The organism is Arthrobacter sp. T572 (genome assembly GCF_056780115.1).
This window is the reverse complement of sequence record NZ_JBRAZQ010000002.1, coordinates 3,533,498-3,590,257: the sequence shown is the minus strand read 5'-3', so window position 1 is coordinate 3,590,257 and position 56,760 is coordinate 3,533,498. Positions and strand designations below refer to the sequence as shown.

General features: G+C 62.5%; 51 protein-coding genes and 1 pseudogene (2 of these 52 only partly in view). 24 read left to right on the top strand and 28 right to left on the bottom strand.

Annotated features, from left to right (window positions below; genetic code table 11):
* Together ACUYMZ_RS17830 and ACUYMZ_RS17825 are read right to left on the bottom strand one after the other, a co-directional pair.
* Nucleotides 1–342, bottom strand: partial view of a DUF4031 domain-containing protein gene (locus tag ACUYMZ_RS17830; protein WP_481605922.1) — the 5' end (the start) only. 531 nt of this gene lie to the left of the window's left edge; only the first 342 of its 873 coding nucleotides appear in the window; the start codon lies at nt 340–342; the stop codon falls past the left edge of the window.
* 152 nt (nt 343–494) lie between these two features.
* Entirely contained in the window at nt 495–1,697 is a 1,203-nt protein-coding gene (locus tag ACUYMZ_RS17825) for an FAD-binding oxidoreductase (protein ID WP_481604956.1), read from the bottom strand.
* Between the two features lie 349 nt (nt 1,698–2,046).
* Between ACUYMZ_RS17825 and ACUYMZ_RS17820 the strand changes: the two genes are divergently transcribed.
* From ACUYMZ_RS17820 to ACUYMZ_RS17805, 4 genes are read left to right on the top strand one after another with little or no spacing between them, the layout of a single operon-like run.
* Nucleotides 2,047–2,457, top strand: coding sequence for a TOBE domain-containing protein (locus ACUYMZ_RS17820; RefSeq protein ID WP_426004227.1), 411 nt, complete (start codon nt 2,047–2,049; stop codon nt 2,455–2,457).
* Nucleotides 2,454–3,236, top strand: a complete 783-nt coding sequence (gene modA, locus ACUYMZ_RS17815) for a molybdate ABC transporter substrate-binding protein (protein WP_481604954.1) — start codon at nt 2,454–2,456, stop codon at nt 3,234–3,236. The genes ACUYMZ_RS17820 and modA overlap by 4 nt, the downstream gene beginning before the upstream one ends.
* A 7-nt stretch (nt 3,237–3,243) precedes the next feature.
* Complete coding sequence (locus tag ACUYMZ_RS17810) at nt 3,244–4,050, top strand: ABC transporter permease (RefSeq protein WP_481604952.1); 807 nt, start codon at nt 3,244–3,246, stop codon at nt 4,048–4,050.
* Complete coding sequence (locus ACUYMZ_RS17805) at nt 4,047–5,117, top strand: sulfate/molybdate ABC transporter ATP-binding protein (protein WP_481604950.1); 1,071 nt, start codon at nt 4,047–4,049, stop codon at nt 5,115–5,117. The genes ACUYMZ_RS17810 and ACUYMZ_RS17805 overlap by 4 nt, the downstream gene beginning before the upstream one ends.
* 409 nt (nt 5,118–5,526) lie before the next feature.
* On the opposite strand, the gene ACUYMZ_RS17800 is transcribed toward ACUYMZ_RS17805, so the two are convergent.
* Nucleotides 5,527–6,144: an MSMEG_1061 family FMN-dependent PPOX-type flavoprotein gene (locus ACUYMZ_RS17800; protein WP_481604948.1), complete on the bottom strand. Its 618-nt coding sequence runs from the start codon at nt 6,142–6,144 to the stop codon at nt 5,527–5,529.
* Nucleotides 6,145–6,316: 172 nt separating this feature from the next.
* Between ACUYMZ_RS17800 and clpB the strand changes: the two genes are divergently transcribed.
* Complete coding sequence (gene clpB / locus ACUYMZ_RS17795; RefSeq protein WP_481604946.1) at nt 6,317–8,974, top strand: ATP-dependent chaperone ClpB; 2,658 nt, start codon at nt 6,317–6,319, stop codon at nt 8,972–8,974.
* Nucleotides 8,975–8,993: 19 nt separating this feature from the next.
* Here the strand turns inward: clpB and ACUYMZ_RS17790 are convergent, their stop codons facing one another.
* The gene (locus tag ACUYMZ_RS17790) at nt 8,994–9,629 is read right to left on the bottom strand and encodes a septum formation family protein (RefSeq protein WP_442423831.1); all 636 of its coding nucleotides are present in this window, start codon (nt 9,627–9,629) and stop codon (nt 8,994–8,996) included.
* 242 nt (nt 9,630–9,871) lie between these two features.
* Here ACUYMZ_RS17790 and ACUYMZ_RS17785 point away from each other — a divergent pair, with 242 nt between their 5' ends.
* The 3 genes from ACUYMZ_RS17785 to ACUYMZ_RS17775 all read left to right on the top strand — a co-directional run bounded on the left by ACUYMZ_RS17785 (nt 9,872) and on the right by ACUYMZ_RS17775 (nt 11,883).
* A complete protein-coding gene (locus tag ACUYMZ_RS17785) occupies nt 9,872–10,096 on the top strand; it encodes a DUF3073 domain-containing protein (RefSeq protein ID WP_364165422.1) in 225 nt (74 codons plus the stop codon).
* 225 nt (nt 10,097–10,321) lie between these two features.
* Nucleotides 10,322–11,104, top strand: coding sequence for a VOC family protein (locus ACUYMZ_RS17780; protein WP_481604944.1), 783 nt, complete (start codon nt 10,322–10,324; stop codon nt 11,102–11,104).
* Nucleotides 11,101–11,883: a VOC family protein gene (locus tag ACUYMZ_RS17775; RefSeq protein WP_481604942.1), complete on the top strand. Its 783-nt coding sequence runs from the start codon at nt 11,101–11,103 to the stop codon at nt 11,881–11,883. Before ACUYMZ_RS17780 ends, ACUYMZ_RS17775 begins: the two co-directional genes overlap by 4 nt.
* A gap of 69 nt (nt 11,884–11,952) precedes the next feature.
* Here ACUYMZ_RS17775 and purM read toward each other — a convergent pair whose 3' ends face one another.
* From purM to ACUYMZ_RS17745, 6 genes are all read right to left on the bottom strand, one after another.
* A complete protein-coding gene (gene purM / locus ACUYMZ_RS17770; protein ID WP_481604940.1) occupies nt 11,953–13,107 on the bottom strand; it encodes a phosphoribosylformylglycinamidine cyclo-ligase in 1,155 nt (384 codons plus the stop codon).
* The gene (gene purF / locus ACUYMZ_RS17765) at nt 13,104–14,747 is read right to left on the bottom strand and encodes an amidophosphoribosyltransferase (RefSeq protein ID WP_481604939.1); all 1,644 of its coding nucleotides are present in this window, start codon (nt 14,745–14,747) and stop codon (nt 13,104–13,106) included. Before purF ends, purM begins: the two co-directional genes overlap by 4 nt.
* Nucleotides 14,748–14,951: 204 nt before the next feature.
* The gene (locus tag ACUYMZ_RS17760) at nt 14,952–15,314 is read right to left on the bottom strand and encodes a hypothetical protein (RefSeq protein ID WP_426004209.1); all 363 of its coding nucleotides are present in this window, start codon (nt 15,312–15,314) and stop codon (nt 14,952–14,954) included.
* Between the two features lie 81 nt (nt 15,315–15,395).
* Nucleotides 15,396–15,737: a hydroxyisourate hydrolase gene (gene uraH, locus ACUYMZ_RS17755; protein ID WP_426004207.1), complete on the bottom strand. Its 342-nt coding sequence runs from the start codon at nt 15,735–15,737 to the stop codon at nt 15,396–15,398.
* Complete coding sequence (uraD, locus tag ACUYMZ_RS17750) at nt 15,734–16,243, bottom strand: 2-oxo-4-hydroxy-4-carboxy-5-ureidoimidazoline decarboxylase (RefSeq protein ID WP_481604937.1); 510 nt, start codon at nt 16,241–16,243, stop codon at nt 15,734–15,736. Before uraD ends, uraH begins: the two co-directional genes overlap by 4 nt.
* A 155-nt stretch (nt 16,244–16,398) precedes the next feature.
* Complete coding sequence (locus ACUYMZ_RS17745) at nt 16,399–17,229, bottom strand: phosphatase PAP2 family protein (protein WP_481604935.1); 831 nt, start codon at nt 17,227–17,229, stop codon at nt 16,399–16,401.
* Between the two features lie 200 nt (nt 17,230–17,429).
* Between ACUYMZ_RS17745 and ACUYMZ_RS17740 the strand changes: the two genes are divergently transcribed.
* Nucleotides 17,430–18,458, top strand: coding sequence for a pyridoxal-phosphate-dependent aminotransferase family protein (locus ACUYMZ_RS17740; RefSeq protein ID WP_481604933.1), 1,029 nt, complete (start codon nt 17,430–17,432; stop codon nt 18,456–18,458).
* A gap of 274 nt (nt 18,459–18,732) precedes the next feature.
* Here ACUYMZ_RS17740 and ACUYMZ_RS17735 read toward each other — a convergent pair whose 3' ends face one another.
* The 12 genes and pseudogenes from ACUYMZ_RS17735 to ACUYMZ_RS17680 all read right to left on the bottom strand — a co-directional run bounded on the left by ACUYMZ_RS17735 (nt 18,733) and on the right by ACUYMZ_RS17680 (nt 31,124).
* Entirely contained in the window at nt 18,733–18,990 is a 258-nt protein-coding gene (locus ACUYMZ_RS17735) for a hypothetical protein (RefSeq protein ID WP_481604931.1), read from the bottom strand.
* A gap of 527 nt (nt 18,991–19,517) precedes the next feature.
* Nucleotides 19,518–19,937, bottom strand: coding sequence for an ATP-binding protein (locus tag ACUYMZ_RS17730; protein ID WP_426004198.1), 420 nt, complete (start codon nt 19,935–19,937; stop codon nt 19,518–19,520).
* Nucleotides 19,930–20,262, bottom strand: coding sequence for an STAS domain-containing protein (locus tag ACUYMZ_RS17725; protein WP_442423820.1), 333 nt, complete (start codon nt 20,260–20,262; stop codon nt 19,930–19,932). The genes ACUYMZ_RS17730 and ACUYMZ_RS17725 overlap by 8 nt, the downstream gene beginning before the upstream one ends.
* The gene (locus ACUYMZ_RS17720; RefSeq protein ID WP_442423819.1) at nt 20,252–22,204 is read right to left on the bottom strand and encodes a glycosyltransferase family 2 protein; all 1,953 of its coding nucleotides are present in this window, start codon (nt 22,202–22,204) and stop codon (nt 20,252–20,254) included. The genes ACUYMZ_RS17725 and ACUYMZ_RS17720 overlap by 11 nt, the downstream gene beginning before the upstream one ends.
* 18 nt (nt 22,205–22,222) lie before the next feature.
* A complete protein-coding gene (locus ACUYMZ_RS17715; RefSeq protein WP_481604929.1) occupies nt 22,223–23,362 on the bottom strand; it encodes a PP2C family protein-serine/threonine phosphatase in 1,140 nt (379 codons plus the stop codon).
* A gap of 181 nt (nt 23,363–23,543) precedes the next feature.
* Complete coding sequence (gene bcp, locus ACUYMZ_RS17710) at nt 23,544–24,011, bottom strand: thioredoxin-dependent thiol peroxidase (RefSeq protein WP_426004192.1); 468 nt, start codon at nt 24,009–24,011, stop codon at nt 23,544–23,546.
* An 80-nt stretch (nt 24,012–24,091) separates the two neighbouring features.
* Nucleotides 24,092–24,865, bottom strand: coding sequence for a winged helix-turn-helix domain-containing protein (locus ACUYMZ_RS17705; protein ID WP_481604926.1), 774 nt, complete (start codon nt 24,863–24,865; stop codon nt 24,092–24,094).
* An 11-nt stretch (nt 24,866–24,876) separates the two neighbouring features.
* Complete coding sequence (gene allB / locus ACUYMZ_RS17700; protein WP_426004188.1) at nt 24,877–26,226, bottom strand: allantoinase AllB; 1,350 nt, start codon at nt 26,224–26,226, stop codon at nt 24,877–24,879.
* On the bottom strand, nt 26,219–27,388 hold the full coding sequence (locus ACUYMZ_RS17695) for a glycerate kinase (RefSeq protein ID WP_481604924.1): 1,170 nt from the start codon (nt 27,386–27,388) through the stop codon (nt 26,219–26,221). The genes allB and ACUYMZ_RS17695 overlap by 8 nt, the downstream gene beginning before the upstream one ends.
* 22 nt (nt 27,389–27,410) lie before the next feature.
* Entirely contained in the window at nt 27,411–29,186 is a 1,776-nt protein-coding gene (gene gcl / locus ACUYMZ_RS17690) for a glyoxylate carboligase (RefSeq protein WP_481604922.1), read from the bottom strand.
* A 136-nt stretch (nt 29,187–29,322) separates the two neighbouring features.
* Nucleotides 29,323–30,219: pseudogene (locus ACUYMZ_RS17685) on the bottom strand (2-hydroxy-3-oxopropionate reductase); the annotation flags it as partial.
* 101 nt (nt 30,220–30,320) lie between these two features.
* A complete protein-coding gene (locus ACUYMZ_RS17680) occupies nt 30,321–31,124 on the bottom strand; it encodes a hydroxypyruvate isomerase family protein (RefSeq protein ID WP_481604920.1) in 804 nt (267 codons plus the stop codon).
* Nucleotides 31,125–31,607: 483 nt separating this feature from the next.
* On the opposite strand from ACUYMZ_RS17680, the gene ACUYMZ_RS17675 reads away from it, so the two are divergent.
* The gene (locus ACUYMZ_RS17675) at nt 31,608–34,331 is read left to right on the top strand and encodes an nSTAND1 domain-containing NTPase (protein ID WP_481604917.1); all 2,724 of its coding nucleotides are present in this window, start codon (nt 31,608–31,610) and stop codon (nt 34,329–34,331) included.
* A gap of 1,266 nt (nt 34,332–35,597) precedes the next feature.
* A complete protein-coding gene (locus tag ACUYMZ_RS17670) occupies nt 35,598–36,563 on the top strand; it encodes a YaaC family protein (protein WP_481604914.1) in 966 nt (321 codons plus the stop codon).
* A 487-nt stretch (nt 36,564–37,050) separates the two neighbouring features.
* On the opposite strand, the gene ACUYMZ_RS17665 is transcribed toward ACUYMZ_RS17670, so the two are convergent.
* The gene (locus ACUYMZ_RS17665) at nt 37,051–37,698 is read right to left on the bottom strand and encodes a hypothetical protein (RefSeq protein ID WP_481604911.1); all 648 of its coding nucleotides are present in this window, start codon (nt 37,696–37,698) and stop codon (nt 37,051–37,053) included.
* Nucleotides 37,699–37,933: 235 nt separating this feature from the next.
* Here ACUYMZ_RS17665 and ACUYMZ_RS17660 point away from each other — a divergent pair, with 235 nt between their 5' ends.
* The 7 genes from ACUYMZ_RS17660 (at nt 37,934) to ACUYMZ_RS17630 (ending at nt 45,465) form a co-directional block, all read left to right on the top strand.
* Nucleotides 37,934–38,929 carry a LacI family DNA-binding transcriptional regulator gene (locus ACUYMZ_RS17660; RefSeq protein WP_481604909.1) on the top strand — a complete coding sequence of 332 codons (996 nt, stop codon included), beginning with the start codon at nt 37,934–37,936 and terminating at the stop codon, nt 38,927–38,929.
* Nucleotides 38,930–39,126: 197 nt separating this feature from the next.
* Nucleotides 39,127–40,437, top strand: a complete 1,311-nt coding sequence (locus ACUYMZ_RS17655) for an ABC transporter substrate-binding protein (RefSeq protein ID WP_481604906.1) — start codon at nt 39,127–39,129, stop codon at nt 40,435–40,437.
* Nucleotides 40,438–40,439: 2 nt separating this feature from the next.
* On the top strand, nt 40,440–41,411 hold the full coding sequence (locus ACUYMZ_RS17650) for a carbohydrate ABC transporter permease (RefSeq protein WP_481604904.1): 972 nt from the start codon (nt 40,440–40,442) through the stop codon (nt 41,409–41,411).
* Entirely contained in the window at nt 41,408–42,307 is a 900-nt protein-coding gene (locus tag ACUYMZ_RS17645; protein ID WP_144661301.1) for a carbohydrate ABC transporter permease, read from the top strand. The genes ACUYMZ_RS17650 and ACUYMZ_RS17645 overlap by 4 nt, the downstream gene beginning before the upstream one ends.
* A 45-nt stretch (nt 42,308–42,352) precedes the next feature.
* A complete protein-coding gene (locus ACUYMZ_RS17640; RefSeq protein WP_481604901.1) occupies nt 42,353–43,456 on the top strand; it encodes a Gfo/Idh/MocA family protein in 1,104 nt (367 codons plus the stop codon).
* A 1-nt stretch (nt 43,457) separates the two neighbouring features.
* The gene (locus ACUYMZ_RS17635) at nt 43,458–44,201 is read left to right on the top strand and encodes a ThuA domain-containing protein (protein ID WP_481604899.1); all 744 of its coding nucleotides are present in this window, start codon (nt 43,458–43,460) and stop codon (nt 44,199–44,201) included.
* A gap of 25 nt (nt 44,202–44,226) precedes the next feature.
* Nucleotides 44,227–45,465 carry a Gfo/Idh/MocA family protein gene (locus ACUYMZ_RS17630; RefSeq protein ID WP_481604897.1) on the top strand — a complete coding sequence of 413 codons (1,239 nt, stop codon included), beginning with the start codon at nt 44,227–44,229 and terminating at the stop codon, nt 45,463–45,465.
* Between the two features lie 118 nt (nt 45,466–45,583).
* Here ACUYMZ_RS17630 and ACUYMZ_RS17625 read toward each other — a convergent pair whose 3' ends face one another.
* The 5 genes from ACUYMZ_RS17625 to ACUYMZ_RS17605 form a co-directional block, all read right to left on the bottom strand.
* Entirely contained in the window at nt 45,584–46,759 is a 1,176-nt protein-coding gene (locus tag ACUYMZ_RS17625) for an ATP-grasp domain-containing protein (protein WP_481604896.1), read from the bottom strand.
* A gap of 101 nt (nt 46,760–46,860) precedes the next feature.
* Entirely contained in the window at nt 46,861–48,105 is a 1,245-nt protein-coding gene (locus ACUYMZ_RS17620) for an ATP-grasp domain-containing protein (RefSeq protein ID WP_426004162.1), read from the bottom strand.
* Nucleotides 48,098–49,354: an MFS transporter gene (locus tag ACUYMZ_RS17615; protein WP_481604894.1), complete on the bottom strand. Its 1,257-nt coding sequence runs from the start codon at nt 49,352–49,354 to the stop codon at nt 48,098–48,100. The genes ACUYMZ_RS17620 and ACUYMZ_RS17615 overlap by 8 nt, the downstream gene beginning before the upstream one ends.
* Nucleotides 49,355–49,429: 75 nt before the next feature.
* Nucleotides 49,430–50,515 carry a thymidylate synthase gene (locus tag ACUYMZ_RS17610; protein ID WP_481604893.1) on the bottom strand — a complete coding sequence of 362 codons (1,086 nt, stop codon included), beginning with the start codon at nt 50,513–50,515 and terminating at the stop codon, nt 49,430–49,432.
* Complete coding sequence (locus tag ACUYMZ_RS17605) at nt 50,512–50,934, bottom strand: nucleoside 2-deoxyribosyltransferase (RefSeq protein ID WP_426004157.1); 423 nt, start codon at nt 50,932–50,934, stop codon at nt 50,512–50,514. The genes ACUYMZ_RS17610 and ACUYMZ_RS17605 overlap by 4 nt, the downstream gene beginning before the upstream one ends.
* A gap of 465 nt (nt 50,935–51,399) precedes the next feature.
* Between ACUYMZ_RS17605 and ACUYMZ_RS17600 the strand changes: the two genes are divergently transcribed.
* The 6 genes from ACUYMZ_RS17600 to ACUYMZ_RS17575 form a co-directional block, all read left to right on the top strand.
* Nucleotides 51,400–51,672 (top strand): DNA gyrase subunit A, encoded by a 273-nt coding sequence (locus tag ACUYMZ_RS17600; RefSeq protein WP_481604891.1) that lies wholly within the window; start codon nt 51,400–51,402, stop codon nt 51,670–51,672.
* A gap of 736 nt (nt 51,673–52,408) precedes the next feature.
* Complete coding sequence (locus tag ACUYMZ_RS17595; RefSeq protein ID WP_481604886.1) at nt 52,409–52,915, top strand: hypothetical protein; 507 nt, start codon at nt 52,409–52,411, stop codon at nt 52,913–52,915.
* A gap of 241 nt (nt 52,916–53,156) precedes the next feature.
* Nucleotides 53,157–54,179 (top strand): daptide biosynthesis RiPP recognition protein, encoded by a 1,023-nt coding sequence (gene mpaB / locus ACUYMZ_RS17590; RefSeq protein ID WP_481604884.1) that lies wholly within the window; start codon nt 53,157–53,159, stop codon nt 54,177–54,179.
* Complete coding sequence (gene mpaD, locus ACUYMZ_RS17585; RefSeq protein ID WP_481604882.1) at nt 54,179–55,456, top strand: daptide-type RiPP biosynthesis aminotransferase; 1,278 nt, start codon at nt 54,179–54,181, stop codon at nt 55,454–55,456. Before mpaB ends, mpaD begins: the two co-directional genes overlap by 1 nt.
* On the top strand, nt 55,453–56,712 hold the full coding sequence (gene mpaC / locus ACUYMZ_RS17580) for a daptide-type RiPP biosynthesis dehydogenase (protein WP_481604881.1): 1,260 nt from the start codon (nt 55,453–55,455) through the stop codon (nt 56,710–56,712). The genes mpaD and mpaC overlap by 4 nt, the downstream gene beginning before the upstream one ends.
* Nucleotides 56,713–56,716: 4 nt before the next feature.
* Nucleotides 56,717–56,760, top strand: partial view of a daptide-type RiPP gene (locus ACUYMZ_RS17575; RefSeq protein ID WP_426004142.1) — the beginning only. 100 nt of this gene lie beyond the right edge of the window; 44 of the gene's 144 nt are visible here — the first part of the coding sequence; the start codon lies at nt 56,717–56,719; its stop codon lies off the right edge, out of view.

Here is a 56,760-nt window from a genome sequence, read left to right as displayed (position 1 = left end):
CACCAGTTCCAGTCCCAGCTCCTCGTGGCCGGGAAAGGTGCTGTTCCAACGCTCCATCAAAGGCACGGTCAGAGCCTTGCTGCGCTCCCGGGCAGGAATCCGCAGGCCGCTCGCAATCAACTTCCGGACCAGCACGCGGGCTTCCACCGGGATGGCGCCCGCTTTGACCAGGTCGTCATAGCGACGCTCGGGAACGTCGTAATGGTCGCCGTCGAAAGCACGTTCAGGAACCCCGGCCGCTGCGGCGAAGGCGTGCAGTTCATCCAGCGAGGTATCGGATACCAGATGGGAAAACACCGTGCCGTGGGCGGGCCACAGCGGCGGATCAACGTAGACGGCCATGGCCAAAGTGTAGTCCCGGATCGTGCTGCAGGAATGGCCGGATGATCCTTCCCGGTTGCCGGTCATCGGGCGTGTCTACCGCCGACCACGGCCCGGAATCACAAGCTTCGCTGCCGGTGACGATCACGGCAACCGGGAAGGAGTGTGGCGGGTCAGCGTTCGGCAGGCAGGATGTTCTGGTTGCCCCTGAATACGTTGTCGGGATCGAATTGTGCTTTGACCTTGGAGAGCCTGCGGTAGTTCTGCTCCCCGAACGCGGCCATGATCCGGTCCTGCCCTTCGTCCCCGATGAAGTTGAGCCAGACCCCGCCGGTGGTGTGCGGGGCGATGTCGTGCCTGAACTGCTTCACCCACGCCTTGGCTTCCTGCCCGCCTTCGGGGGAGTCTGCCAGGCCGAACGGATGGCTGACCCAGGCTGCGCTGCGATGCTGCAGGGGAGTGTTTTGGGCCGCAGGTCCTCCTACGGCCCCGCCCCAGCGGCCGATCAGTTGCTGGGAGTGCGTGCCGGGCAGACGCTGGGCCGAGTCCACCAGGATGTCCAGGGCTTCGTCGCTGAGTTGGTCGTGGTAGTCGGCGCTCCAGTAGTTGTAATAGCCGGGAGGGTCATCGATCATGCACTGGAAATCCGCGTAGCCCATGGGCTCCACCAGGTCCACCGTTGGACCGAGTTCCTTGAACGGCTTGGCGTACTCCCTGCCTTCCTCCACGTCCCCGGCATACAGGTAGGCCATCCCCACGGCCATCTTGCCGACCATGTCCTCCGGCACGAATTCTTCCTCCGGCGCAGTGAGGTAGATCAACGCAGTTCCCACGCCGTCCGGTGCTTCCAGTGCCAGGCGCCGGAATTCGCGGGACAACGCAGGTGCAGCCTCGCCGGGGAAGAGCGTGATCCCGGCCATGACAGTGGGGCCAAGATCGTGCAGTTGAAAGGTGAAGGACGTCGCAACACCGAAGTTGCCGCCACCGCCATGCAACGCCCAGAACAGTTCGGGATTCTCGTGGGCGCTCGCGGTGACAAGGTCGCCTGAAGCGGTCACCAGGTCCACGGACAGCAGGTTGTCGCAGGCAAATCCGTAGGAACGCTCCAGCCACCCCGAGCCGCCGCCCAACGTGAAGCCCGAGACACCAGTGGTGGAGGCGCGGCCTCCCGTGACCGCCAAGCCGTGCCGTTGTGTTGCCCGGTCGAACTCGCCCCAGGTAAGCCCTCCGCCGGCCGTGATGGTCTTGGCCTCCGGGTCGACGCTTACGGATTTCATGGGTCGGACATCGACGACCAGCCCGCCCTCGTTGGTGGACATTCCGGCCACCGAGTGCCCGCCGGATCTGACGGCCACTTCCAGGTTGTGGGTGCGCATGGTGGAGGGCCTCCGCCACTTCACCGGGGCCGGAGCACCTGGCGATCACCGCCGGACGGCGGTCGATCATTGCATTGAAAAGTTTCCGGGTCTCGTCGTAATCCGGGTGGTCCGGACGGATCCATTCCATGGGACGCTCCTTCGCGCCTGAGACTCTCCCCTGAAACAGGGTACTGCGGCATCATCCAGCGGGCCATGGCTGGAGCTTACGGAATGCTTTCGGAGCCTGTTTCCAGGAAAATTACGACGGCGGTCCTCGCCTTGCGCGCACTGGCCGACCTAAGGGTCATATTGCGTTTGCGGACATAGAGGTTTCTTCCAGACGCAAATACGGATCTACACTCGATTCATGCCGCACATACGAATATCCGAGGCCGCCCGTTTCCTGGGTGTCAGCGACGACACCGTGAGACGTTGGACGGAGAACGGGACGCTGACGCCGCAGAAGGATTCAGCCGGACGCCTGGTGGTGGACGGCCTGGAGCTGGCCACCCTTGCGCGTGACCAGTCGCACCTCCCCGACGACCCCTCCCGCGCCGGCAGTTCAGCCCGGAACCGCTTCATCGGCTTGGTCACCGGGATTACGGCGGACAAGGTCATGGCCCAGGTGGAGCTGCAATGCGGCCCGTTCCGTGTGGTCTCCCTGATGAGCAGCGAGGCCGTGCGCGAACTCGGGCTTGAGCTTGGATCGGTGGCCACCGCCGTGGTCAAGGCCACCACTGTCATCATCGAAACACCCCAGGGAAAGAGCATCATATGAACCGCAAACCCCTTACCGCAGTGCTGCTGGCCGGGGCCTTGGCAGCAAGCGTAGCGGGATGCGCCCCAGGCGCCAGCCCAACGTCGCAGCAAAGCACCTCACCTTCAGGCGAAATCACCGTCTTCGCCGCTGCGTCCCTTAAAGGAACCTTCACGCAGCTGGCCAAGGACTTCGAAGCAGCCAACCCGGGCACAAAGGTGAAGCTGAGCTTCGCCGGCTCCTCCGATCTGGTCACGCAGATCACCCAAGGCGCCCCGGCGGATGTGTTCGCCTCCGCCGACACCAGGAACATGTCCAAACTGGCTGATGCGAACCTCGTGGAGGGCACTGCCACAAACTTCGCCACCAACATCCTGGAGATCGCCGTCCCACCCGGCAATCCGGCGTCGATCGCTTCTTTCGCGGACCTGGCAAAGCCGGGCATCAAAGTGGTCACCTGCGCAAGCCAGGTGCCGTGCGGCGCCGCAACCGACGCCGTCGAGAAAGCCTCCGGAACCACGCTGAGCCCGGTCAGCGAGGAGTCGTCCGTGACGGATGTCCTGGGGAAGGTCAGCTCCGGCGAAGCGGACGCAGGCTTGGTGTACGTCACCGATGTGAAGGGAGCCGGCGACAAAGTCAAGGGCATCCCGTTCGCCGAATCGGACAAGGCTGTCAACACCTATCCCATCGCCACGGTAGGCTCTAGCAAGAATAAGGCGCTGGCGGCTGTCTTCATTGCCACGGTTACCGGGGACAAGGGCAAGAAGGTCCTGGGCGACGCTGGTTTCGGCACACCGTAGGGAGAATATGAAGACCACCGGCTATCACGGTATTCCGCGATGGATCCATGCCGTGGCAGCAGTGGGTGGCCTCTTGGTGATCCTTCCGCTGGCAGCCATGCTGCTGCGCGTGAATTGGCCCCAGTTCATCCCCCTGATCACGTCCGAGTCGTCCCTCGCAGCCCTGGGCCTGAGCCTGCGGACGTCTGCCGCCAGCACTGCTCTCTGCATTGTGCTGGGTGTCCCGCTGGCTCTGGTGCTTGCCCGGGGTGAGTTCCCCGGCCAGAAACTCCTCAGGTCCTTTGTGCTCCTCCCACTGGTGCTGCCGCCGGTGGTTGGCGGGATTGCGCTGCTGTATACCTTCGGGCGGCAGGGCCTGTTGGGGAAGTCGCTGGAGCTGGCCGGTCTGCAGATCGCGTTTACCACCACCGCGGTGGTCCTGGCCCAAACGTTCGTGGCCCTGCCGTTCCTGGTGGTCAGTTTGGAGGGCGCCCTGCGGTCGGCGGGCAGCAGGTACGAAGCCGTGGCTGCGACGCTCGGGGCCAAGCCCACCACCGTGCTTCGTCGCGTCACCGTTCCCTTGGTGCTGCCGGGGTTGGCGTCCGGGGCGGTGTTGTCGTTCGCGCGCAGTCTGGGTGAGTTCGGTGCGACGCTGACGTTCGCGGGCAGCCTGGAAGGTGTCACCCGTACGCTGCCGTTGGAGATCTACCTGCAGCGCGAGACCGACGCCGATGCCGCCGTCGCGCTGTCCCTGGTCCTGGTTGCCGTGGCAGTCGCGGTGGTGGGGCTGAGTTATGGTGGCCGGCGACGCGCACCAGAGGCGGTCCAGCCGTGAGCTTCGAGATGCGCGCCAGCCTGAAGACCAGGAATTTCGACATGTCCCTCAGTCTCGGGGACGGTGAAACCGTGGCCGTCCTTGGTCCCAACGGCGCCGGCAAGTCGACGTTGCTGGGGGTGATCGCCGGACTGTTGCGGCCCGACTCCGGCTCCGCCTCGATTGACGGGCGCCAACTGTTCAAGCTCGACGCCGGTACTCGCCAATGGGACCCGCCACACCTTCGCGGCATCGCCCTTTTGGCCCAGGAGGCACTGCTGTTTCCGCACCTGAGTGCGTTGGACAACGTGGGGTTCGGCCCCCGCAGTGCAGGTGCTTCCAGGGCCGCTGCCCGGGAAGCTGCCCGGCATTGGCTGGCCGAAGTTGATGCCCAATCCCTTGCTGACCGGAAGCCGGCGCAGCTCTCCGGCGGCCAGGCCCAGCGGGTGGCCGTAGCGCGGGCCTTGGCAGCCGAGCCGGACTTGCTCCTCCTGGACGAACCCATGTCTGCGCTGGACATCCATGCTGCGCCCTTGCTCCGCCGGGTCCTGAAACGCGTTCTTCAGGACAGGAAGGCCATCATCGTCACGCACGATGTCCTGGACGCCTACATGCTGGCGGACCGCGTGATAGTGGTGGAAAACGGTCGCATCGTGGAAGAGGGCCCGACGCGCCAGGTTCTGGAGCGCCCCAGAAGCCACTTCGCCGCCGGACTCGCCGGCCTCAACCTCGTCACCGGCGCCCTCAGCCGGGAGGGAATCACGACGCCGGATGGCCGGGTTTTCGCCGGACAGCACGATCCGGACTGGTCACCCGTGCCCGGCCAGGCAGGCGTGGCGGCGTTCCCGCCGTCGAGCGTTTCCGTTTTCCTCGGTGATGTCCACGGAAGCCCCCGCAATTCCTTCCCGGTGATCATTACGGACCTTGAGCCGCACGGCGACCAGATCCGGGTCCGGGCAGGCGCCGGTTTGGACGGCACGTTGTCCGCCGACATCACACCAGCGGCCTCGGCGGACCTCGGCCTTGCACCCGGCATGGAGGTGCGGTTCGTGGTGAAGTCCGGGCTGGTGTCGGTGTACCCGGCGTGAGGGCTGGTCCCGATCTTCAACTGACGGAGACCGCCGGCACAACGCGACGGCCCCGCTCCCGTTAGGGGATGTTGTGCCAGAACAGGCGGATAACATCAACGGCTAGCCGGATGATGTTGACCGCAAGGTTCCAGGCGCCCCATGGTTCTTCACGTTTCCGCTTTGAATCCATGCCGACACCTCCTCCCAAAGGAACAGGCGCGGCTCGCACTGATAGTCGGCACAACAACGTTGCGCCCTACGTGCGTAGGGCCATAGACTCAAAGTGTGGCGTCTGAGGTTCTATGGCCCTCTTACCGCACCAATGAGCGAACCGCTCAGAACAAAGACCCGATGCCAGTCGGGTCTTTGTTCGTTAACGGCACAGCAGGCTGTTGCCTGATGGTGCAAGCCTAGGGCAGGTTCCCTGCTACTCCCGGTACATCCGCTCCGCGTAGGACGGACCGTAGTAGGTCTCGAGATCTTCCAGCGGCGTCTCCGGCTGGGTGTACGCCTGTGCGAGCACCGCGATGCTGGGAAGGTCTTCGGTTTCCCACGTTTCCGGCTGCCACAGGCCGCTGCGCATGAAGGCCTTGCCGCAGTGGGTGAACACTTCCTCCACCGAAACCACGACGGCGGCACGCGGCCGGTGCCCCTTGACCACCATCTGATCGAAAAAGTCAGCGTCGCTGACCAGGCGGGCGGTGCCATTGATGCGGAGGGTGTCCGTGCGGCCGGGAACCACGGACAGGATGCCCACGTGCGGGTTCTCCAGGATGTTCCTGAAGCCGAAGGCAAGCTTGTTCCCGGGACGTTCCGGGATGGCAACGGTGGTGTGGTCCACCACGTGGATGAATCCCGGAGGATCGCCCTTGGGGGATGCATCCACGTGGCCTGCAGCATCGGACGTTGACAGGATGCAGAACGGGCTGGCTGCCAGCCACTGCCGGTCGAAACCGCTCAAGGTGGTGCGGACTTTGCGGCGGACCCTCTCCAACGGGGTGCCGATCAGCTCTTCGAGTTCGTGAGTGGTGGAAATCGGGTTCATGGCCCCAGCCTACGGCGCGGCGCAGGACCCAGGCCTTGCCTTTCTGCCCCTTTCATCTGGACAGGCGTTTCGCCCTCGGCAAACATGGAACGCAGTGGACGAAACCAAAAGTTGAGCGTAGTAGACTCAACTTTGAAATAAGTTTGGACTCACTCCAGGAAGGGAGCTCGCTTTGGATACCAAATTCACCACCAAGAGCCAGGAGGCCCTTTCTGCGGCCGCCATGAACGCCTCCACCGCAGGGAATCCGCAGGTGGAACCGGCGCACCTGCTCAAAGCGCTCATGGACCAGCGGGAAGGCGTTGCCGTGGCGCTGCTCCGTGCCACCGGCGCGGACCCGGACGCTGTGAGTGTGCAGGCAAGTTCCGCCATCAAGGCACTGCCTTCTTCCTCCGGCAGTTCCGTCCAGCAGGCGCAGCTGTCCCGCCCGACCCTGCAGGCCATCCAGGCCGCCCAAAACGAGGCCGACAAGCTCGGTGACTCCTTTGTCTCCACAGAGCACCTCCTGCTGGGGCTTTCGGCCGGAAGTGATGCGGTGGGCAAGTTGCTGCGCGACGCCGGAGCCTCCCATGAGGCCCTCCTCGCCGCCTTGCCGGGTGTCCGCGGTGATCGAAAGGTCAATTCCCCGGACCCGGAGAACACGTTCCAGGCTTTGGAGAAGTTCGGGACCGACCTGACCGCTGTTGCGCGCTCGGGCAAGCTGGACCCGGTGATCGGCCGCGACAGTGAGATCCGCCGCGTGGTCCAGGTCCTGAGCCGCCGCACCAAGAACAACCCCGTCCTGATCGGTGAGCCCGGCGTTGGCAAGACGGCCGTCGTCGAAGGCCTGGCCCAGCGCATGGTGGCCGGCGACGTTCCGGAGAGCCTGCGCGGCAAGACCCTGATCGCCCTGGATCTGGCTTCCATGGTGGCCGGTGCCAAGTACCGCGGCGAATTCGAGGAGCGGCTCAAGGCCGTCCTGGAGGAAATCAAGAACTCCAACGGGCAGATCGTCACCTTCATCGATGAGATCCACACCGTAGTGGGCGCCGGTGCCACGGGTGAGAGCGCCATGGACGCCGGCAACATGCTCAAGCCCATGCTGGCCCGCGGTGAGCTCCGCTTGATCGGTGCCACCACCTTGGACGAGTACCGCGAGAACATCGAGAAGGACCCGGCCCTGGAGCGCCGGTTCCAGCAGGTCTTTGTTGGCGAACCCAGCGTGGAGGACACCATCGGTATCCTCCGCGGCCTGAAGGAGCGCTACGAGGCCCACCACAAGGTGGCTATTGCCGACTCCGCCCTGGTTGCGGCAGCCACACTGTCCAACCGCTACATCTCCGGCCGCCAGCTGCCGGACAAGGCCATCGACCTCGTGGATGAGGCTGCTTCCCGACTCCGCATGGAGATCGATTCCGCCCCGGAAGAGATCGACCAGCTGCGCCGCGCGGTGGACCGTCTGACCATGGAAGAGCTGGCCCTCCAAGGTGAGAGTGATCCTGCTTCCGTGGAACGGCTGGCTGCGCTCAGGGCAGACATGGCGGACAAGAAGGAAGCCCTCGCGGCGTTGAATGCCCGTTGGGAAGCCGAGAAGGCGGGCCTGAACCGGGTCGGCGACCTCAAGGCCAAGATCGACGAGCTTCGCTCAGCGGCTGAAAAGCACCAGCGCGAAGGTGACCTCGAATCGGCGTCGCGCATTCTGTACGGCGAGCTGCCTGCGCTGGAACGTGAGCTCAACGCCGCAGCCGCGGAGGAATCCGCACGCAGCGATTCAGAACCCGAGCTCATGGTGGCCGAGGAAGTCACCGCGGACGATATCGCCGAGGTGATTTCGGCGTGGACCGGGATCCCCGCCGGCCGCATGCTGCAGGGCGAGTCGCAGAAGCTGCTGCATATGGAAGAGGAGCTTGGGAAGCGCCTGATTGGCCAGGCCAAGGCTGTGCAGGCCGTCTCCGATGCCGTTCGGCGCGCACGTGCGGGCATCAGCGATCCCAACCGCCCCACGGGGTCGTTCCTGTTCCTGGGCCCCACCGGCGTTGGCAAGACCGAGCTGGCCAAAGCCTTGGCTGATTTCCTCTTTGACGACGAACGCGCCATGATCCGGATCGACATGTCCGAGTATGGCGAAAAGCACTCGGTGGCCCGCCTGGTGGGTGCCCCTCCGGGATACGTAGGGTACGAGGAAGGCGGCCAGTTGACTGAAGCCGTGCGGCGCCGCCCCTACTCCGTGGTGCTGCTCGACGAAGTGGAAAAGGCCCACCCCGAGGTCTTCGACATCCTCCTGCAGGTGCTCGACGACGGCAGGCTCACCGACGGCCAGGGCCGCACTGTGGATTTCCGCAACACCATCCTGGTGCTGACCTCCAACTCCGGCAGCCAGTTCCTGGTGGACCAGTCCCTGGATGCCAAGGCCAAGCGGGACGCCGTCATGGCCGTGGTGCAGGCATCGTTCAAGCCGGAATTCCTGAACCGCCTGGATGAGATCGTCCTGTTCGATCCACTGTCGGTAGAGGAACTTGCCCGGATCGTGGAACTGCACGTGGCAGAACTCGGCCGACGCCTGCACGATCGTCGCCTCACCCTGGAGGTCACGGACGGCGCCCGCGCCTGGCTGGCCATGTCCGGGTTCGATCCTGCCTACGGTGCAAGGCCGCTGCGCCGTTTGGTGCAACGCGAAATCGGGGACCGCCTGGCCAAGGAGATCCTCGCCAGCCAGATCAGCGACGGCGACACTGTCCTGGTGGATACGGCCACCGATGTGGACGAGCTCACCATCGCGGGCCTCGAGGCGCTGACCGCCGGCGACGACGCTGCCAGCCTGGGCACGGGCCTGTCGGTCCGGAGGAAGTAAGCGGCCCGCAGGACCAGGGCTACCTGTCGAGGAGGTCTTCCTTGATGGTGTTGCCCGAGTCCACCACGATGAAGCAATCAACGCGGCGGTCGCCACGGTTCCAGCTGTCAGTGCTGGGATACACGTTCTGCTGCAGCAGCACGTAGTTGTCGGCCGCCGCGTTGTCCAGTTTCACTGTGCCGCAGACTTCACGGCCCTTTTCCCGAAGCGCGTTTGTACCGGGGAATGACTCGTCCTGGCCATAGCTGTGCACGGCACCAAGCTGGGCTGAATGTTCGGTGTCGCAGGCCACGGCTTTGGCTTTGGGTGCGTTCGGGTCGAAGTCGGCAAAGCAATCGCCTACCTGGAAATCCTTGGCCTCGGTGTCGCGGGGGAGCGGTCCCAAAGTAGCCGTAGGGCTGGGGGTGCTGACCACGGCTTCCGGCCGGGTTCCCAACAGGTTGAGCAGCACCCAAATGACCACGCCTATGAGCGCCAGGACGCCTACCACGATTCCCCCGATCACCAGGCGTTGCCGCTTGGTGGTATCACCTTGGGGTGGAACCTCGGCGCCGGGCTCCCAGGATTGGGGAGGGTCCTGGGGCGCTGGCGGCAGACCGTCCTCGCCTCGATCCCGTGGCGAATCGTCACGTGGTGCAGTGTTGTCCTGGCTCATTCCCGTGGTGTGCCTTCCTGCCGTGGTGCCGCATTGAGGCCGACTCTACCCAATTTTCCGCCCCAGTGGAGGTGCTGGAAGCCGGAATTGCGGGCCTGGAGCCCCGACCCGTGGCCAGGGTGGCACGCAGGCACTCCCGAAAGCATGTAATCTAGACATACGACAAATTGACCAAACATTCCGGGGCCTCACCGATCGCCAAGGTGACCACCTCCGGTCCAAGTACAAAAGGGGGTCACGCCATGGGGCGCGGCCGTCAAAAGGCAAAAGCTACCAAGCAGGCTCGGGACATCAAGTACTACTCCCCGAACACTGACTATTCGGCCCTTGAGCGTGAGCTCACGGGCCCATCCAGTCGTGCAAAGAGCCACTTCCCGGAAGATCCGCCGGAGCCGGACTACTCGGCTTACGAGGACAAGTACGCGGAAGACGATGACGACGAGGTAGACACCCGCCGTATCGGATAGCTGTCGCAACCAACAGGTGCCGCAGGCACTGAGTTGTGTACCGCCGTCGTACATCAGGTCGTCGCGCATCTCCGGATGCCGAAAATCACTGAAGAAGGCCCGCAGGCCACGCCGCTGTTTGGCGTACCCTGCGGGCCTTCTTTTGTGCATCCAAGGCCAATGCGTTGTCCTGGTCAAGGCCCGGTACTAAGTTGATGAAGGACACGCCCCAGCGAAAGGAAAGCCATGCCTGAGGTCGAGAGGTACCAACAGGGAACACCGTGTTGGGTGGACCTGTCCTCCACCGACATCGAGGTTTCCAAGGCGTTCTACAGCGACCTTTTTGGCTGGGAGCTGGACGGCATGGAGATAGGACCGGGCCTGACCTATTACATGGCCAAACTCAAGGGACGCTATGTTGCCGGGATGATGCAGCATCTTCCGGACGCACCGGAGGGCATGCCGTCCTATTGGGCCAACTACCTCGCTGTGGATTCAGTGGACCAGGCGGCAGAGCGGGCGGTGGCGGCCGGTGGAACCATCATCTTTCCGCCGGACGAGGTCCCCAACGGCAGTGGCCGGATGTTCTTCGCGGCCGATCCCACAGGGGCGCAGATCGGTTTCTGGGAGGCCGGGAGCCATCCTGGGTCGGGGCTGGTCAATGAGCCCGGCACCCTGATCTGGAACGAGCTGCAGACAAACGATGTCCCCAAGGCCGTGGCCTTCTACCAGGCAGTGACCGGGTGCGGAAGCAGCACCGCCCCCGCAGGAGACCCGCAGGAATACACCAACCTCACCGTTGCCGGGAAGCCGGTGGCGGGAGCTGTGAAGTTGCCCATTGAGGGCCTGTCACCGTTTTGGATGACCTACTTCAATGTCACTGACGTGGATGCTTTTGCGGAACATGCGGCCAGCCTCGGCAGCCACGTCATTTCGCCTGCCTTCGACGTGCCGGGCATTGGCCGCATGGCGGTCCTGATGGATCCGGCCGGCGCAGCGTTCAGCATCATGTCGAGGCTTGACGCATGACCGCCCGTAGCCGTTACTCCCACGGCGAGCCGTGCTGGGCCGACCTTCAGACCCGGGATGTCGCCGGGGCCAAGGAGTTTTACGCTGCAGTGTTCGGGTGGAGCTTCACGGACCTGCCCACGCCTGACGGTCGGTTCTATGCCCAGGCTTTTATCGGAGAGGACCTGGTGGCTGTGGTCGCTCCGCAGAACCGCAGCCAGGAAGCCGCCGCCACCCCGGGCCAGTGGAATATCTATTTCGCGGCCACAGACGCCGAGGAGGTTGCCGAGGACGCCGTCCATGCGGGAGGGAAGCTCGAGTTCGGTCCCGAACATGTGGCAGACACCGGCGTCCTGGCCTTCATTGCACCACCAGGAGGCGGGACCACGGGCATCTGGCAGGCGGGCACGCACCTGGGAAGCCACCTCTACAACCAGGCCGGTGCCTTGGCGTGGGCGGAGCTGTCCACGCCGGAGCCGCAGGCAGCGGTGGCCTTCTTCCAGCAGCTTTTCGGTCACGAGGTTACGGAATACCCCCAGGACGACGGCGGCAGCTACTCCACGCTGATGGTGAACGGTGGGGAGGTGGCCGGCGTCGTCCCTGCCGAAGCGGGGGAGGAGGCGGCCTGGCAGATCTACTTCGGGGTCACCGATCTGCAGAAGGCCGCACACGCCGCAGTGGCCGCTGGTGGCACCTTGCTGGTGGAACCGGAGGAGCACCCGGAAGAAGGATCACTGGCCACCATCCAGGACCCCCAAGGCGGAGTGCTCAGCCTGATCCAAACCCCCTCACCCAACTAGGTCGCATTTGTGCGCGTTTTGAGCCCTCAAAACGCGCTTAACTGCGACCCAGTTGGGTGAGGTGGAGGCTTAGGCGTAGGCGTTCACCAAACGGACCGCACCGCCGTCGACGCCCTTGGCGCCCTGGACGTAATCCGGGCCGGTCTTGTCGATCGCGTCCGAGTCGGCTGCAACGGTACCCATGATCCAGGACGGCAGGCCACGCTCGTTGAGGCGTGCCACCGCGGCGTCTGCTGCCTCGGGGGAGACGATCGCCACCATTCCAACACCAAGGTTCAGCGTGCGTTCGAGGTCGGCCAGCGGGACATTGCCCAGCTCGGAAACCAGCTCGAAGATGGCGGGAAGTTCCCACGTGGCGCGGTCAACCGTGGCCACGAGGCCCTGCGGGAGGACACGTGCCAGGTTGGCTGCCAGGCCACCACCGGTGACGTGGCTGAAGCCGTGCACAGCGGCGCCGGCTGAAACCGGGAAGGTCCGTGCCAGGTCCAGGCAGTCGGCTGCGTAAACGCGGGTCGGCTCCAGGAGCTCTTCGCCCAGCGTGCGGCCGAGCTCGGATACCTGGCGGTCCAGTGCCCAACCGGCGTGGTTGATGACGCGGCGGACCAGGGAGTAGCCGTTGGAGTGCAGGCCGGAGGATGCCATGCCGATCACGACGTCGCCGGCGCGGACACGGTCCGGGCCAAGCAATGCGTCAGCTTCCACAACACCGGTGGCGGCACCTGCGACGTCGTATTCGTGCTCGCCAAGGAGGCCCGGGTGCTCGGCGGTTTCGCCGCCCACCAAGGCAGTACCGGCAACAGAACAGGCAGACGCAATACCGCGGACAATGCCGGCGATGCGCTCCGGAACAACCTTGCCGCACGCGATGTAGTCGGTCATGTAGAGCGGTTCGGCGCCCACCACCACGATGTCGTCCACCACCATGCCCACCAGGTCGAAACCGATGGTGTCGTGGATGTCCATGGCCTGGGCGATGGCAACCTTGGTGCCGACGCCGTCGGTGGAGGTGGCGAGCAGCGGCTTCTTGTAGGTGAGCAGCTTGGAAACGTCGTACAGGCCAGCGAAACCGCCGACGCCGCCAATCACCGAGCTGTTGTGGGTCGCCTTGACGGCGTCCTTCATGAGTTCGACTGCGCGGTCTCCCGCTTCGACGTCGACACCCGCCGAAGCGTAGGTGATGCCGGAGGCGTTCTCAGGAGTTCCGGCGGAGGATGCGGAGGTCATACAGACTCTTTCTTTTCGGCGTCGGTCAAACGATCAGCGTCGGTAAGGAGGTTCTCGAATTCGGCATCCGGTCCCGGATCACAGCCTGTGGCGCCCGGCTTCTCCGCCGGATCCTGGGTGTCGGAAGGATCAGAAACTGCGTCACCGGTAGGTTCGGCCGGAGCCAGGCCACCGAGGTCGGAGCGCTCGAGCAGGTTCTTGCCGAGCTTGTCAGCGTGCGGCAGCTCGATCGGGTACTTGCCCGTGAAGCAGGCGGTGCAGAGGCGTTCACGCGGCTGCTGGGTTGCCCCGATCATGCCGTCCTCGGAAATGTAAGCCAGCGAGTCGGCGCCGATCGCCTGCGAGATCTCTTCTATGGTGGCACCGTTGGCGATGAGTTCCGCGCGGGAGGCGAAGTCGATGCCGTAGAAGCACGGCCACTGGACCGGCGGGGAAGAAATCTTAACGTGGACTTCCTTTGCGCCGGCTTCCCGGAGCATCCGGACGATCGCGCGCTGGGTGTTGCCGCGAACGATCGAGTCGTCCACCACCACCACACGCTTGCCGCGGATCACGGATTCCAAAGCGTTGAGCTTGAGGCGGATACCAAGCTGGCGGAGGGTCTGCGAAGGCTGAATGAAGGTACGGCCCACGTAGGCGTTCTTCACGAAGCCGTGCGCAAACGGGATGCCGGACTGCTCGGCGTAGCCAACGGCAGCGGGAGTTCCGGACTCGGGGACCGGAATGACGATGTCGGCCTCGTGGGTGTTTTCGCGGGCCAACTGGCGGCCCATCTCCACGCGGGACTCGTAGACTGAACGGCCTGCGATGGCCGCGTCCGGACGGGCCAAGTAAACGTACTCGAACACGCAACCGGCGGGGGTGGGGTCAGCGAAACGCTGGGAGCGGACGCCCTCTTCGTCAATCGCGATGAACTCGCCGGGCTCGATCTCGCGGATGAAGCTCGCGCCAACGGTTGCCAGGCCGGCCTGCTCGGAGGCGACAACCCAGCCGCGGTCCAGGCGGCCGAGGCACAGCGGGCGGATGCCGTACGTGTCACGGGCTGCGTAGAGCGTGCCTTCGTCCATGAAAACGAAGCAGAAGCCGCCCTTGATCTTGGGAAGCAGCTCCAGGGCGGTCTGCTCCAGGGTCTTGCCTTCTTCGCCCTCAAGGAGTGCGGTCACCAGTGCAGTGTCCGAGGTGTTGCCCTGCTTCATTTCACCGGTGAGCTGGCCGTTGTTCCGCAGCAGGATCATTTCGCGAAGCTCTGCGGTGTTGGTCAGGTTGCCGTTGTGCGCCAGTGCAACCGTGCCGGTCGCCGTGGCGCCCAGCGTGGGCTGGGCGTTGGCCCAGTGGCTTGCACCGGTGGTGGAGTACCGGCAGTGGCCCACGGCCAGGTGTCCGGTGAGGGTGTTAAGGGTAGTCTCGTCAAAGACCTGGGATACGAGGCCCATGTCCTTGTAGACATTGATGCGCTTGCCGTCACTGGTTGCAATACCAGCCGACTCTTGTCCGCGGTGCTGCAGCGCATAGAGCCCGTAATAGGTGAGTTTTGCTACTTCTTCACCCGGTGCCCATACCCCGAAGACGCCACAAGCGTCCTGGGGGCCCTTTTCGCCGGGGAGAAGATCATGTGAAAGTTTTCCGTCGCCACGTGCCACTGGTCGATTGTCTCATGTCCCGGCCATGGTAAGTTCCCGTGCGGACTTTGTGACCCCGTGAACAGGCACTTATCGCGGAGGAAACGCCCAAAATGCGGTGCGTCTCACACTGCCCATACCGGGCCGGGCCGCGCCCGGACCGGGCCATACCAGGCCGTGCGGCAGCAAAGCCGTGCGGCAGCAGAGCCGACCGGCCCGCCGGACTCAGCGGTCGCCGTCGTGCTCCGGTCCCTCATCCGGAACCGAGTCCGGAACGGGCTCAACCACGGCACGTTCTGCGCGCTTGACGCTGATCCGGTCCAGGACCAGCGCCAGGATGGAAAAAAGGATGACGCCACCCGCGGCGCAGGCCACCAGGAAGAAGCCGAACACGGTGCTGGCGTCGAACGCGGGGTCGGCCGGGCGGCCGTAGGCGATGATGGCAGCCACGATGGCGCCCACAATCGCGCCGAGGATCATGAACGGGACGAACTTGGGCGCCCTGCGGACGGTGATGTTGCGCCGGGCGGGCGGTTCGTTGCCGGTTTGATTGCCGGGTGCGGGAGTCGGGGTTTCCTCGGGAGCCATGCCTTCCAGCCTACCGTTCCGGATTTGGGGACAAGAACGCCCTCCGGCGCGGGCCGAAGGGCGTCATGGCGGCAGACCTGGTCAGCTGCCGCGGTACGTGGAGAATGCAAACGGGCTGAGCAGGAGCGGCACGTGGTAGTGCTCGCCTGTGTCCGCAACCGTGAAATTAAGGTCCACTTCCGGGAAGAACGTGTCCGTGCCGAGGGCAGCGTAGTAATCGCCGATAGCGAAGTTGAGCCGGTAGGCGCCGCCCGGAATTTGCTCGGGGCCCAGGTTCTTGATGCGGCCGTCGGCATCCGTTTCGCCCTTGCCGACCAGCGTCCAGTTCTCGCCTTCGCGGACGTAAAGTACGACGGCGACACCCGCCGCCGGGCGTCCGGAACCGGTGTCGAGGATATGGGTTGTTACCTGCGAAACGCTCATGCGTTGGCTCCTTCGGTGACCAGGCCCGAGAGGCGCAGCAACGCGATCTCCCGCAACTGGCCGGCTACGATCGTGTCTTCTTCTTCGGGGGTGTGGGCCAGGCGCTCCTTGAGCGAGGCAAGGATTTCCTGGGCGCTGCGTCCTGCGGCGCGGATCAGGAAGACCCTGCCAAACTTTTCCTCGTAGTCGCGGTTGCCCTGGGCGAGCGCTTCGGCCACGGCCTGGTCTGCGGGGTCCACGCCCGACTGTTCGGAGCGGGACATGGCCGCCTCGGTGGTCTGGGCCTTGGGGCGTTCGCCGATGCGGGGGTGGTGGGCCAGCGCTGCTTCCACTTCGGTTGCCGTGAAGGGCTCGGCGGCTTTGCGGCCTTGTTCCAGCAGGTCATCGAGGCTGGTGAAAGGGCGTGCGTCCACTACTGCTTCCACCCAGCGGGTGATGTCCAGGGCGGGGGTGACGGCCGTGATGGCCTGCTCCCGGTTCAGGCGGTTGAATTCTTCAAGCTCCATGCTTGTCGGTCCTTGTGCAAAATGCTGGCATCCATGGTGTGGGCTATGCGGAACTCCGGGGTTGGCCGGAGGAAGCATCTTCACTTCTCCATTCCGCATCATGGAACTGTTATTTCAGCATACGCAAGTAGTTAAGCCGAGCTGAAGCATCAGTGTCAAGAGGCGACAGCTGTACGACGCCGCGTCCGTACCGTGAGGTACAGCCGGTGCGACGTAATCACCAGGGCGAGCCAGGCGACACCGATGGCCCAGGCAGCGAGCACATCCGTCAACCAATGGTGCCCCAGGTAAACGCGGCTGAGTCCCATGGTAAGGGCGAAAATCACTGCCACGGCTATGGTCAGAACCCTGGCCCTGGCCGTTTTGAGGCGCAGGATCACCAAGTAGGCAACGATTCCCGCGATGACGATCGAGTTCAAGGAGTGTCCGCTGGGGAAGGACGCCGAGTGCTCGTACGGAGGAATGGCATCGGAGAGATCCGGGCGTGCCCTGCCGAAGAGCGGTTTGCCCAGGATGGTGATGATCAGCGACCCCAGCCCTGCAGCCAGCATCAGGATCACCGGCGTCCACGAACGGCGACGCAGCGCCAATGCCACCATAATGGCGGTGGCGAGCAGCGGCATCCCTACCGTGCCGCCGATGTTCGTATACGCGGTCACTGCGACATCAAGCTCAGGGGACCGGACGCTTTTGGCCGCAGACAACACGGGATCATCCAGCCCGGCCACGCCGTCGGCGTCCGTCACGGACTCATAGACCTCGCCGAACACCAGCGCCAATGAGGCAGCGACAGCCAAGCCCAGGAGCAGCGTAAAAACCAGGGCCGCGTATGGGCCGAGCAACGCCGTGACACGTTCCGCGACCGCAGCCATGAACCGTCCCAGCGGAGTTTTCCACCGGGTCAGGTCCTGTCCGGCTACAAACCGGTCCTGGCTTACCTCGCCGTGGACACCCTTCTCAGGCAGCTGTTTTTCTTCGGTCGCCACTCTCGGTCTCCTCGTTAGCAACGGCTTTGGTAATGGTGAGTAACCTTAGCAGTTTGGCTTGGACCTTCGGCTCAGAGCGCGCCTACAACGATGTGTGCGGCAGAATGACCTCAACCAGCTGAAGGAGTTCGCACATGCCAGACATTCTGACGTCCAGGTTCCTGTTCGGTCCCGGCCCGGGCAACTGCTAACCCGAAGCCATGGCGGCCTTGGCCTATCCAGTGCTCGGGCACCTCGATCCTGTGTTCATCGAACGGCTCGACCATGTGTGCGAAGGCCTCCGGGCCGTCTGGGGGACATCCAACGCGCGGACGCTCCCGTTAAGTGCCACAGGTTCCGGTGGGATGGAAGCGGCGTTTGTGAACACCGTGTCCGACGGCGACGTGGCAGTCATCGCCGTCAACGGACTGTTCGGGGCACGGATGTGTGAGGTGGCCCGGCGCTGCGGAGCCACTGTGGTGCGAGTGGATCACGAATGGGGTCAGCCCGTGGATGCGGACCGCGTGCTCTCTGCGCATCCCAACCCGAAAGTCATCGCCGCCGTCCACGCAGAGACGTCCGTGGGCGTCCTCTCCGATATCGCCGCCCTCGGTGCGGGCAAGGGCGATGCCCTGCTCATCACGGACGCTGTCACGTCCATCGGCGGACTGGAGCTGTTGGCAGACGACTGGGGTATCGACGTCGGATACGCCGGAACGCAGAAGTGCCTCGGCGTCCCGCCGGGACTGTCGCCCTTCACGGTGTCCGACCGCGCCTTCGAACGCCGCGTCAAGGATCCGCGTTCCTGGTACCTCGATATCGGACTGCTCGGCGGTTACGTGGGCGCGGCGAGCGGGACCCGGACGTACCACCACACTGCGCCGGTAACGATGGTCGCAGGCCTCGAGGCAGCGTTGGACCGGATCCTCGCTGAAGGCCTGGACGTTGTGCAGGCCCGGCACCGCGCCGCGGGCGCCGCTTTGCAGGACGGGTTGCAGGACATGGGGCTCGAACTGTTTGCCGCCGAGGGCTCCCGCCTGCCAAGCCTCACCACGGTCAAAGTGCCCGACGGCGTCAACTCGTCCGCCGTCCGCGCCTACCTTTTGGAGCACTTCAGCATGGAGATCGGCGCTGGGGTGGGCGAATTCGCGGACACGGTGTGGCGGATCGGAATGATGGGGCCGAATGCCAACAGTGCGTCGGTGACGTTGGTGTTGGGCGCGCTGAAAGAGGCGATCGCGAAGGCGTGAGCGCGAGAGGGTTCCCTGGAAAGGGCCGGTGAGAGAAGGTTCCCAACGGGCGCTCACCTCACGGGGTGACCTGACCGGCGTCGTACGCCAAAACCGCGGTGGCGGTCGTATCTCCGGTGGCCGGCTGGATCGAAGCGAAGCGCAACGAGCCAGCGCCCGGCAACTCGACCGACTGGCATGCCGCCCCCGTCTGTGTTTGCTCGAAGATAATTCTGCTCAGCCACGGTCAACGTACCCCGGCCGCGGTGGAGCGGCGATGGGTACATCTTCCCGGTCAGCCCGTGGGAAGTTCGTTCGGGTCGCAGCTTGGCGAGGCGACAGGAACAGTCAGGCGCAGGTAGGCGGGGTTCTTGGACTGGATGGTGACCGTTGCCCCCGATGCGTTTGTACTACTCGTGACGACCCAACCGCCGGGAGTGGGATCGGTCCCGCCGAACGACGGGAATCCATTCTGCGCCAGGATGGGGTCGGCCACTGCGAAAACGTCCTCGAACGCGTTGGAGGGCTTCACAATGTCAGCACTGCTTTTCATGCTGGCTGGCCGGGGGATGCACCTGCCGTCATCCGTCCGGCTCAAGGTGGCCTGTTTTTCCACACTCCACGTGATCCCAGGCAGCTTCTTTTCCAGCGCAGCAACGAGATCCGAACGCAGGGAATCATATTTGGCCAGGCTCTGTGCCACCGGCTCGGGGCTCGCCGTGATGGGCGGGGCGCTGCTCGGCCCGCTGGTGTGGTGGTGCGGGATTGCAGTGCACCCGGCCAAGATTGAGGCGCACGTCACCAGCGCGGCCAGGATTAATGGTCTCGGTGCAGTGCGGCGCATTGTTCCCCCAGGTTTTGTTAAGGCACGACGGCGGCCATCAACGCATGCTTTCACGTTCGCCTCGCGTCCGGCCATGGGGAGATGAGCCCATCTTCCCAGGGTGAGAGAGGGATCGGTGGAAGGGGCGTTTAGGTGAGAGAGGGATCGGTGGAAGGGGCGTTTAGGTGAGAGAGCGTCGCAACCTCCGGACGCTCTCTCACCTATTGCACGATTGAGATAAACGCTCTCTCACCCTTTTACGTCTCGCGGGTCAGGGTCCAGGTGTTGGTGCCGTCCTGGCGCTCGAACGTCACCGTGGTCACCAGAGCCTCGATGAGGGCCAAACCGCGCCCCGACTCGGCATCGGAATCCGGCATCGAGGCCTGCATGTCGTTGGCAAACGGTTCGCGGGCATTGAACGCGCTGACCCTCGCCACCAGACGCGTCGGCCACACGCTGATGTCCACGGCGATTTCCACGGGCTTCTCCGCCACGGGCTGCGCGTGCTGCACGATGTTGGAAGCTGCCTCGATCACGGCGGTGGCGAACGTCATCCGGTCCATGTCGGGCACGAACGAGGCGTCATCCCACAGCGCGTCGATCTCATTATGGATGGCCTCGATGGCGTCGTCGTTGGACAGCCCGTGGTAGCTGCGGCGGGCAATGACGTCAGTCATTGCCGAACGCCTCCTCCGCCGACGGATACGCGGTGAGGACCCGGTCCATATTCGTCAGTTCCAGCACCATCTTCACCTGCGGCTGCACGCCCGCGATACGGAGATCTCCGCCGGCCTGCCGTGCAGCTTTGAGGCATCCGATGAGGGCACCCAGTCCGGAGGAATCCATGAAGTCGGTCTCGGCCAGGTTGACCACCACGCGGTTGGCGCCGCCCGCGACAACCTCGTTCACTACCTCGCGCAGCTTGGGAGCGGCCACCATGTTCAAACGGCCCACGCCCTTCACCTCCGCGTAGGACTCCTTGACCTCGTAACTAAACTGCATCGGCATTCCTCTCTTCGGGGACAAATCCCTTGTACAAAACTGCCTTCACCAGGACGCTCAGGACCACCAGGTCAAAGGCAACCCAGGCGACGTTCACCAGCGTGCCCAACGGCTCGGAGAGACCCGTCATGAGCCGGGCGATGCCCACCACCAACGCCACGGCCAGCAACACGGCCACGATGATCTGGGGACGGATGAGGCTCCAGCTGGGTCCGCCGTTCTGGCGCGCCTTGGGGGTGACGGCGAACCCCAGGGGACGTCCGAACCAAACGTTACGGGCCGCCGTCGTGCATGCTTTGATCCAGGTGGGGAACAGCGCAAGGCTGTACTGCTGACCGCGCCAGGTGGGAATACCGTGACCGGCCACCACGAACAGCAGCTGGTTCACCACCATGAACGGGATGAAGCGGACAAAGAAGTCCCAGCTCAGGCTGCTCACGGGCAGGATGCCCAGCGTCAGGTAAATGATGGGCGCGGCGAAGTAGACCACGGCCGCGAACCCGCTCAGGTAGCTCCACATGGTGGAGAAGTACATGAGCCGCTGGCCCCAGGACAGGTTTCGCTGGACCAGGGGGTTCTCGCGGAGCAGGACCTGGATGGTGCCCTGCGCCCACCGGAGGCGCTGCGTGAGCATGGTCTTCAGGTCCTCGGGCGCCAGGCCGTTGGCCAGGATCTCGTGGTGGTACACGCTCTTCCAGCCCAGGCCGTGGATGCGCATGGCCGTGGCCATGTCCTCGGTGACGGAGATGGTGGCCAGCGGCATGATGGGCTGGGCTTCGTCCGTGCGTTCCACCGAGATGGCAGCCAGCACCGCGTGGACGGACTCGAGCGCGCCCAGCGGCGACCAGTCGCGGCCGGACATACGGTCGACGGCGTCACTCGCCACCGTGGTCACGCCCGACTCGCCGACGTGGGCGAGTTCCATGGCGGCGATTTCCTCGAGATCGGCTTCGAGGGCGGAGAAGTCAGCGGCAACCAGGGTGCGCACGGCCTCGTCCACTTTGCGCCGTACCCGGTACGTGATTTCGCTGAGGGAGACGCGGGCTTCGAGTTCCTGCTGCGCCGAGTTGGTGGCGGCTTCCACCTGGTTGAGCATTTCGGCCACGAGCGGATTGTCGGCCTCAGGTGACCTGCGGGCCTTCCTGATGGCCTGCTTGGAAGCCGCCAGTGCGCGGCGGATGCTCTCCTCCGTGGCCTTTACGTATCCCACCAGGCCCAGCTGCATCAGGGCTTCGCGGCGGAGGATGGCGTTGGAGCCGCAGAAGAACGCCGCATTCCAGCCGTCCTTGCCCTGCTGAATCGGCCCGTAGAACAAGGGTGCCTGGCTGCCCAGGGGGTCGTCGGCGGGGACGTTGATGAAGTACTGCGGGGTCTGGACCAAGGCAACGCGGTCGTCGGTGAAGTAGCCCAGCGTCTTGTCCAGGATGTCCGGCTCGGGGATCTGGTCGGCGTCGAGGATCAACAGGTACTCGCCGGAGGTGAGCATCAGGGCGTTGTTCAGGTTGCCCGCCTTGGCGTGGCGCGGCATGTCCGGCGTCCAGTCGGCGGAGCGCGTCACATAGCCAATCCCGTGCGATTCGGCGAGTTCGCGCATCTCGGGTCGGTTGCCGTCGTCGAGAATCCAGGTGCTGTGCGGCCAGCGGATGTCCTTGGCCGCCAGGGCCGTGGTCAACACCAGGTCCAACGGCTCGTTGTACGTGGTGATGAAGACGTCTACGGTCGCATCCGGGGCGGGCGGGGGCGGCGGCTTGCGGATCTTGAGGTTCCACACCGTCAGCCCGAACAGCATCACGTCAATGAGGCTGTAGGTCTCGGCGATCACCAGCGGAATGGCGATCCACCACGCCTCCCAGTTCAGCGACGCCAGCCAGCGCCACGTCACGTAGTTGACGCCAAGAATGACTGTCAGGACAACCAGCAACCGGGTCCAGAATCGAGTCACAAATCCCCCTTTTTGCGGCTAGTGCCGGATTGTCCCTGTCTGGTGGGCAGCGCTTTGTTGACGGCGGACCACGACGGCGGTCACGTCATCTTCCGCTGCGGCGGCGGGCGCCAGGTCCAGCAACGCGGCGCAGACCTTGTCCGAGGTCGGCTCGTTGCGCGCTGCTTTCTCCACGTTCCGCATGAATTCCTCGAGTGACTCGTGGGCGTCCAGGACACCGTCGCTGACAATCACCAGGGAATCCCCGGCCTCCAGCTGCAGCTCCGCTGCGGGCCACAATTGCCCGTCCAGGATGCCAACCGGCGGACCTGACGAAACGAGCCTCCTGGCCGGACCCTCAGCCGGGATGTGCACGGCCAGGCCGTGGCCGGCGTCGATGTAGCTCAGCACACCGGAACCGCTGTCCAAGCGTGCATGGAACATGGTCACAAACGAGCCGGACTGGTCCAGGTCCGAGGCGATGGTGGCGCTCGCGGAGGCGAAGGCGGCGTCCAGGGCCGGAGTGTCCGCGACGGACCGCATCACGGCCCGTACCGTGGCGGCGATGAGCGCAGCGCCCATGCCTTTGCCCATGGCGTCGGCGAACGTCAGGTGCATGCCGGCGGGCGTCTGGTACCAGTCGTAAAAGTCCCCGCCCACGCTGCGTGACGGGCGGAAAGCTCCGGCGACGTCGTAGTCGTCCAGCCTCACGGTTTCCTGCGGCAGGAGACTCTTCTGCACGACGGCGGCGCGCGCGAGTTCGTCGCTTTGGCGCGGGTCTTCCGTGGGCTGGGCGGGCGTGCGTGCCCGGCGGAACAGGGCACGAATGCGGGCCTGGAGCTCCTTGGGACTGAAGGGCTTGTTGATGTAGTCGTCCGCGCCGGTATCCAGGCCGTTGAGCCTGTCGATCTCGTCGGCGCGGGCCGTGAGCATGAGGACGTAGGCATCGGAGAACTCCCGCAGACGGCGACAGACTTCCATGCCGTCGATGTCCGGGAGGTTGATGTCCAGCGTCACCAGCTCGGCGTTGGTGGTGCGGACGGCCTCGACGCCGGACAGGCCGTCCGGTGCCTCCGTCACCTCGAAGTCGAGCTGCTCAAGAACAAGGACCAGGAGGCCGCGGATATCGGCGTCGTCTTCCACGACGACAGCCTGGCGTTTGACCGGTGTTGAGACCATGGCTCCATTAACTAATGTCCCTGACGATTTGTCACGTTTAGTAAAGACACGTGTAACGCCCGCTCATGGAAGTGAGCGGGCGTTACAAAAATTGTGCATTTATGTGAGTGAGGGATCTCCAAAAAGGGGTACTACGTGAGAGAGCATCCTCGGAAAGGGGGTGTTAGGTGAGAGAGCGTCCCTAGACGCCGAGTTCTTCGCGGAGAGCCTGCACGTGGCCCTGGGCGCTCACCTGGTACTGGGCGAGCTTGACCTTGCCGTCGCCGTCCACCACCACAGTGGAGCGGACGATGCCCTCCACGATTTCACCCTTGACGAGCTTCTCGCCCCAGGCGCCGTAGGCCAGCGCCACGGAGTGGTCTTCGTCGGAGAGCAGCGGGAAGGTGAGCTGGAAGTCGCCGGTGAATCCCTGGAGGGCTTCCTGGGCGTCGGGCGAGATCCCGATGACGTCGTAGCCCTTGCCCTGGAGGCTGGCCAGGTTGTCGCGGAAGTCGCAGGCCTCGGTGGTGCAGCCGGGCGTGGCCGCCTTGGGGTAGAAGTACACAATGACGTTGCGTCCGCGGTAATCGGACAGCGAGACCTTGTTGCCGTCGGCGTCGAGAAGCGCGAAGTCCGGAGCTTGCGTTCCGACGAGGAGTTTCTGGGTCATGGCGATCCTTTACGTTCAACCGGTCTGCACCGGCGTTTGGTCATACTAAGAAAGCGGATTCGAGATATAGAACAGCACAATCAGATGCTGTATTCCGCAGGTCCGCGCACTGTGGCATAGGGGCCGGGCACGAACTGGTAGCCACCACCACGGACGGTGGAGACGGTGTAACGGGCGGAGCCAAGCTTCCGCCGCACCCTTCCAACATAAACGTCGATCGACCGGAACGCCGCGCCCGGGAGGTCAAATGACTCCAGGAAGCGTTGCAATTCTTCACGTCCGATCGCCCGTGAGCAGTTCACCACGAGGTAGCGCAACAGCTTGTATTCCATGCCGGTAAAGGCAACGGGCTCCCCGTCCAGCAGGACTACTTCAGCGGCGAGGTCGATCGCAAGTTGGCTGCGTCGGGCCGCCAACGTTACGGGCTCGACGGCGGTGCTGCCGCCCGCTTCAGCCTGTTGGGACGCCTCTGACAGGGCGTCCGCAAGGGATACGGAAGACGCGCTGGAAAGGTGGTTACCGGCGTCGGCGGTTTCCTGCGGAGTGCCGCCCCAGGAAGTGTCGCCGACGCCGGAGTGCTGTGCCCCGGTGGCGGGCCAGATGCGGACTTCCGCCTCCGGGGCAAGTTTCATGGCCCGTGCCAGCACCAGCCGTGCTGCACGTTCCCAAATTTCGGGGTCCACGGGATCGCCCTCGGCGGGGTTGACCCAAAGGGCCAGGCCCCTCGCAGTAAGACCCGGCGCCGTGAGTCCCTGTGTTGTTGTCCGGCCCGGGCGCCGCGCGGCCCCCTGCGCTCCTGTGGAGGAGAGCCTGGGGAACCGTGCGGGCGGGGGACCGTAGGCATTGACTGCCATGGCGGTTGGTCCTAAACGTTACCGCGGCGGATCAGCTTGCCGCTGGGGTTCTGGAAGTCGATTTCCGAGCCCCGCAGGTAGGTCTTGCGGACCACGCCGGAGAGCGGACGTCCGTCGTAGGGGGTGATCGGGTTCTTGTGCTTGAGCTTCTTCACGTCCACCACGTAGGCGTCGTCGTGGGCGAAGATGCTGAAGTCGGCGTCGTAGCCAAGGGCGAGCTGGCCCTTGTTGTGCAGGCGGGCCAGCGCGGCGGGCTTCTCCGACATCCAAGCAACAACCTGTTCCAGGGAGATGCCGCGGTGGCGTGCCTCGGTCCAGATCAGGGACAGGCCCAACTGGAGGGAGGAAACGCCGCCCCAGGCTACGGCGAAGTCGCCGTTTTCCAGGTCCTTGAGGTCAAGGGTGCTGGGGGAGTGGTCGGAGACGATGCAGTCGATGGTGCCGTCCTGCAGGCCCTTCCAGAGGAGCTCGCGGTTGGAGGCCTCGCGGATGGGCGGGCAGCACTTGTAAGCCGTGGCGCCGTCGGGGATTTCCTCTGCCATGAGGGTCAGGTAGTGCGGGCACGTCTCAACGGTGAGGTTGACGCCGTCGCGCTTTGCCGAAGCGATCATGGGCAGCGCGTCGGAGGAGGAGAGGTGCAGGATGTGGGCGCGGGCGCCGGTCCAGCGGGCGCGTTCGATGACCTCGGCGATTGCCTTGTTCTCTGCACCGCGGGGGCGGGAGGCGAGGAAGGTCTCGTAGTGGTCGCCGCCGGGGTGCGGGGCGCGGTCGATCGCGTGGGAGTCCTCGGCGTGGACGATCATGAGGGAGTCGAAGGACTTCAGTTCCTTCATGTCCTCTTCCATCTCGTCCGCGTCCAGGTGCGGGAACTCGTCCACGCCGGAGTGGAGGAGGAAGCACTTGAAGCCGAACACGCCTTCGTCGTGCAGCGGCCGGAGGTCGGCCTTGTTGCCCGGGATAGCACCGCCCCAGAATCCGACGTCGACGAACGCCTGGTCCTTGGCGACCACGCGCTTCTGCTCCAGGCCGTCCACGCTGGTGGTGGGCGGGATGCTGTTGAGCGGCATGTCGATGATGGTGGTAACACCGCCGGCTGCGGCTGCACGGGTGGCCGATGCGAAGCCTTCCCATTCGGTGCGGCCCGGCTCGTTGACGTGGACGTGGGTGTCCACGAGGCCGGGGATGAGGGTCTCGTCGTCGGCGAGGTGGATGACCTCGGTGCCCGTGAGGCCGTTGCCCAGGGGTTCGATGGCGACGATCACGCCGTCGCGGATGCCAACCTCGCGGGGTGCGATGCCGGCCGTGGTCAGGATGCGCTGACCCCGGATAACGAGGTCATAGGCGCCAATTGCTTCAGACATTGAGGTACTCCTTGTTTTCAGTCCGTTCCGCCAGGTACACGCCTATGTGCTTTCCTAATTGTTCAAGCAACGGACCTGCTTCAGCGATACATTTCTGGACATCGTCTTCCAAGTCGGTCAAAGCGTGGACCGTGTGGAAGCCGGCATCGTTCAGTTGTTCCCGGCTCAGGGTACTCCGGCCGCACACGGCGATCACGGGTACCCCGGCTTTTGCTGCCGCCCGGCTGACACCCATCGGCGTCTTGCCCAGGAGGCTTTGTTCGTCCAGGCTGCCTTCCCCGGTGATCACCAGGTCGGCGCCCTTCAGTTTGGTTTCCAGTTCAGTGAATTCAAGTACGACGTCGATACCCGGCCGCCGCTCTGCCTTCAGTGCCGCGACGGCAATGTAGCCAACGCCGCCCGCCGCGCCTGCGCCGGGAGCCTTCGCTGCGTGCTTGGCTTCGATGCCTGTGGCTTGGCTCAGCACGTCCACGAAGTGGCTTGCTGCCGCGTCCAGTTCGGTGACGTCGTCCGGCGTCGCACCCTTTTGCGGACCGAAGATGGCTGGGGCTCCGCTTGTCCCCAAAAGGGGATTGTCGACGTCGGACGCCAGCACGAACTCCGTGGCCTCGATCCGCACGTCGAAGTTGGCGAAGTCGATGCTGTCCAGGTTCGCGAGGGCGGCACCGCCGCCGGGGAGCTCGTTGCCGTCCTTGTCAAGGAACACGGCTCCAAGGCCCTGCAGGACGCCTGCCCCGGCGTCGGTGTTGGCGCTGCCTCCAACGCCAAGGATGACGCGCCGGCAACCGAGGTCCAGCGCGGCACGGATGAGTTCGCCCGTGCCGATGCTGGTGGCGGTCTTGGCGGTTTCGCTCGTGGGGCCGTCCGGGAGGAGGGCCAAACCGGAAGCGGCTGCCATCTCGATCACTGCTTCCGTGCCGCGGATGGCGAAATCCGCTTTCACCGGTTCGCCGAGCGGGCCGGTAACCGTGGCGGTCCGGCGGGTGAAGCCGGAACCGATGGCGGCGTCGATGGTTCCTTCGCCGCCGTCGGCCACCGGAATGCGTGTTGCCACAAGTCCGTTGCTGCCGAAGCCAGCCAGCAGGCCTGTTGCCAGGTGCTCGACGACCTCGGGCGCGGACAGCGAGCCCTTGAATTTGTCCGGGGCGATGACCACACGCATTCCGGTGCCTCCTTACTGTTACTTACGCTTTGGCGAGGATCGCGGTGGGGGCGTCCTCTGCCGACTCGGCCAGCTCTTCGAACTCGTTCACTGCGTTGATTTCCAGGCCCATGGAGATGTTGGTGACCTTCTCCAGGATCACTTCCACAACCACCGGAACCTTGAACTCGTCGCGCAGTGCCTTGGCCTTGTCGAAGGCGGCAGGCATGTCTTCCGGGTTCTCCACGCGGATGGCCTTGCAGCCGAGGCCCTCAACCACCTTGATGTGGTCCACGCCGTAGCCCATGGTCTCGGGGGAGTTGATGTTATCGAAGCCCAGGGACACGTGGTAGTCCATGTTGAAGCCGCGCTGGGACTGGCGGATCAGGCCCAGGTAGGAGTTGTTCACCACAACGTGGATGTACGGCAGGTTGAACTGAGCGCCCACGGCCAGCTCTTCGATCATGAACTGGAAGTCGTAGTCACCGGAGAGTGCAATGACGTTCTCGCCCGGCTTGCCGCGAACCACGCCCAAAGCGGCGGGAGCGGTCCAGCCCAGCGGGCCTGCCTGGCCGGCGTTGATCCACTTGCGTGCGCCGAACACGTGCAGCATCTGGGCGCCGGCGATCTGCGAGAGACCGATGGTGGACACGTAGGTGGTGTCCTTGCCGAATGCCTTGTTCATCTCTTCGTACACGCGCTGCGGCTTGATCGGCACGTTGTCGAAGTGCGTCTTGCGGTGCAGGGAACCCTTGCGCTCCAGGCATTCGGCAACCCATGCGGAGTAGTCCGGCAGGGTGCTTGCAGCCTTGCGCTCACGGGCCAGTTTCAGCAGGCCGTCCAGGGCTGCACCGGCGTCGGAGGCGATGCCCAGGTCCGGGGAGAACACGCGGCCGATCTGGGTGGGCTCGATGTCGATGTGAACGAACTTGCGGCCGGCCGTGTAGGTGTCCAGGCCGCCGGTGTGGCGGTTGGCCCAGCGGTTGCCGATGCCGATCACGAAGTCGCTCTGCAGGAAGGTCTCGTTGCCGTAGCGGTGCGAGGTCTGCAGGCCAACCATGCCTGCCATCAGGTCGTGGTCGTCCGGGATGGCGCCCCAGCCCATCAGGGTGGGGATCACGGGAACGTTCAGCAGCTCGGCCAGCTCAACCAGCTGTGCAGAAGCGCCGGCGTTGATGATGCCTCCACCGGCAACGATCAGCGGGTGCTTGGCCGAGGTCAGCATGTCCAGGGCCTTTTCCAGCTGCTTGCGGGAAGCCTTGGGCTTCTCCACCGGCAGGGGCTCGTAGGCGTCGATGTCGAACTCGATCTCGGCCATCTGCACGTCGATGGGCAGGTCCAGCAGAACCGGGCCCGGACGGCCGGAGCGCATTACCTGGAAGGCCTTCTGGAAAGCACCGGGAACCTGGCCCGGCTCCAGGATGGTCATGGCGAACTTGGTGACCGGCTTGGTGATGGACTCGATGTCCACGGCCTGGAAGTCTTCCTTGTGCAGCTTGGACACCGGAGCTTGGCCGGTGATGCAGAGCATGGGGATCGAGTCAGCCCAGCTCGCGTAGAGGCCGGTGATCATGTCCGTGCCGGCAGGGCCGGAGGTGCCGATGCAGATGCCGATGTTGCCATCAGCTGCGCGGGAGTAGCCGTCGGCCATGTGGCTGGCGCCTTCAACGTGGCGGGCCAGGGTGTGGCGGATACCGCCGTGTGCCTTCATTGCGGAGTAGAAGGGGTTGATTGCTGCGCCTGGCAGGCCGAACGCCTCGGTGGCGCCTTCCTTTTCCAGGATGGCGATCGCCGCGTCAACGGTGCGCATCTTAGCCATGGTGTGCTCCTTGAAATCTTGGGTTCGCCCCGCATTCGGGGCGGAAAAAGGGTGTGGTGAGGGAGCCGCCGTCGTAATTCACGACGGCGGGTTCCCTGGTTTTTGGTGCTTAGTGCCTTTGGGGCCGCTTGGTTAGTTAGTTGCGGCCGCTGAGCTGGAGGACCTGCTTGAAAAGGCCCGAGTGGTCGAGGCCGCCGTCGCCCTGGTTGACGGTTGCGGCGACGAGCTGCGCGACGACGGCGCCGAGCGGGACGGCGACGTTGGCTTCGCGGGCTGCGGAGGTGACGATGCCCAGGTCCTTGTGGTGGAGGGCGAGGCGGAAGCCGGGGTCGAAGTTGCGGTCGAGCATCTTCTGGCCCTTCTGGTCCAGGACCTTGGAGCCGGCCAAGCCGCCGCCGAGGACCTTCAGTGCTGCGTCCGTATCTACGCCGTAGGCCTCAAGGAAGGCGATGGCCTCGCCGAGGACCTGGATGTTGACCGCGACGATGAGCTGGTTGGCTGCCTTGACAGTCTGGCCGGAGCCGGACGGGCCGACGTGGACGATGGTCTTGCCCACTGCGTTGAGGACATCCTGTGCTGCCTCGAAGTCTGCTGCGTCGCCGCCGACCATGATGGACAGGACGGCGTCGATGGCGCCCTGTTCGCCACCGGACACCGGGGCGTCGAGGGGGCGGATGCCTGCTTCTACGGCTTCTTCGGAGAGGCGCTTGGCGACGTCGGGGCGGATGCTGGAGGCATCGATCCACAGGGTGCCCTTCTTCGCGTTGGCGAAGACGCCGTCCTTGCCGCTGACTACACCCTCAACGTCGGGGGAGTCCGGCACCATGGTGATGACGACGTCGGCGTCCTTGACTGCGTCCGCGATGGAGCTGGCGCCCTGGCCGCCTTCGGAGACGAGCTTGTCGATCTTGTCCTGGCTGCGGTTGAAGCCGGTGACCGTGTGGCCTGCCTTGACGAGGTTGATGGCCATGGGAAGGCCCATGATTCCGAGGCCGATGACTGCAACGTTGCTCATTGTGGTTCTCTTTCTGAAAGTCTTTTTAGCTCAGGTGTGCTTACCCAACTAGGTCGCATTTGTGCGCGTTTTGAGCGTTCTAAACGCGCTCTTCTGCTACTTAGTTGGGTGCGCGGGGCTTAGTTGGCGTTGGCGCGCTGGCGGATGGCCCAGCTGAATGCCGTCTCCTGCGGTTCCTTGTATTCCAAACCGATGTAGCCCTCGTAGCCGAGTTCGCGGCTGCGGGCGATCCACTCGCCGAGGGGGAGGGTGCCGGTGCCGGGGGCGCCGCGGCCGGGGTTGTCGGCGATCTGGATGTGGCCGAAGTCCTTGGCGTGGTTCTCGATGACGGATTCGACGTCGTCGCCGTTGACTGCCAGGTGGTAGAAGTCGGCGAGGAGCTTGATGTTCTGTGCGCCGGATTCAGCCTTGACGCGGGCGATGACCTTGAGTGCGTCTTCGGCGGTGAGGAGCGGGTACTTGGGTGCGCCGCTCACCGGCTCGAGGAGGACAGTTCCGCCAATACGTGCGACGCCGGCAGCTGCTGCGGCCAGGTTCTTGGCGGCGAGTTCGTCCTGCTCTTCAGGGGTGAACTCGTCCTGGCGGTTGCCGTAGAGGGCGTTGAAGGCCTTGCAGCCCAAGCGCTCACCGATGCCGGCTACGACGTCGATGTTGTCCTTGAATTCGGAGCAACGTCCCTTCCAGGAGACGAGGCCGCGGTCGCCGCCGGGCATGTTGCCGGCGTTGAAGTTCAGACCCGTGAGCTGAACGCCGGCGTCCTTGATGGCGTTCTCGAACTCGGTTACTTGGGCGTTTGTGGGGACGGAGGTCTCGAAGGGCCACCAGAACTCGACGGCGTCAAAACCAGCTGCCTTCGCGGCGGCGGGGCGCTCGAGCAAGGGCAGCTCCGTCAGGAGGATGGAGCAGTTCACTGTGTACGTCATCGTAGGTCCTTCCGAGGAGGGGCTTTGATCTATCTTCCCGTGTGCTTCTTGTTGGCCGTGATGCTTGGCTAAGGTTTCCGCTTTGTGGAATTTAGATTCTGCTTTATGAAAAGTTTAGGGAAGGTGGGGGTGCGAGTCAAGAGGGTGGGTGGGGAGGTGGGAGTTTGGGATACCAGCATCCGGTGCGACCGGCACGCCAGGTTCGGTGGGCGGGCGCAATGCTGGCTCGTCGAAGCAAGATCCTTGCCGCTATAACTGATAGGTGGGCGATCGACTGTCGCGGCTCTATGATCTGACCTCACGAATGTCTGATGCAGTCGCCTATACAAGCGTTACGTCCGTTATCTACCCCAAAACTGCTAATCACCCGGAATTTCGCCCCTGTCAGGGTCAGGATCTGTCAGCGCAGTGCGCTTGCCTACCTGCGTACCTAGCGCAGGTAGCTATGCTGATTGAATTCAAACGAGACGTTAGTTGGGGGCAATGAGCCAAGTTGTTGTGAAGGATCCAATCCTCGTCCTTCTTACGCCAGGGGACTCGTCGAGTGCACGCTCCAATGGACGCGGGCACCTCTTTGAGCAGTTCATGGCCCAGGTCTTGCATCACCTGGGATACAAGGCCCCGACCACAGAGAATCTCAATGTCACGAGTGAGGGTGTTGAGCTCGACATTTCGATAGAGAACGAATTAGACGGCGCTCGAGCCATCGCGGAGTGCAAGGCTTATACTTCGAACATTAACGTGGGGCTACTCACTGCATTCTATGGACGGCTGGCCGCCGAACGCCTGGACGGGGACTCGAGCTTGAAAGGCTTCTTCTTCGCCCTTCCTCGTCTCACCTCGGACGCGACCGAAAAGGCCAAGAGCATCTCCGGTAAAGATCGCAACTTCCAGGTTCTTACGGCCGTCAAAATATGGGAACTCCTAAAGAGCCGGCGGATAATATCGCCCATCGATACTGATTCCGTAAGCGACCACGCCCTCGTGGTCCATGAGAGCGGTATTTATTGCGCTGCCCTGCAGATCGATTCCACCACGCGAACAGCATCACAAGTCCTTGTCAAGGCTAAGTCCGGAGGCATAAGCCCGGATGCGCTTGAATTGCTACAGGAGCACCCTTACACGCAGGGACTACCTGTTGTCGAGATAAAGGGTCACCAGCTTCCAGCAGTGGTCACCCCGCCGCCCTCCACGCCCGTAGTCATCGAGGTACACGGCTCGCGTTCGGACTTCGAGTATCAGTTGCCTGCCTCACCCAAATATTTCGTTGGACGGACGGACCCACTACGCCAGCTTGAATCGCATCTGAGTGCGCAAGGCGGTCCTTTCGTGCTCAACGCGCAGTCCGGGTGGGGGAAAAGCTCTCTGGCCCTTAAAGTAGCGTCTAAGAACGTCGGGCAAGCTCTGGTGTTCGATACAAGGACCGCCAACTCCCCGTCCTATGTGGCTGCTGCTCTCAGACGTGCTGCAGTAGCCGCGGAGAAAGACGGCTTGTTGGTACTCCCCAAAGACGCAGCATGGGCCACCACCAGCGGGGCCCTGCGTGCCTTGGAGGATGGCAACTGGACTAAGCCAGGAAACCTACTGGTGATCTTTGATCAATTCGAGAATGTATTCTCGGATCCTGCACTGACCAGCGAGTTCCGTGATGCAGCTCTCTGGAACTCTGAGAACCCCGCCCATGTGACCTTTGGGTTCGCGTGGAAGACGGACTACGTCGACTGGATCGAGAATCACCCTTACAAGCTAAGGGACCAGATCCGTGATGCCTCTAAGGTCGTCCATCTTCTCCCGTTCGGTCATAGGGAAGTTGACACAATCCTTCGGCGTCTCGAAGGTGAAGTTTCGATGAAGTTGTCGCGGGAGTTGCGTCAACGTCTGCGGGAGTACAGTCAAGGCCTTCCGTGGCTCCTCAAGAAGCTCTCAGGCCACGTCATTGGTGAGCTCAAGGGAAACAAGACCCAAGAACAGCTCATTGGTGAGGCATTGAACGTTCAAGACCTCTTTGATTCAGATCTCGGCGCTCTTAGCCCCAAGGAACGAGAGGCTCTGAACTTCGTGGCTCGTTTCGCACCCGTTCAGGCAAGCGAAGTCACGGAGAGGTTCAGCGCGGGCCTCGTTCAGTCGCTCCTGAACCAACGATTAATTGTCCAAGTCGGTGAGAAGCTCGACACCTATTGGGACATTTTCCGCGACTACCTCAACACCGGTCGTGTTCCCATCGAAGACTCTTACATCCTCCGACAGTCGCCGAATTCTGTTGCGCGACTCGTCTCCGAGCTACTGGCACACGATGGAAGTGCCCCTACAGCAGAGCTTGTGGAGGCTTGGGATTCGACAGAGAACGTCGTCTGGAACTCCGCGCGTGAGTTGCGGCAGCTTGGACTTGCCTCCTACGTGGGAGGCCACGTTTCGCTTATTCCCGAAGCCATAAACGCTGCAGATCCTGAGCAGGAATTGCGGCAGCGAGTGGCGGTAGCTTTGCGCAGACATCGGGCCTATAGCGCGTTTCTGGACTTGAGTGAACGTGGCCAAGGTGTCGTGGAGATCCCGGCCTTCTCAACTCGGCTACGGGAAGCATTTCCGGCTGTGGAAGGTACACCGAATACTTGGGCGACGTATGCTCGTACTTTCGCGGCGTGGTTAGAGTATGCAGGTCTCGCAATAAGCCAAGGCGGAGGATTCACAATTGCCCCTGAGGGAAGCCCGGGGGTTGGATCGCTGACGTCCAAGTCCCCATCGATTGTTCAGGGCGGCCAGTTTCCGACATCAGCCCCAGGGCCAGCAATCGACATGTTGAAAACTTCCAAGAATGATCGTATCGACATCCCGAAAGAGAAGCGGAAGTACTTCACCCAGCTTGTGGCGTTGGGTGCAGTGGAGATAGCAGGAAACGACGGAACATCGGCCAAAGTGTCACCTGGGCTGGTATCGAATGGTGAGATAGACAAGGCCAAGCTACTCACTCTTCTTGAAAATGTTCGAGGCGGAGCACTAGCGCTAAAGGCACTGCGGACAGACCCCTCCATACGCCCCCAGGACATGGGCGCCATCTTCGAGGCGGCTTATGAGACGAATTGGACGGAATCTACGAAGGAACTCGTTGGGAAGTCTTTCCTCGCTTGGGCACGAGCAGCTGGCATAAGCACGAAGAGGCGGTCACGCAACGAAAAGACGCGAGCCACGAGCGATGAAGCGGGTGCATAGCGATTGCAGACGGTCAGCGGTAGCTCCTGCACATCTGGCCACGACATTTTGGGGAGCAAGGGGCAGACTAATGATGGGTGACGTGGGTTCATGACGCTCCCTGAGATCGCGAACCTTGCTGTCGCTTTCGTTGCTCTTTTGGTAGCGATGGCTAGTTTGGCTTACGCCTGGCGCACCTTTGCGCTCCAGCGTCACTCCACCTCAACTGCGGGGCTGGAGTTCTTACATGTCGAGCGCTCCGAAGAAATCCCCGGCCAAGCCGCAGACGGCTTGGCCGTACGTAAGATCCGGTCTTACTTGGTCTCCACGATTCTTTCCGTAGGTCCCGGTCTACGCTACGGGGCTACCGGCGCTGTCTGGGGTGAAGGTGACTTCGAAGTTCTGACCCCGCAGGTTCAAGTGTGGGGGCCGGAGCACCCGGGAATTGAGTTTACCCTCAAACGAACGCGCGAAGGCCGGTGGGAGAACGTCTACTGTGGCGTGGTGTGGGAGACGCCTAGGATGTTCCGGAGGGGATTCACGACACATGGCTATCGTCTCAGAGTCCCTACCCCAGGCGGCAAACATGAGTTCTCAGCGGAAGAATGGGTGCCGAGGCTTGGCGCGTGGCGTGTTCTCAAGAACGGTGGCCACCTCCCCCCAAGCCCACTATCGGCGGCTTCACAGACTGGAGCGTCCTTCAGCGCGCAGCTGGGGTTGCGTCATCCTGATACTGATTGGCTTGGTGCCTTCCTGAGACGCAAGGACTAACTTTCGGTGCACCTTGGTGGAACAGGCCCGGCGTCTCAACGGGGCTAGGCGGCAGATGTGATCACACGAGAGAATGTGACCGGCTTGTCCGCAATTCTCTTCGCCTCGTACAGTCTGTCCGCCATGCTCCAAGGTATAAGGCCAGGGAGACCAACAAGTCTAAAGAGCATCGACCCGCAGTCAGGTGCGCCTGGATGGGCCGGTCCGTCCTACGGAATTGGGTTACTTCTACAGGGTTTGCGATGGATGACTGACTTCATTCAGGCGAAGTCAGGGCGATTGATTACCCGTCAATGACGCCGCGCTCGACGACTTAATGTTGTCCGCCGCTTCCGCCAGCCCGCGAGGAAAGGCCGCTGTTGCTGAAGTTCCGAATGCATCCTGCGAGGCGCGAGGCAACAAGACTCCTTGCATGATTCCCCAGCCATGAAGTGCAGGAAACAACGGCGCTTCCCCAAGTGATGAACCCGGGGTAGTTAATTTCGTTAATTCCTATTCATCCGCGACACTTGCAGCATGCCGAAACGAATCTTCGAGACGGAATCAGACTCACCGGAGGAATCTTGGCGTCGAATTAGAGTTCTCCGGGCGAGTCCTCCGGCTGTTATGTCTGAATCTCGCCGAACACTCTTCACTAGCTCTCTCGAGCAAGCCCAACAGCAGTTCGAAGCGGCTGCACGTATTGGATACGAGTCACGAGCGCTCAACCTTTATTATGGGCTCTCGCAAGCAGGAAGAGCGATCTCGGCTGCTCTTACTCCAAAAAATGCGGGCAAATCGCCAAATGTGAGCGGCCATGGCCTTCGTGTCCTCAACCTCGAATCCGCAAAGGCCACTTCCTTCTGGGATATTCAATTAAAAGGAGATGGCGGGGATGATACTTCGTACGGCCGATTGGCTTCGATTCTTAACTCTTCAGCCTTATCAACTCCTGTCACGTTGAGGGAGCTATGGCACATGATTCCGGAAGTGCACCTCGACTTCCCCGTGGGGGACCTGAATGAACCTCGGTGGACGCACAAACCCTACAGCCGCAGTGGGTATGACGTAACAACTACGCTCACACTTCAGGCTACCAGCGAAGAAATGATGGATGATGCCGCTTGGCTGAGAAGTAAATATCCAGAGTTGGCCAGCGCCAAACTGCTGAAGTACGGGGGAGGAAGCTACTCGGAAGACGGAGGTATTAGAACCGATGAAGCCGTATTCTCCTATGAAGGAGGCATGGAACCTCATCGCCGTCTGGGTAACAGCACGGTTCTGATGCCAGCATGCGGTGATACCAAATCTACCCTGGACCCGCTTTTGACCTGGTGGATTGTTCTCTACGCCTTGTCTATGGTTACGCGCTACAAACCTGTTCTGTGGACTGAGGTTCTTAACGTCAATCGTTCAACTCTGGCAGTACCCTTGGAGACGTTTTTGACTAAGGCAATAGAAGCTATACCGACATACATTTATGCAACACTTGAAGCCGGTTAGCTAGGAAGCATGTAGGAGGCTGTGATTGCCCTATAGTCAATCAGCCAGCTGAAAATGGAGCGGTACCTTCTATGGAAATGTAGCGATGGGTCTACCCAGAGCGGAATTGTGCATGTTCTGTAAACTACTTATGCTGCGGTCCACCATCGCCGATCGGTCCACCCAGGCACATGGGTGCAGTGAAATGTCCTTACTGCCCTCCAGGTGCTCTGCCAAGCTGATTCTGCATGGACTCGCCACCCTTGAAAGCTTAAGCGAATCCCACGAGGAAGGAATGGGTGTTTAGGTGGTGGGTCTTCCCCTGAGGAGCGCTTTTGTCTTTTATGGCCATGCCATTTGCGGGCGTCGAGGCTCGAACTGAAGACGTCCCGTACGAGCGGGAGAGCGTGATGCCCCTCTAAGGCTAGGTCAACGGGCTTAGTCGGCGCCGCCTTCTGAAAGATCCCCAACAGCCCGGTTGAAGGAGCTACGGTTTGGCCGCTTGGCGCTAGTGATTGTTTGCCTTCGTTGCAAAAGAAGCCAGCAGCTTCGTCAGATCTTGCGCTGCATATACGTAATCGACAACAACCGCCGGGTCTACTGTAAATGTTTCTTGGTGGGCTGCTTGGTTCCGTAGGTGCCTCAATTCTGCGGCCGAGGCGGCCACATCGCTAGGCACTTGTTGTATTCTTCGAAGTGCTGCTACCGGGTTCCTAAGCATCATCTGGAGATCCTTCCGGGCACCCCCAAGATTCTCAACCACGTCGAAGGCCGCTTTTTCTAGCGGAATGTATGCCTCAAGTACGGCATGTCGGGGAGACATGTGTGCGATGTCGAGGGGCGGGTGGTTGTGCCCGGAATCATTGGATGGGGCGGCCGGCGAATGGCCATTGTCATCTTCACTCGAGCCGGTTTCCGGCCCTGAGTAACCAATGGTGCCATGCTTGGAAGTAACTTCTGTGACTTCGCGGATTCGCTCGCTGAATTTTGCATTGACACTCCCGGGGCCAGTAAATTCAGTCATGTCTTCAATGCGTGTGGCGATCGCGCCGATGATCTTACGGATCTTTTTGCGAAACGCTAGGCCGAGCGTTACCACAACCACTGGCCATGCAATTGACGAAATGAGGTTTGCAATGAATTCAAGCGGGTCCAATCGAAACCTTCCAAACGGCGATAGGCCCACCGGCAGGCTGAGCTTATGGGCAGTCTATGTCGTCGGTTTCTCAGGGTGAAACTCTTACGTCATTTCGTTTGTGGGAGCTGGCGGCGCAAGTCCTGTAAGTAGTCAAGCGTCTCTGGGCGCTCGGCGGCTAAGCTGAGGAGCGCCGGGGGCGCGGTGGGGGCGTGGCGGCAAGGACCACGTTATCTGCTCGGGAAAGGACAATCGAATGGCTCGGCCGACAGTTCAGGACGTCGCCAGGACTGCGGGTGTGTCCGTGGGGACGGTCTCGCGTGTCTTGAACGGGAGCCCGGCCGTCAGTACGGCGGCAAAGGAAAAGGTCAACGCCGCCATCAAGGAGCTCAGCTACCGTCCTCTTGCCTCGGCTCGAGACCTAAGAAGAGACCGCACAATGCGGGTCCTCGCGCTCGCCAAGAACCTCGACTCCCTCGTGATCAGTGAAGTCTTCCGGGGCGTAGGAGACGCAGCCGCGGACAACGGCTACGTCAGCCTCATTGCAGCCACAGACGGAGACCGGGACCGCGAACAGCAGCTCGTGGATATGCTCCGCAACGGATCAGTGGACGGCCTCGTGATCTTCTCGCCGACCATGCCGGACAAAGACGTCAACACAGTCGCCGAGCAACTCAGCGTCATCCAGGTCTGTGAAATCGTGGACGCAGAAGCAGCCTTCGGGGTGTCCATCGATGACCGCCAGGCAGGCTACGACATCACCAAACACCTCATAGACACAGGCGCCAAGAAGCTGGCCATGCTCGCCCACAGAGGTGCCCGCTCGGGACGGCTCAGGGAAGAAGGCTTCCGCCAAGCCCTGAAGGAGAGCGGCCTGGAGCCAGACCGGGTCCTCCTCGGCGAAGGCAACTTCGGCTTCCATGCCGGACGCAACCTCACGAAGAAACTCCTGGAAGCCAAAGACCTCCCTGACGCCGTCTTCTGCGGGACCGACGTCGTCGCTGCCGGTTGCGTCCGCGAGCTCTCCGACGCCGGCCTCAGAGTCCCGCAGGACGTCGCCGTGGCAGGATTCGATGACTCCGCCCAGGCAGAAATGTGCGTCCCCGAGCTGACCACAGTCAGGCAGCCGGCCTACGAGATGGGCCGAGCGGCCTTCGCCGAGCTACTGGAGCGGATGACGGTCGAGGGCGCGCACCGTAAGGGCCGGACCTTCTTCCCACACCAACTCGTCATCCGGGACTCCACCAAATAAAAGGGTTGACAGCCACGAGCAACCACTGCAAAACTACTTTGGAATCGATTCCATGGGCCGCGAGGCCTTTTTTCAAACCAGTATTTGGAATCGATTCCACCACTCACCAAAGCACCCGGCAACGAAGCCAAACTCAGGACCGCGCAACAGCCAAAGCGCCGCACTGAACATTCCCACAGTCACCAAAGGAGCCACTTGTGGACTTGAACCGACCTGCTCTCCCGCTCCACAACAAGAATGCCAAACCCCGCAAGACCCTCGCCGCCACAGCCATAGCCGCAGCCCTCCTCCTCAGCGCGTGCGGCGGGGGAGCAGCTCCCCAAGGTGCGGAACAAGCGGCAGCTGCCGATCCGTCGTCGGGCGCTAATGCCAGCGGCGCCGTGAACGTCTGCGGCGTCAAGGACGCAAGCGGCATCTACAAGGGCACGGCGGAGGCGTTCACCAAGGCGAACGGCAAGGTCACGGCCAAGTACACCGAGATCGGCGCCACCACGGACGAGGCCCGCACGCAGATTGTGCAGCGACTCGAAGGCAAGTCCACCGAGTGCGACATCTTCATCTCGGACGTCATCTGGACCTCCGAATTCGCATCGCAGGGCTGGCTGCTGGACCAGACCAAGCTGGTGGAAGCCAACAAGGACCGGCTCATTCCCTCCACTGTGGAAACCACCAAGTACCAGGACAAGTACTGGGCCTCGCCGTTCTTCACCAATGCCGGCCTGATCTACTACCAGAAGGACAAGGTAGCCAAGCCGGAGACCTGGCAGCAGCTCTACGCAGAGGCCGGCAAGGCCCCGGGCAATGGGTTCGTCTACCAGGGCAAGCAGTACGAGGGCCTCACGGTGAACTTCCTCGAAATGCTCTACAGCGCGGGCGGCGAAGTCCTCGATGACCAGGGCAACGTCAAGATCGACTCCCAGGAAACCCGCGACGTCCTCAACTTCATGACCGACGGCCTCAAGAACGGCTCGGCCGACCGCGCCGTCCTCACCTACAACGAGGACCCGGCCCGCCTCGCCTACGAGTCCGGCAAGTTCGGGTACCAGCGCAACTGGCCGCACGTGTACCGCCTGCTGAACGCGACGCCGCTCGCGTCCAGCTTCGCGGTCGCACCGCTGCCGGCCTGGGAAGGCGGCAAGGCCTCGGGCGTGCTCGGCGGCTGGAACCTGGCGATCTCGGCCAACTCCACCAACCAGGCCGGGGCGGTTGCCTTCATCGACTTCGCCACGACGCCGGACTGGCAGAAGCACGTCGCCATGGACTACTCGCAGGCCCCGGTGAATGAGGCTGCCTACTCGGACGCCGCGGTACTGCAGAAGATGCCGTTCGCTACCGAACTCCTCGCCTCGGTCAAGGGCGCCAAGCCGCGCCCGATCTCCCCGGTCTACCCCCAGATCTCGCAGGCGATCTACAAGAACGTCTACGCCGTCCTCTCCGGCACCACCTCCACCGAGGACGCCGTGAAGAAGATGGCCGACGAAGTCGCTGCGGCCAAGTCGAGCTTCTAGTCATGGCCATCAAGACCCTCCAACCCGGTCGCGGGGCGTCAAAGCGCCCCGCGCCAGGCGGCGCCCCCGCCCGCGTGTCAGGCCGCGACCGCGCCGAACGTCGACTCGCCTTCCGCATGACGGCACCGTCGCTGATCCTCATGGCCCTCGTGGCGGCGGTCCCGATCGGCTACGCGATCTGGCTCTCGCTGAACCAGTACAGCGTCCGCACGGCCGGGCTCTCGCGGTTTGTCGGCCTAGAAAATTACATCAACGCCCTGGCAAGCCACGAATGGTGGGCCGCATTCGGCCAGACATTCCTCTTCGCGGGCCTCTCGGTCACCTTGGAACTGATCCTTGGCACGGCGATGGCGTTGCTGCTCAACCTCGCGTTCAAGGGCCGCGCGCTGCTGCGCACAGTGGTCCTGCTGCCGTACGCGATCGTCACCGTGGTCAGCGCCATCACCTGGCAAACGATGTTCCAGCCCAACCTCGGTCTGGTCACCAACGTCCTCTCCGCACTCGGGCTGCCGGGCGGCGACGTCGTCTGGCTGGGTGAGCACGGCTACGCCATGGCGGTGATCGTCCTCGCCGACGTCTGGAAGACGACGCCGTTCGCGGCACTCATCATCTTGGCCGGCCTACAGGTCATCTCCTCGGAAACCTACGAGGCCGCGGAAATCGACGGTGCCAGCAAGTGGCAGACCTTCGTCCACATCACCCTGCCGCTGCTGCGCCCCGCGATCGTGCTCGCCGCGATCTTCCGAACCATGGATGCCCTGCGCGTGTTCGACCTGCCGTTCGTCCTCACCCGCGGCGCCAACGGCACCGAATCAATGTCCATGCTGGCCTACGGCGAACTCCGCGAAAACCGGCTCGTTGGCGAAGGCTCGGCCCTCTCCATCCTGACCTTCATCACCGTCATGGTGGTCTCGGTCATCTACATCCGCTTCGGCGGCGGCAACATCCGCGACGTCGCGAAGGAGGAGCAATGAGCACGCTGACGGCAGAACGCACGACGCCGGCACCCGCCACCGGGCGCAAGTCACCGAAGCGCCGCTTGCGTGGGGAGGCGAAACTTCACCCCTTGGTGTGGGTGTTCGTCGTCGCGGTCATGGGCTTCTCGCTCATCCCCTTCTACTGGCTGGTCAACACCTCCCTTAAGAAGGGAGCGAGCCTGTCCAAGGGCGAGCTCTTCCCGAGCCAGCCGACTCTGGAAAACTATCTGGTTGTCTTCCAGAACCCCGAGTTCCTCTTGGCCTTGCGCAACTCGGTGATTATCGCCGTCGTGACTACAACCGTGGCGCTGGTGTTCGCCTCGTTCGCCGCCTACGCGCTGGCCAGGCTCAAGATGCGCCGCAAGGCGATGATCCTGACGCTGATCCTCTCGGTGACGACGTTCCCGGCCATCGCGATCGCGGCCCCGATGTTCTCCATCTGGCGCGAAATCGGGCTGTACGACACCTTGCTGGGCCTCATCATCCCGAAGCTGACGTTCGCCCTGCCCCTGGCGATCTACACGCTGACCTCGTTCTTCAAGGAGATCCCGCGGGAGCTTGAGGAATCGGCGTACATGGATGGCGCCACGCCGTTTACCGCGTTCCGCAAGGTCATCCTTCCGCTCGCGGTGCCCGGCTTGGCGACCACCGCGATCCTGGTGTTCATCTCGGTCTGGAACGAATTCCTCCTGGCCGTCACACTGACCACCTCGCCGGAAGCCCGGCCAGTACCGGTTGCGATCGCGTTCTTCAGCGGAACCAGCGAGTTCGATCAACCCCTCGGCACCATCAGCGCGGCATCGGTGATCATCACGGTCCCGCTCGTGATTCTGGTGCTCCTTTGCCAGAAGCGCATCGTGTCCGGCATGACCGCCGGTGCGGTCAAGGGCTAACAGTTTTTCAAAACCGTCAAGAAACCCAGAAAGAACAGGAATAACGTGAGCATTCAGCAGCAGGTCCCCGCCGCAACCCTCAAGGTGGGAGTTGTGGGCATCGGTTGGGCCGGCCAGCAGCACCTCAAGGCCTACAGCAACATCGAGGGCGTCGAGATTGTCGCCGTCGCGGGTATGGAACCAGAGCTCCTGGCCCAGCTGAAGGAGGAGTACAGCATTCCGCACGCGTTCGCGCGATGGGAAGACATGATCGAACTTCAGGACCTCGACGCCGTCAGCGTCGCCGTGCCGACGTTCCTCCACGCGCCGATCGCGATTGCTTCGCTTGAGCGGGGCCTTCATGTGCTGAGCGAGAAGCCCCTGGCGCGCAACGCCGTCGAAGGTCAAGCGATGGTTGATGCCGCCCGTAAGGCGGGCCGCGTCCTCGACGTCGCGTTCAACCACCGCCGCCGCGGCGACATCCAGGCGCTCAAGAACGTGATCGACGAGGGAACCCTCGGCCGTCCCTACTACGCCAAGGCTTCCTGGCTCCGCCGACAGGGCATTCCGATGCTCGGCAGCTGGTTCACCAATCCTGCGCTCGCCGGCGGTGGCCCGTTGGCTGACATCGGCGTGCACGTCCTGGACTACTCGCTGCACCTGCTGGGCGAGCCGAAGGTCCTGGCCGTTTCAGCGTCGACCCACTCCGAACTTGGCCCGCGTGGCCTCGGCGGCAACGCGAGGTATACGGCGTCGAACTCCAGCCATAAGTTTGAAGTGGAGGACTTCGCCTCCGCGTTCATCCGGCTGGAAGGCGGCGGGACCTTGATCCTTGAAGCGGGCTGGGCCACCTACCGCGACGAGCGGGACCTCCTGGACTTCACCGTCTACGGGACCGACGGCGGAGCGGACTTGCGCTCGATCGGCGCCTCCGAAACGCCCGTCGCGGACGTGCACATCTTCACCGAGAAGGACGGCCAGAATGCCGACTTCGAGGTAGTGGCCGAACCCGGGAAGGCGCACCAGGCCGTCGTCGACGATTTCATCGCCGCCGTCCGCGGTGGCGAGACAGTCTGGGGAAGCCATGACGGATCGCTTGCCCTCAGCCGTGCGCTGGTGCTCGACGCCTGCTACAAATCCGCCCAGGAACAACGCGAAGTAAGGCTCTGAAATGTCCGATACGAAACTGAAGATCGTCGTCTGGAACGAAGGCGTCCACGAGGCCCGCAACGAGCCTGCCACCATCGGCGAGATGTACCCTGAGGGGATCCACGGCGCCATCGCCGCAGGCCTGCGCAGCTTCTACCCGGACTCCGAAATCACGACGGCTACCTTGGCTGATCCGGAGCACGGGCTCTCGGAAGAAGTTCTCGCTCAGACCGACGTGCTGCTCTGGTGGGGGCACATCGCCCATGAGGAAGTCGCCGACGAAGTGGTGGAGCGCGTGCAGCGTCATGTGCTCGGCGGCATGGGATTGGTGGTGCTCCACTCCGGGCACTTCGCGAAAATCTTCACCCGCCTGTTGGGGACCACGTGTTCGCTGAAGTGGCGCAACGAGGGCGAGCGTGAGCTGGTGTGGACCGTCAAGCCGTCGCACCCGATCGCAGCGGGTATTGAAAGTCCCATCGTGATCCCGCAGCAGGAAATGTACGGGGAACTGTTCGACATCCCGGAGCCCGACGACCTGATCTTCATCAGCTCGTTCGCCGGGGGAGAGGTGTTCCGCTCCGGCGTGACGTTCTCGCGCGGCAAGGGCCGGATCTTCTACTTCAGCCCGGGCGACCAGGAGTACCCGGTGTACCACCAGCCGCAGATCCAGAAGGTCATCGCCAACGGCGTCCGCTGGGTGGCGCAGCCGGGTGTCTTCCGTGAGGCGCCCGAGGTTTCCAACCCTTCGCGGGACTGGTTCGCGTAGGTCTTTCTATCCATGGAGCTTGATCATGACCACTTCTCTTCCCGTGGGGCGTCCGTTGGGTGTTGCCGCGATCGGTTACGCCTTTATGGGGAAGGCCCACTCGAATGCGTGGCGGAACGTGGCGAGCTTCTTCGACGTCCCGGCCTTCGAGCAGAAAGTGCTGGTTGGCCGGGACGCCTTGGCGGTGGCCGAGGCCGCCGGCAAATACGGCTGGGCGGAATCGGCTACTGACTGGCGTTCCGTGATTTCACGGGACGATATCGACATCGTGGACATCTGCGCTCCGGGCTGGATGCACGCCGAGATTGCCATCGCCGCGCTGGAAGCCGGGAAGCACGTGCTCGTGGAGAAGCCGCTGGCCAACACGCTGGGAGAGGCTGAGTTGATGGCCTCTACGGCAGCTTCGGCTCGGGCGGGGGGTGTGCAGTCGATGGTTGGGTTCAACTACCGGCGCGTTCCGGCGCTCGCCTTGGCTCGGGAACTGATTGCCGAAGGACGTCTGGGAACCGTTCGGCACGTACGCGCCGCCTACCTGCAGGACTGGCTCTCCGACGTCGAAGCTCCTATGAGTTGGCGGCTCCGGAAGGAGACGGCCGGCTCCGGCGCCCTCGGCGATATCGCTTCCCACGCCATCGACCAGGTCCAGTACCTCACCGGGCAGTTGGTTACCGAGGTGACGGGCACGTTGCGGACCTTTGTTGCCGAACGGCCCGGTCCGTCGGGCCCGGAGAAAGTGACAGTGGACGACGCCGCGTGGGCCACTTTGGGGCTGACCGGCGGCGTGAGTGCCTCCGTGGAAGCGTCACGGGTGGCTACCGGCCAGAAGAACGCACTCAAGATTGAAATCTATGGTTCCCTTGGCTCGTTGACGTTCGATCTGGAGAGCCTGAACGAACTTGGATTCCTGGACGCCACGCTGCCCGTGCGGGAGCAGGGGTTCCGGCGGATCCTGGTCAACGAGCCGGAGCATCCGTACCTCGAGGCATGGTGGCCGCAGGGGCATGTTCTTGGGTGGGAGCACACCTTCACGCACCAGGTCCGCGACTTCCTGCTTGCCGTCCGCGACGGAAGCCAGCCGTCGCCGTCGTTCGACGACGGGCTGCAGGTCCAGCGGGTGCTGGCCGCCGTCGAGGAGTCTGCACGGAACAGGAGCGTGGTGACGGGGGTTCCACAGGGCGCTGAACCTGCTAGAGGCAAAGCCCTACCGCCAACCGTGGCCGACGCTGCGCGAGATCAGTCCGCGCCGACGGCTTCAATACGGTAGTGTTTCTTCATCACGATCAGCCCGCTCGCCTCACGGCTCGGGCTGATTTTCTTTCTAAAGCGCGGGCGAGTTATGCCGTTTAGCTCAACGCCGCCCCACGACCTCTCGCAGCTGGTCGTTAGCCCCCATCGTCGATATATGCCGCCCTTCTTTCGTAGGCGTACTCCAGACGGTCGCAGGTGTCCTGCGAAACAAGATTTGAACCGTCTTTTCGACACCATTCGAGGAACACTGACAGCTGATCGTCACTAACGCGGATGAGAGCCGTTGGATACAACTGACCGTCAACCACAAAGGTGCTGACTCTCAGGGCCTCGGCCGTGGAACCCTTGAAGTCTTGAACGTTGGGTTCATCCGATGCCAGTGGAAACTGAAGTGCTGTGTACCCTCTTGGCTCGGGCTTATCTGGCGGGCACCATTCGCTGAGGGCTATTTTGCAGAGTTCGATGTAAGTGTTGACTCCGGAGGCACAAATTGACATAGCTGTGGAACCGGAGACCCGAGGGTTCACCTCGATGCATGTGAACCCTCTAGGGGTTGCGATGAACTCGAATTCGAAAGCTCCCCTGAGTCCGTCCGTTCGGCACATCTCGCGTATCCGACTTGCGAGCACGGGCTCGATGGTGTCCATGTGAACACTGGAATGAGACCATCGGACCTGTTCAAAGGCGAAGTTTCCGGGGGAGATCGTGGGTCCTTTCCATACAACTGGTTGCATCAGCACAGTCGTACCGTCGGAAATGACTTCAATTGAGCACAGTTCGCCGTCTATGAGTTCTTCAATGACACAATTAACGTTCATCCCGCCGGCGTTGAGCCATTGGTTGAGGCACTCGCTGTCATCCAATTTAACTATCCCGTTGCCTAGACAATCCCAGACCGGTTTTGCCAGCACTGGGAACGTCAGATCCTGCGCTAAAGCCCTAAGCGCAGGCGGATACTCCATCTGCACTGAAGCCCGACCAGCCAGTAAATCGCCGTCAACGTAAAAGCCTCTTGGGGTAGTGATACCGTGCCGAGTCAGCGCATGCTTGGTTTCCCATTTGCTTGAGAGAGTTAGCGCAGCAGAAACTGACGGCGCGAGAATCGTCCGCCTCCGCGGGGCCTGCGAGTCCGCCAAGACCGCATCACGGACCACATTCTCGTCGGGGATGGAGATGCTTACGCCAACCCCGCCCGGGGGTACGATGCGCTCGAATGCCTGGACAAAGTCGACCAAGCCGCCGGAATCCGGCAGCCGGGTTGTTTCGCCGTTGAACAAGCGGGGCGGGACGTCGCCGTCAGAATAGATCAAGTGGCTGGTTAGCCCTTGCTCGATGAGCCAGTCATGGCACTCAGAGAGATGGGGGAGTGCCTGTCCGACCTCGATGGATCGCAGGAAAGCAAGACCAACCACTAGACGACGCCGACCTTGACGCGATCCAGGACAGACCGCATTTCCTGCTCGTATTCGTCCATAGTGTTGGAAGCAACAATCGCATACGCCAAGCGAGAAATATTATCGACACCATCTGAGACGGCCTCGCCGTTGGCTACGAGATAATCCCCCTCAACTAGGGACGGATGGACAGGGAACGGTGCCGAGACCACGGCAGTACCCACACGGTCCGGTACGACAAACCGAACTCCTGCTGTGCGGGACACAGGGCGAGGCTCCAGGTCAGGCGCAATGCCCCGCGCTACGTCGACGTACGCCTCTGCCAGACCCACTCCGGTAGCAAGGGGAACTAGCTTGATGATGTAGTCTCCTCCTGGTCGCAGCCCTGCTTCTATGACCCACGCTTCGCCGTTCCATACCTTCACTTCTGTGTGCGCTACACCGTCGGTAAAGCCAAGACTTGTCAGTGCTGCCGTGGTTGACCGATGGATTTCAGACAGGTCATGGGCGGACACGTTTGCGGGGATTACATGTCCGAGCTCGGCGCGGCGGTTCCCCTTTGTGGTGCTCTTGCCGGTTACTGCCACGTGGCTGATCCTGCCCCGAAAGGCCACCGATTCAACGGAGTACTCAAGACCGCCAATATACTCCTGGGCAAGTATCCGAATGTCGAGTGGCAAACCATGGGGAAATTCGAACGGGAAGGATTGGGCTTCCCTAACAGCCTCGGGGATGTCGTGGGGTTTTTCGACGATTGTCACTCCAACAGAGCCGGCATTCTCTGCTGGTTTTATGACTAATGGATAGGAAAGTCCAGCCGAGGAAATCTCCTCCAGTAGACTGACGGCATCGGCTGCGACCACAGTTTTGGCATGCTTAACATTTGATTGGAGGAAGACCTCGGCCATCATGCACTTATTCCGGGCAGCATTAGACTTCTCCTGCTGGTTTCCCGGAAGGCCGAGCTTCGAAGCGACTTCGGCCACTATCCCGGTGAAGAACTCCCAGCCTGTTATCAAACCCACAACCCCCTTGTCGCTGAGCTGAGCCTGAATGTCATCGACCACGCTCGGACTACCAAAGTCGACCAGGAGTATTTCGTCGGACGATGCAATCACCTTGGCGTCGAGCTTTGGCAAGACATCCTGCTGGGTGACTGTGATTAGTCGTAGGTTTCTTTTGACAACCGCTTCAGCGAGAGGCCGCGAGGCATTGCCAAATGGTTCTAAGATTGCGATTGCATCCTTAGGAAAATTAGTCATTTTGAGCGATCTTTCGTTTCAACAGGAAGCATCCGAGGATGGAAAGCAGGCATAGGACAGTGAGAATCCCCATGAGAAGGTTTGGTGAAAACTGAAGTAGCGTGGCGAAAAGGACTGGTGCCATGGCCATTCCGAGACTCCATGACGACTGGAACGCGCCCTGATAGCGACCCGAGTGTGCAGAATCAGCCATCGAAACACTCAGATCGCTCATGTACGGCGTGCTCAGCATCTCCGCAGCGCTGTAGATCACGATGAACACAGTGAGGAAGAGTACGGCCGCTAGACCTCCACTGTTGGCACCGGCGGCCCACAACAAAATCAGTGATAGCGCGTTCAGGGCGAAAGCCCCAATGAGCAGGGACGCAGGGTGGAATCGTTCGGTTAGTCGTACTGCAACCGTGCTCAGCAAAGCCACGCATAGCGTGTTAGCCGCGATGAGACCACCGGCCCACCCTGGTGCGAGCCTGGCAATGTCGACGACCCATACCGCGAGCAAGAGTGGAAGGACCATCGCCGCGAGCACAAACACAAGGTTGAGCGCCAGCAGCAGCATGTAGCGACTGTCTGTGAGCACTGCGGCATATCCCCGGTTTCCTGGAGATTCGGGCGGGCTTGTGAAGTCCCTGGCTTTTTCGGACCTGTGTTTCTGCTCCATTGATGACATGTTCCAGGCCAGCAGCAGAATGGACGCGATGGCGAAGGCAAAGGCGCTGCCACCCACCAGCGACCGCAGCAGGACGGGGGAATCGACTGCAAGAAATAAGGATGCGACCACCGCGCCCACCCCGGTACCAACGTTCCGGAGCGCGCCGAGGAGTGCAAACCAGCGGGGCAGTTCTTCGCCCTGTGCAGCGATCGCTACAAGGCTCCTGGAACTAGTCCAGTACAGGTTCATACCAACCTGGATGAGTAGCTGACTGACTCCAATCACCCAGAAATCCGTAGCGAATGCTGCCACGCCAACGCCCACGAAGGAAATCCAGTTCCCAAGGACGATGACCTTCCGGGGGGACCAGCGGTCAAGGGCCATGCCGGCAAGCGGCGGCGTTGCAAGGGCGACCAGACGTCCAGTCGTCATTGCAAAGCCGATTTCCGCCAGCGGAACAGCCGTCACTTGTTGAAAGTAGATGAGCAGGAAGGCAAAGACGACACCATTTGCGAGGCTGTCGACCACCGTCGAACCTACGAACAGTCCTCGTCCACGGACAGAAGGGAACCCCATCGTCGTGCGAATTCGCTCGCCCAAGGAACCAATATGTGTGTGTTCGGTCTCAGCAGGAGCCATAAGTACCCGGATCGAAGTAGTTCACGGAGCTCACTACTAGACCGACACTTCGTGGAGCAGGTTCTCAGCGACAACGAGATTCGCGTGATAGCTCAAGAAGGCCCGTTCGGAGGGTGTAAGCGACAACTCACGGAAAGCGGCGAGATCCCACTTGCGTGCAAAGAACTCAATGGCTCCGATCCGGAAGTCCGATGCTGGCAGTCGTCCTATCACATCGACAATCTGTGTCTGGGAAACTCCGTTCAGGTGCATGTTGTGGATCCTCAGCATCTGTTCGCAGCCATCAAGGAAAGGATCACTTAGGTCAACCGTGGCCGAATAATTCCCGCGCCTGAATTGGCTTTCCACTTCAAGGAGGCCGACAATGCCGTGGTCGAATGCGTCCAGCGTTGACAGAATCGGCAATGATCGCACGCCGTAGTGATACGGGCTTTCGACCGGGGCGTTGCTCGTGATCCGCCGGGCCACAGAGTAATGGCGCTCGTACACGTGCATAGAGCCGACAAACCAATTCAACTCTCCCACAGCCAGGCCTAGTGACGCAGCGATGAGCTCCAGAGTCACACTCCACTCGAAAACATTGATGCCCGAGAAGCCCCAAATGGCGTCGTTGGCGCGAACTGAAACGTTCAAGTGGAGCCGCCCATCGCGCTGGATAAAGTTCAACCAGTTGTTGCAGGGAACATCCTTGGAATCGACGAAATCCGAGGCCGGATCGTAGATCGACGCCACGGCGCGCTTAGTGTTGATGTCTTCATGGAAACGCTGAAGCACTCCTGCAAGTTGATCAACTTGGCCATTCCACTTCCTCAGCCGAGGTCCGTATGCCGCTCGCCACGTCGTACCGTTGTCGGAGAAGTCGACTGCCCGGGGGAGATACCGGGAAAGGAAGTCCATGTCATCCCGTCCAGCCAGCACCCACAGGGTTTCGGCTATCTGGGCGAATATGTTGTTCTTCCGGCCAGGGAGAACTACAACGCGTTCCTGGGGTGACGTCATGGTGGTGCGGTAGCCGATAATCTCACGCTGGTTCTGCCCCCGCGCAAGGACTTCCGAACCAGTGGTCTCGATCTCTGTGAGGGCACCCTGGAGGGCGCTTGATAGGTTGCGGTACTGAGTCATTTGGTCACCCGTTCCAGTGCGGAGTCAAGTTCGCGAAGCGCGGCATCGAGGTCGTCGTATTCGATAACCTCGACACCATCTGCGCCGGCGATCATTGCTGAAAGCGATGAACGCTCAGGACGATGTAGAGCGATGACTGGGATGTTCCAGTTCAGGGCGCATGCAATCTCATATCCCACGCCGAGGCTGGGATTTGTAGTTTCGGCGACGACGCATTTGCAAGTACGCAGCCAGCCAAGGTCACGATCGTGAATGAACTTGTCGGTATGCTCCGTCTGACCCTTCAGAGAAAGTGAGTAGTCGCCGACGTGTTCGGTCAATACATCCCCAGTGGTCTGGAGGTGATCGATGATCCGCCGGTAGGTGGGTACGTCGCTCCGCCCGGCTCTGATGGAGCCGGCAAAGTAATACTTTTTCATAGACTTTCGCCTTTCTTCGGTGTGGAAGGGCTTCTCGGTGACCCCTTTCAAGGTCGTTTGAAGTCCAAACGACGGATTTCGCACGTGCCTAGATCGAGAATGCCGATAGCTTCAGCTTCTGTTCCCCGATGTCCTCGTGAGCGGAAAAACCGAAACTAGGTGGTGTTTTGGGGCAAATTAGGTACTGGAAAGGGTCAAAATAGGTGGTGCTCGAAGGTGGTCTAGGTGCTGGAGCTGTCCTATGTCGTGCGTGTCGGGGGATGTCGCTCGGACATCGTTCGGAGATGGGAGCGCTTTCGTGGCCGCTAGTGTTGTGTGTCCAATGCTTGAGTACAGCTTCAACATCGACATGATGACAACGCGTTGAAAGCGGCTTTGCACAATTGCGGACAGATGTCGCACCGTTTGTCTCCGGTTGGCCAGCTCTGCGGTGGAGGTTGCTGTTTTTCGTGCAAGAATCACGGCATGGACCAGTTTGAGCGGCAGACGAGGGAAGAACTGGTTATTCTCGAGGCCCTGATGCAGGCGATAGATCGACGCGACGAGGTTTTCCAAACAATTGAGGATTCAGAAGACGTCAATGAGGCCACTCCTCGCGTTGCTCAACTTCTGGGAGTCGAGACGGTTGCCAGCCGGGCGGTCCTAGATGTGCAGGCCCGGAGATTCACCCGCGACCAGCGTCAAAGGAGCGCCTTCCGTGCGGCAGAACTTAGATCCGTATTGGGCGAAGGGGACTGACTTGAGGTCCGTGCCCGGCGCTAAACAGACCTAGTAGCCCGCCCTTTTCAAGCACACATAAGTAACCAGGCAGCCGACCAAGCCCAGCAGTACCCCGGCCCACGCGGCGGGTTCCGAGCCTCGAACGAGCAGAGTAACCGGAAAAAGACAGGGTATGACTGCCAGGGCGCTTCCCTTTCCGGCACTGGCGTCTTGGCCGGTACCGTGCACGAACTGTCTGTAGTACATGGCGAGCCCGGCTAGGAACGCCATCAGGCCAACGAACACCAACAGCAGCCAAGGCCAACCAACCATCGTGAACAACGCCAGCCCGACTCCGGAAGCGACGGAACGTCCCAGCCGATAGCCCCTCGCTGACTTCAGGTGCCACATTTCCAGTTCCTCAGCGCAACGAGGCCGTCTCGGCGCGGGCTGACATCTCACGCCTTCTGGTTCGGAACCAACCCACCAGGGATGCCACGGCCGCCACCGCACTCAGGGCGCAGAGAGTCGGATTGTTGGAAAACGACAAGCACGCGGCCAACACATGGAACCCTGCCGTGACCAGGAACAAAACCTTCATCTCCCACATCCAATCCCTCGACGTCCCCGAGGTCCCAGCCTTATCCCAAATCATCAGCACTAGGTGGTAGGGACCCAAATGCACGGGCCAATGACAGCGGTACTAGGTGCTGTGGCGTCGAAAAATGGGTGGTGCTGAAACTTATCTAGGTGCTCAGACGGTATCGTCCAACGCATGGGGAAAACCAAGCCAGCACCGCGAACTATGGCGACTGCCGCCGTCGTACTTCTTGCCCTCAGCGCCTGCGGCGTTCCAGCCGCCTCAACGCACAGCGGCGCACCGACTCCAACCGCCGCGTGCCCAAGCGCCGGCACCGAACCCCAACCCACCAACTGTGTCCCCTACGACGGAGACGCCGCCATGGCCGCCAACGAGACCTACCGCCAACGCGGAAAGCTCAGTCCGGACGTGCAAGCGGAACTGAACCAGCACATTGCCCCCGCCGTCGAGGCACTGCAGAAACTCCCGCGGCCCGCCACGGCGGACACCGTCACTGCCGCATTCAACCGCCTGCATTTAAAAGAGGTTCAAACGGACGACGGCGGCACAGGCGTGAGGTTCGGGGTGACGCTGCCAAGCGGAGGCTGCCTGTACGGCTTCGTTCCGGATCAAGGTGACGTCACCGTCCAGGCCGGCGGCGGAATCATGGACGGCGGATGCCTGGAGATGTTCGGCCATTAGGCCCTCCAGGAGGGCCCGGAAGCCCCGCACCCAGCACCACCTAGACCCAAGCTGCATCACCACCTAGGGAGGCTCTCCCACCACCTAGTTTTGGTGTTTCGACCACCTAATTTCCCTCTTTGGGCTTGCGCAGTGTCCACTTTCACACCCATGCCCATCACCGCATCCATAGTCTCCTTCACAGGAACGGGCCCTGAGCACCCTCGGGGCCGTAGTGGAGCGACTATTGGGGGTCGGATAGATGACGTTGACTCAGCAGCAGGCCACAGCTGCGGCAGTGGACCAGTGGATCACCGGGATTCCCGGACGGATCCAAGGGCCCGCAATTTTCGTGGAGAATCCGGACCACGCACCATATGCCAAGAAGCTTGCGGACCGGGATGCGACAGTCCTTGTACTGGGCGGCGATGCCGGCGACCACACCATAGTTCCGGTGTCAGGCGCGTTCGCTGAGACTGGCGAAGAACTCCTGATTGACGGGTCGTTGAGCCTGGAAATCCAGGACTATGTGGCCATCCCGTTCATCAATCTGGTGGGCGTCACGGTGGTGCGCATGACCACCCTGGAAGACTGGCAGGCATTCTTCGATGACGCCGATGCCGCCCGCAGCTCTGGGCATTTCATCCAGCAACTGACTGAAGTCAACGCAGTGCTGGCAGAACGTGCTTTGCTCAGCGGACTGGCCACCCACAGCCTGGTGATGCCCCGGCTCCACATCACCGGGGACGGACGGATCCTTAACGGACCCTACGGAACCAGGATCGGCCAAGTGGGCGACCCCCTTCATGACCTGCGCCTCCGGTCCCTGGCCCTCCACCCGGAGTCCTCCGTGGCTGCGGTGTCCGAACCGGGTGACATCCGCCGCCTGCTCCGGGAAAGGCCTTGGCTACCCCGGTATCTGGCAGCTTTGGACGCTTGGAAGTTCATTCCCCGGGAAGAAAGGGCAGCAACCCAGCTGGTGGGCTTCGGGCTCAGCCTCTACGGCGCACTGGACAGCAGCAGTACGGCCTCGCCTGACGCCCCGTTTATCCTGCACCGCGGCGGTGAACACGCGTTGTTGGATCCTAAGACAGGCCGACTGTTTAAGATCGGCAAGGATGCGGCAACCATCGTGGAGGCAGTGTCCAACCTCCAGGACTTCAACACCGCCGCGATACTGGCCGCCCCGGCACTGGGCGTTCCCGCCGCGCAAGCGGAAAGCTCGGTACGCGCCGTGGTGGCGCAGTTCGACCAGTTGGGCATCGACATCCTCGGAGTCCGGTGATGACCGGCCAGTCACCCCGCACAATGCTGCCACTGTGGGTGCCGCTGATTCCCCAACACGACTTCGTGGCGGAGAGTTACACGGCAACCGCGGCCCAAGGCGTCCACGTGACCTTCGCGGACGGCCGCCGACGCATCTGCGCCAAGAGCGGTCTGTGGAACGCCAACCTCGGCTACGGCAACCAGCGGATCGCTGCGGCCATGGCAGCGGAGTTGGAGACGGCGTCGTACCTTCCCCTTTTCCGGTCGGCCCACGGCAAAGCAATCCAGGCAGCGGACGCCTTGTTGTCCTTGCCTGCCCACCCGTTCCAGCGTGTGCTGTTCTCCACGTCCGGCGGTGCCGCCAACGACGCCGTCATGAAACTGGCGCGGCAGTATGCGGCCTTGGCGGGACATCCGGAGAAAAAGCTGATCGTCGGCTTGGAGCGCAGCTACCACGGCCTCACCTACGGAAGCCATGCGCTGGGCGGCGATGACCTGGGGCAAGCAGTGTACGGGGTGGATACCCGAAATATCCGGCACGTCAGTGCGGACGACGGCGGCGAAGGGCTTGCCGCGCTGATGCGGCGGGAAGGGCACCGGATAGCTGCCGTGGTTGTGGAACCGGTCCTCGGCTCCGGAGCGGACGCACTCCCGCAAGAATTCGTCAGCCAACTGCTGGGCTACCGAAAAGACCATGGCTTCCTGATCGTCGCGGACGAGGTTGCCACGGGATTCGGCCGCGTGAAGTCCTGGTTCGTGTCCGATGAATGGGCCGAAGGCCCGGACGTAATTATCACCTCGAAGGGTCTGACCAACGGGACTTCCGCCTGCGCTGCCCTGCTGATAGGAACACGCGTCACCGCCGCGTTCGACTCCAGCGAGGCCATCTTCGTCCAAGGTGAAACACAAGCCGGAACTCCTGCTGCGTGCGCGGCCATCCTGGCAACCATCGATGAAATGAAAAGGCTCGACCACGAGCGGCTCAATGTGGAGGTTTCGCAAGGGCTGGACGAGCTCATCGAATCACTGACGGCTATTCCAGGCGTGGGAAACACGTCCGGCCGTGGCTGCATGAGGGGCATCCAACTGTTGAGCAGCAATGGTGTTCCGTTGGCGTCGAACGCAGTGCTTGCCGTGGTGAGGCGCATCCATCACACGGGTGCCTTGGTCCAACCCGGCCCCGGCCGGATCCAACTCCTTCCTGCCCTCGTCTATACGCCCGACAACTTCGCCGAGCTCAAAGAGGCAATCTTCACGGGCCTCCAGGACGCACGTCGGGATGGAGTTTTCGGATGATCGCCGACAAAACGTGGCGGACCCGCAGCGTCATTCTCGACGCCGGAATGTCACCGAAGTATCTGCATGCCCTGACGCGCGGGCGCACCGGTTTGGTGCTTGATCCTGCGCTCGGCGGGCAACGCGACCGGCTGCTGGCAGGCGACCTGAGAGGAGCACCAATTCTGGAACTCCCTGCCGGGCCCGTCGATACGGAAAAGGTCCGTGAGGTCACTGCGTTTGTCCGGGCCAAGGGACTGCGGACCGTGGTAGGCCTGGGCGGCGGTTCGGTCATGGATGCCGTGAAGCTGGGGGCGCTGTTCTCCGCCGACCCCAGCCTGGCTGTATACGTGGAGCGCCATGCCAGGAGGTCCGGCCTGATGGTGGTGCCGGCGATGGCTGCACCCCATGAGCGCCCACGGACTGTCCTCATGCCGTCCACCATAGGGACCGGAGCGGAAGTCAGCGCAGTAGCGTGCCTGGACACCGCCGTCGGGCGCCGGCTCCTGGCCTCACGGCACTTGGCTGCCGATGCCGCGGTCCTGGACGCAGCGCATCTGGCGGACTTGCCGCGGCACCTGCTCCTGGAGGGGTTGCTGGAAGCTTTCCTGCGCGTGGCCGGAACTGTTGCGGGCAGCAGCGCCAGCATTTTCGACGACGACGCCCACCTGCTGCTGTGCCGGATCGTTGCCTTGGGGCAACGCCTCACACAGGAGGATTCTCCGGGGTTGAGACTGTCGGCCGCGCGGCTCAGCCAGGAAACACACACCGGATGGTCCTTGGCAGGCCGGGACCCTTACGGCGCCAAGCATTGGTACGTCGCCAACGAGCTCGCCTATCACGCAGGAATCCGGAAAATGAGTGCCACCGCCGCCATCATCCCCGCGATTTGGGAAGAGATCACCCGCGGGGCAGCGGCTTGGGGCGACGCCCGCAGACTGGCCGCGCTCTGGTCAGCCGTGACCGGGACAGACTCCAGCCTGCCGCCGAATCCTGCGCTGGGAATCGCCGAACTGATGCGCAGATGGGGACTAAACCAACCCACTGTCGTCGCGCACGGTACCGCGCAGGAAGCCGCCAGCTCCTCGATCAGGAACTGGGGCGGCGTCCTGCCCATGCTTCGCGGACTCACTGCAGCGCAGGTCCTGCAGGTCCTCCAGCCGGGAGAGGATCCGGCGGGAGAGGACCCGGCGGGAGTGGACCCGGCCAGCAGAGAACAGCGGGCCGCATCGAACTTGCCACATGCCACTACACCGACGGCAAGGGAAAGGAGGTGACTACATGAGCAGCCTTACTGCACCGAAGACCCTGGACCTGCATATCCA

Excerpts from the sequence above, each read along its gene's own strand:
- ACUYMZ_RS17735 (WP_481604931.1), bottom strand. The coding sequence starts at position 18,990 with ATGAAAAGCAGTGCTGACATTGTGAAGCCCTCCAACGCGTTCGAGGAC.
- ACUYMZ_RS17630 (WP_481604897.1), top strand. The coding sequence starts at position 44,227 with ATGACCACTTCTCTTCCCGTGGGGCGTCCGTTGGGTGTTGCCGCGATC.
- ACUYMZ_RS17810 (WP_481604952.1), top strand. The coding sequence starts at position 3,244 with ATGAAGACCACCGGCTATCACGGTATTCCGCGATGGATCCATGCCGTG.
- ACUYMZ_RS17705 (WP_481604926.1), bottom strand. The coding sequence starts at position 24,865 with ATGGCAGTCAATGCCTACGGTCCCCCGCCCGCACGGTTCCCCAGGCTC.
- ACUYMZ_RS17820 (WP_426004227.1), top strand. The coding sequence starts at position 2,047 with ATGCCGCACATACGAATATCCGAGGCCGCCCGTTTCCTGGGTGTCAGC.
- ACUYMZ_RS17610 (WP_481604893.1), bottom strand. The coding sequence starts at position 50,515 with ATGACTCAGTACCGCAACCTATCAAGCGCCCTCCAGGGTGCCCTCACA.
- ACUYMZ_RS17675 (WP_481604917.1), top strand. The coding sequence starts at position 31,608 with ATGAGCCAAGTTGTTGTGAAGGATCCAATCCTCGTCCTTCTTACGCCA.
- ACUYMZ_RS17760 (WP_426004209.1), bottom strand. The coding sequence starts at position 15,314 with ATGGCTCCCGAGGAAACCCCGACTCCCGCACCCGGCAATCAAACCGGC.
- uraD (WP_481604937.1), bottom strand. The coding sequence starts at position 16,243 with ATGGAGCTTGAAGAATTCAACCGCCTGAACCGGGAGCAGGCCATCACG.
- ACUYMZ_RS17800 (WP_481604948.1), bottom strand. The coding sequence starts at position 6,144 with ATGAACCCGATTTCCACCACTCACGAACTCGAAGAGCTGATCGGCACC.
- mpaB (WP_481604884.1), top strand. The coding sequence starts at position 53,157 with ATGACGTTGACTCAGCAGCAGGCCACAGCTGCGGCAGTGGACCAGTGG.
- ACUYMZ_RS17775 (WP_481604942.1), top strand. The coding sequence starts at position 11,101 with ATGACCGCCCGTAGCCGTTACTCCCACGGCGAGCCGTGCTGGGCCGAC.
- ACUYMZ_RS17680 (WP_481604920.1), bottom strand. The coding sequence starts at position 31,124 with ATGACGTACACAGTGAACTGCTCCATCCTCCTGACGGAGCTGCCCTTG.
- ACUYMZ_RS17660 (WP_481604909.1), top strand. The coding sequence starts at position 37,934 with ATGGCTCGGCCGACAGTTCAGGACGTCGCCAGGACTGCGGGTGTGTCC.
- mpaC (WP_481604881.1), top strand. The coding sequence starts at position 55,453 with ATGATCGCCGACAAAACGTGGCGGACCCGCAGCGTCATTCTCGACGCC.
- ACUYMZ_RS17785 (WP_364165422.1), top strand. The coding sequence starts at position 9,872 with ATGGGGCGCGGCCGTCAAAAGGCAAAAGCTACCAAGCAGGCTCGGGAC.
- purM (WP_481604940.1), bottom strand. The coding sequence starts at position 13,107 with ATGACCTCCGCATCCTCCGCCGGAACTCCTGAGAACGCCTCCGGCATC.
- ACUYMZ_RS17730 (WP_426004198.1), bottom strand. The coding sequence starts at position 19,937 with ATGACTGACGTCATTGCCCGCCGCAGCTACCACGGGCTGTCCAACGAC.
- ACUYMZ_RS17790 (WP_442423831.1), bottom strand. The coding sequence starts at position 9,629 with ATGAGCCAGGACAACACTGCACCACGTGACGATTCGCCACGGGATCGA.
- ACUYMZ_RS17825 (WP_481604956.1), bottom strand. The coding sequence starts at position 1,697 with ATGCGCACCCACAACCTGGAAGTGGCCGTCAGATCCGGCGGGCACTCG.
- bcp (WP_426004192.1), bottom strand. The coding sequence starts at position 24,011 with ATGACCCAGAAACTCCTCGTCGGAACGCAAGCTCCGGACTTCGCGCTT.
- ACUYMZ_RS17740 (WP_481604933.1), top strand. The coding sequence starts at position 17,430 with ATGGCGGCCTTGGCCTATCCAGTGCTCGGGCACCTCGATCCTGTGTTC.
- ACUYMZ_RS17780 (WP_481604944.1), top strand. The coding sequence starts at position 10,322 with ATGCCTGAGGTCGAGAGGTACCAACAGGGAACACCGTGTTGGGTGGAC.
- ACUYMZ_RS17670 (WP_481604914.1), top strand. The coding sequence starts at position 35,598 with ATGCCGAAACGAATCTTCGAGACGGAATCAGACTCACCGGAGGAATCT.
- ACUYMZ_RS17645 (WP_144661301.1), top strand. The coding sequence starts at position 41,408 with ATGAGCACGCTGACGGCAGAACGCACGACGCCGGCACCCGCCACCGGG.
- ACUYMZ_RS17605 (WP_426004157.1), bottom strand. The coding sequence starts at position 50,934 with ATGAAAAAGTATTACTTTGCCGGCTCCATCAGAGCCGGGCGGAGCGAC.
- modA (WP_481604954.1), top strand. The coding sequence starts at position 2,454 with ATGAACCGCAAACCCCTTACCGCAGTGCTGCTGGCCGGGGCCTTGGCA.
- ACUYMZ_RS17725 (WP_442423820.1), bottom strand. The coding sequence starts at position 20,262 with ATGCAGTTTAGTTACGAGGTCAAGGAGTCCTACGCGGAGGTGAAGGGC.
- ACUYMZ_RS17620 (WP_426004162.1), bottom strand. The coding sequence starts at position 48,105 with ATGACTAATTTTCCTAAGGATGCAATCGCAATCTTAGAACCATTTGGC.
- ACUYMZ_RS17635 (WP_481604899.1), top strand. The coding sequence starts at position 43,458 with ATGTCCGATACGAAACTGAAGATCGTCGTCTGGAACGAAGGCGTCCAC.
- ACUYMZ_RS17650 (WP_481604904.1), top strand. The coding sequence starts at position 40,440 with ATGGCCATCAAGACCCTCCAACCCGGTCGCGGGGCGTCAAAGCGCCCC.
- ACUYMZ_RS17715 (WP_481604929.1), bottom strand. The coding sequence starts at position 23,362 with ATGGTCTCAACACCGGTCAAACGCCAGGCTGTCGTCGTGGAAGACGAC.
- mpaD (WP_481604882.1), top strand. The coding sequence starts at position 54,179 with ATGACCGGCCAGTCACCCCGCACAATGCTGCCACTGTGGGTGCCGCTG.
- ACUYMZ_RS17600 (WP_481604891.1), top strand. The coding sequence starts at position 51,400 with ATGGACCAGTTTGAGCGGCAGACGAGGGAAGAACTGGTTATTCTCGAG.
- allB (WP_426004188.1), bottom strand. The coding sequence starts at position 26,226 with ATGTCTGAAGCAATTGGCGCCTATGACCTCGTTATCCGGGGTCAGCGC.
- uraH (WP_426004207.1), bottom strand. The coding sequence starts at position 15,737 with ATGAGCGTTTCGCAGGTAACAACCCATATCCTCGACACCGGTTCCGGA.
- ACUYMZ_RS17695 (WP_481604924.1), bottom strand. The coding sequence starts at position 27,388 with ATGCGTGTGGTCATCGCCCCGGACAAATTCAAGGGCTCGCTGTCCGCG.
- gcl (WP_481604922.1), bottom strand. The coding sequence starts at position 29,186 with ATGGCTAAGATGCGCACCGTTGACGCGGCGATCGCCATCCTGGAAAAG.
- ACUYMZ_RS17595 (WP_481604886.1), top strand. The coding sequence starts at position 52,409 with ATGGGGAAAACCAAGCCAGCACCGCGAACTATGGCGACTGCCGCCGTC.